Source organism: Gilliamella sp. Gris3-2 (assembly GCF_001690345.1).
GTDB lineage: Bacteria > Pseudomonadota > Gammaproteobacteria > Enterobacterales > Orbaceae > Gilliamella > Gilliamella bombi.
The window spans coordinates 1-48412 of record NZ_LZHB01000073.1 but is presented as its reverse complement, the minus strand read 5'-3'; the positions used below and the strand labels follow the sequence as shown (position 1 = coordinate 48412).

The following is a 48412-nucleotide window of genomic DNA, read 5'->3' as shown; positions in this document are numbered from 1 at the left end:
TCGTCTTATGGAATCGCTCACAAATACCGTTATTTTGTGGGCTGTAGGCTTTGGTCTTGGTGTGTTCAATATCTTCTAGATTAAGATAAAGTTCATAAGCATGGCTCTCCTTATGGCCATTATATTCCGTCCCTCGGTCGGTAAGAATGCGTAAAAGTGGCACTTGTTCGCTGTCAAAGAAAGGAAGGACTTTATCATTGAGCATATCGGCAGCAATCAGACTGTTTTTCTCTGTATAGACTTTAGCAAAAGCGAGTCTGGAATAGGTATCAATAAATGTTTGTTGGTATATTTTCCCTATGCCTTTAATGTGTCCTACATAATAGGTATCTTGTGCACATAAATAACCCGGATGATGTGTCTCAATTTCACCATGCGCTTCTCGTGATGCTTTGGCTTTTTCAAGGGTCTGTAATTGATTTTCCGTGAGCACACATCCTTCTTGTGCCACTTTGGTTTCTAGGGCTATTATGCGTTTTTTAAAACTTTCTAAATCATGACGTAGCCAAATAGAGCGTACACCACTCCCTGACACCATGATGCCTTCTTGGCGGAGTTGATTGGCAACTCGATGTTGCCCATAAGCTGGATATTCATAGGCCATATTGACAACGGCTTGCTCTATATGTGGCTCTACCCGATTTTTTTCGATAGGCTTTTTACGACTAATTTCTTGAAGCGCAAGCTCTCCCCCTTGCTCATACAGTTTTTTAAAGCGATAATAGCTATCTCGACTGTATCCCATGAGTTTGCAAGCTTGTTGAACGTTACCGAGTTGTTTAGCTAATTCTAAAAGTCCTAATTTAGGTTTAATAATTTTGGCAGTTTGATTCATTTCTGACTCTCCTTTTGTGTTATAAAATAACTCAAACGTCAGATTAAGTAAAGACTATTACAAATAATGGGTGTTCCTGCCGCCTCATTAATTCGAGGTCTTGGCTATGCGTCGGTAGGCATGATCGCAGCTCAAACAATTTCAGGTATGGCGCATAGCGGTATTGATAACATCCCTAAAGAGGGTACTTGGCTACTTGATAAAGGTGAGCGTGTAGTTGATGCACGAACAAATGCTGATTTAAAAGATTTCTTGCAAACATCAAATAAATCATACAGTAATATAACAGTAAACGTGCCTGTAAATGTTGGTAACGGTGGTTTATCTGAGGATGACGGAAAAGCAGTCGGTAATATGATAAAACAATCAGTACTAACAATTATTAATGAGGAAATGAGACCAGGAGGACTACTAAATCGACGTTGATTTAATGTCTAAAATTTCATACCATTAATTCAAATTTTAAAAGGGTTGATGGTATGAAAAAAATTGTATTTTTGGGGGTAATTGGTTTTACGTTGACAGGGTGCTCATCGTCACCAGTGTCAAATGATGCGGCAGTAAACGTTCCTGAGCAGCGGATATATAACCAAGATATTTTTGTAAAAAAAGAAAATTCAGAAATGGTTATTATAAAAAAAGAGATAAAGGATTTGTAAGTAGCGCTTGCTCTGATTCTCTTTTTGTTGACGGAGTTAAAATTGCTGATTTAAACCCTGTGGAAAAAGTTGTTATTTATCCGCTCTTAGGGAAAAGAATTTTTAGCATGATGGCAAATGGGGTTTGTGGCGGAGGGATAGTTGAAGTTGAAGGGGATGTTGAGAAAAGTCAAGTTTTAACATATAGGATTGCTCATTCCTTAAATGGCGGATATGGTATTTATAGAACGGCGTTCTAAATAGACTAATCATTTATAGGAGAATGATGTGAAAAAATCATTAATTTTAGTAGTTATTGTTTCTTTTCTTTCTGGTTGCTCAACAACTCCTCTTTCATTAAATGAAATAAAGGATGTACCGAGGGAGAGAATATTTGGCTATCAAAATAAAGTTGATAATTATGCTAATTTAGTATTAATAAGAGACAAAGGTCTAGTTGGAAGCGGTTGTTATATAAATGTATTTATTAATGGTCAAGAAGTCGCTGAATTAGAAACAAAAGAGCGTGTTTCACTGTATGCGCCAAGTGGCAACATAATAATAGGCTCATCTCTTCAGGGAAGTGGATTATGTAGCTTTAATCCTCCACGCCGTGAACGTGAATTTTCTTTTAAAGATGGTGAAAGAAAAGTGTTCAGATTATCTATAGATCAAAATGGAAATACAGATATAACACCAACAACTTTATATTAAAGCCATTTATAAGGAAACAGTATGAAAAAATTATTATTATTAACGTGTTTAGGTTTTATTTTCTCTGGTTGCAGTGTTCATCACCAATTTAGTGATAGGCTGTCTTATCAATCATTAAAGCAAATAAAATCAGAGATACATATAACTCAAAAAGAAAGCTTAGATATTACATGGGTTCCTAGTGATTTTACGTCACGAATTGATATACAAGGGGCATCAGGGTTTCTTGGTAGTGGGACTCGTACTAGAATCCCGATCGGCATTGGTCTTTCATCAAGAATTGAAGAAGCAATTAGCACGTACGCAGATTTAAATTCTGACGGTAGAAAGTTAACATTAATAGTTAATAATGCTAAAACAAAATTCACTTATGGAGCAACGAATATTGATAGTGCGAGTGTATATTTAAATGTAACATTTGAATTGTCAGGCAATAGGTGGACTAAAGAATTTTCTACTAAGCAGAATGATAGCGGTGTAAAAGATGCAAAAGTTACTTCGGTTATTGAGTATGCGTGGGATCAGATAGCTTTAGATGTAGCTAGAGAAATAGCTACACACTTATAATCAAATCAAACCCTCGCAAGAGGATTTGATTTAACGAGCTTTAATTTGTAATAGTCTTTACTTAATCTGACGTTTGAGTTATTTTATAACACAAAAGGAGAGTCAGAAATGAATCAAACTGCCAAAATTATTAAACCTAAATTAGGACTTTTAGAATTAGCTAAACAACTCGGTAACGTTCAACAAGCTTGCAAACTCATGGGATACAGTCGAGATAGCTATTATCGCTTTAAAAAACTGTATGAGCAAGGGGGAGAGCTTGCGCTTCAAGAAATTAGTCGTAAAAAGCCTATCGAAAAAAATCGGGTAGAGCCACATATAGAGCAAGCCGTTGTCAATATGGCCTATGAATATCCAGCTTATGGGCAACATCGAGTTGCCAATCAACTCCGCCAAGAAGGCATCATGGTGTCAGGGAGTGGTGTACGCTCTATTTGGCTACGTCATGATTTAGAAAGTTTTAAAAAACGCATAATAGCCCTAGAAACCAAAGTGGCACAAGAAGGATGTGTGCTCACGGAAAATCAATTACAGACCCTTGAAAAAGCCAAAGCATCACGAGAAGCGCATGGTGAAATTGAGACACATCATCCGGGTTATTTATGTGCACAAGATACCTATTATGTAGGACACATTAAAGGCATAGGGAAAATATACCAACAAACATTTATTGATACCTATTCCAGACTCGCTTTTGCTAAAGTCTATACAGAGAAAAACAGTCTGATTGCTGCCGATATGCTCAATGATAAAGTCCTTCCTTTCTTTGACAGCGAACAAGTGCCACTTTTACGCATTCTTACCGACCGAGGGACGGAATATAATGGCCATAAGGAGAGCCATGCTTATGAACTTTATCTTAATCTAGAAGATATTGAACACACCAAGACCAAAGCCTACAGCCCACAAAATAACGGTATTTGTGAGCGATTCCATAAGACGATGAAAACAGAATGTTATGATATTTTATTTCGACGTAAGATTTACACGCAATTGAGTGAAATACAAAACGATATTGAGCAATGGCTTGAGTTTTACAATCGAGAAAGAGCACACTCTGGAAAATATTGTTATGGGAAGACACCATGGCAAACATGGAATGATGCAAGAGGGTTGGTTAAGGAAAAGCAATTGGAGAATTTATTTTGCTCATCGGACACGCATTTTGTTAAAATGAAGACCGATGAGTAATATGTGTCTGTCAGATTAAGTTTGAGCTACTACAAATTACCTGATCATTTAATACCTATTGTTCTTTTTGCACTAGCAACAGGTTTAAGAATGAGTAATATCACAGGCCTTTTGTGGGAAAATGTTGATATTAAAAATCGTCATGCATGGGTTAACATCGGTAGTGGGAAAGTAAAGACCAAAGGTATTGGTATTCCATTAAACAGTGTTGCATTGTATGTTTTAGAAAATTTGCAAGGCAAACACCCAACCAATGTTTTTACTTACAAAGGTAATCCAATAAAGCGTGCTAATTCAAAAGCATGGAGAAACGCTCGTAAAAGAGCTGGTCTATCCCATCTTAGATTTCACGATTTAAGGCATGTTTGGGCAAGCAGACACTCCATGAATGGCACTCATCCACACGCGCTGCAGGATTTAGGAGCGTGGAGTAAAGCTGATACAGTTAGAAGATATGCCCACTTATCTTCTAGGCATTTACTATTAGCTTCGGAAAATGCGCTATCAGAAAGTGTCACAAATTTGACACAAAGAGTATTGCAATAGAAAAGCACTTTCGTAGAGTGCTTTAATTGATTGATATTCTTAATGAATTGGCGGAACGGACGGGGCTCGAACCCGCGACCCCCTGCGTGACAGGCAGGTATTCTAACCAACTGAACTACCGCTCCGCTTTATTTGATAGTTTTAACGTTGTAACGTTAAAGTAGGCGTGATATTAAAGATTATTTTTATTCTCGTCAATTAAATTTTTAAAATATGTGATCAATTGAATACAAAACAATCATTAATTTATATTCCACAATGCTCCTCCACTTTTTTTGTCAATTTTTTTTAAAATAATCTCATGTTCAGAAAGTTCATGTCTTGTGGCTCTGATTACTTTCAAAGGCACACCATTACGTTCTACTCTTTTAATTGAATTAGATTCTGATAAAGATGAGTTATTATCTTCAGAACTAAAAGACAATGTCGTTTGCCCACCTGTCATAGCTAAATAAACTTCAGCTAAAATCTCAGCATCTAATAATGCCCCATGCAATGTTCGGTGGGAATTATCTATCTGATAACGTTCACATAACACATCTAAATTATTACGTTTACCTGGAAACAAACGCCTTGCCATAGCCAAGGTATCAGTAATAATACAATGATCAGCTGTTTTAAAATCCAGACCACAAAGACGAAATTCATAATCCATAAAACCTACGTCAAATGATGCATTATGGATAATTAACTCGGCACCATCTATAAATTTAATAAAATCGTGAGCAACATTTTTAAATATAGGTTTATCTTTAACAAAATCATCACTGATTCCATGCACTTTAAATGCATCTTCATCAATTAAGCGTTCGGGGTTTATGTAAACATGAAAATGGTTACCAGTTAAACGTCGATTAATAATTTCAACAGCGCCAATTTCAATAATCTTATGTCCTTCATAATGATTATTACCTTCTTGGTTCATACCTGTCGTTTCAGTATCTAATACAATTTGTCGTGTAGAATTATGGATCACTTTCTTCTCTTTTATATCAATCGTTGGGAAAAACTTTTATTTAGTGGTATAGTCTAGCACCAAAATCCCTTAAAGTTGATACATTCAAAAATTAATATAGTCCTTAATTTATTTAAGTCACAGAATTACAGTAAATGAATTAATAAAAAATTTAAATAGTCATAAATGAAATTAAAAAGATGTTAAAAAAAATTGAAATATATACTGATGGCTCTTGCCTAGGTAACCCCGGTCCTGGTGGTTATGCTGCAATTTTAAAATATAAAACAAACGAAAAAATATTATCAGAAGGTTTTTTTAAAACTACGAATAATCGTATGGAATTATTAGCTGCAATTGTTGCTTTAGAGCAATTAAAGCAGCCTTGTCAAATTGAATTATATTCTGATAGTCAATATTTGCGAAATGGAATTATTAATTGGATACATGGTTGGAAAAAAAATGGTTGGAAGACCGCCAACAAAAAACCAGTAAAAAATGTTGATTTATGGAAAAGACTTGATCAAGTAGTACAAACTCACAAAATTGAATGGATTTGGGTAAAAGGTCATGCTGGGCATATTGAAAACGAGCGTTGTGACATTATAGCTAAAACACAAGCTCAATCCCCTACACTACAAGATACTATATTTGAACAATGCATAAATGGTTAATGTATTAATTAAATATTTTTATTCAATTTTAAAAAGTTTATTTGCTTTTAACGACATAATTTATAATTAATGGTAAAAAATTAAAATGTATAAACTACATAGCATTGCATCCTTAAAGGATAATTATATTTGGATTCTAACCAATGCCAGTAACCAAGCCATAATTATCGATCCTGGGGAAGCCGAACCTGTTATTAATTATATTAATAAGCATAAATTAATACCCCTTGGAATTTTACTTACTCATCACCATATTGATCACACTGGAGGAGTAAACGAATTAAAAGCTCAATATCAAGATATTGAAGTTTACGGTCCAAGTGAAATCAATTTACCAATTAATTATCTTATCAAACAAGATAAAGTATGTATTGGTGATTTTAGTTTTGAAGTTATAGAAGTACCAGGGCACACTCTTGGTCATTTGGCATATTTTTGCAGGCCCTATTTATTTTCCGGAGATACTTTATTTTCAGCCGGTTGTGGAAGGATTTTTAAAGGTACTCATGAACAAATGTTAAATTCTTTAAAACAATTAAAACAACTGCCTAATGATACTTTAATCTGTGCAGGTCATGAATATACTTTATCAAATTTAGCATTTGCGTCCCAAATGCTGCCCGATGACAAAAATATCGAAAGCTATTTAGATTCGATTTCTAATAAATTAATAACATTACCGTCTAATTTATCTGACGAAAAAAAATTAATTTATTTTACGATGTCATGAAACTAAATTACAAAATAAGTTCAAAATTAATAATGAATTAGAATTGTTTGTTTTTTTAGAAGCCAAAAAGATATTTTTTAGGTATAATGCCAATCTTAATTTAGGTAAAATTTACGGACTAATGAAAAAGTTATTAATATTTACAGCGTTATGTTTGTTTTTAATCGCATGTCAGCATCATGGACCACGATATAATCCTGTTGTTAGAATAAAGTATTCAAAAAACACAGCTAATAATACAAATAGTTCCAGTAATTATGTATCTATCACTCAAAATCCATGGCAATATATGCTGAATCAGATTGAGGCTAATGTTCCAGAAAATAGTCGCGTTAGCGCGGAAAGAGAACGATTATTACGTAATCCTAAAGGTTTTGAAGCCGTTGCGTTACGTTCAGAGCCTTATGTTTATTACATTATTAATCAGCTTCATAAAAATAACTTACCTGCTGAGCTAGCTTTAATTCCTCTTATTGAAAGCGCTTATGACCCACTTGCTACATCCTCTGCTCAAGCTGCAGGATTATGGCAATTTGTTCCTATTACAGCTAAGGAGTATGGACTACAGCGAAGTAGTTCGTTTGATGCTCGTCGAGATCTAATTGCATCGACTAATTCAGCTATTTCACTTTTACAAAATTTAAATAAGCGTTTTGATGGTGATTGGCTATTGACCTTGGCTGCTTATAATGCAGGTGAAGGTCGAGTAAGAAAAGCCATTGAGAGAAATCAGGCTAAAGGTTTACCAATTAATTATTGGTCGCTAGACTTACCAACAGAAACTATGCACTATGTGCCTAAAATTTTAGCAATTATTGATATTGTTAAGAATAATAAACGATATGGAATTAAATTACCTGATTGTAATTATGAAAATTCACTCGTTAGAATTGATATATCAAAAAATATTTCTCTTGCTAAAATTGCTAAATACTCAGAACTATCACTTGATGAGTTAGCTACTTATAATGCTGGATATGTGCAACAAACAGTAAATGGCCCTTTCCATTTGCTTGTTCCTTATGCTCATGCTAAAAGTTTATTCAAAAAGCTACAAGCAGAAAACCTTGTTGTGAATGAAATTACAGAGCTTTTACAAGATACTCCTCGTTCTAATATGGCGTTTGAATTTAGAACAAGTTTTATTCAAAGTAACAGTATAGTAAGTAAGGATAGTTTTTCCAAAAATGTAAAAAAGATTGTTTATCTTGTTAAAGCAGGAGATAGCCTCTACTCTATAGCTCAAAATTATCGTGTGAAAATTACCGATATCTTGCAATGGAATAATCTAAAGAATTCTAGAGTTCAAGAAGGTGATATGTTGACAATTAATCTTGTCAACGCAAATCCAATCTAAAATTTACTAATAAAGGATTATGATCTGATGCGGTTGTGCTAATAATTTCAGCCGCATTAAGTTGTAATCCTCGATAAAAAACAAAATCAAGTGGTCTGCCCATAAATCTCTTTCGAACATCTACTGAAAAATTAACCGGCTTAAGTTCAATTGAACGGACAAAATGATACAACAAATTTAATCGTTGCCGACTCCATGCATTAAAATCACCGGCCAAAATCACTGGACCAGTATGCTCTTTTATATGATTTAATAGCATGTGTATTTGCTGGCGATAAACTTTTACGCCAATACTAAAATTTACGGCATGAATATTAGCAACTAATAACTGTTGTTTGGAATTGCTAATAGGATAAATAGTAATTAAAGCAGATTTAGGGACACGGATTAATGGTTCTTTTTCTCTAAAAGAAAAAAGTGAGGTTGGCAAAGTGTCTGAAATTGTCATGACTCCAGCATAAATATCGTTAAAACAATATGCTGGAACATGATCCGCAATTTTATTGTGTTGTGAAATAAAATTTAGTAACGGCGATGTTGTTTGAGCTTCTTGTAACAAAATAAGTTTAGTCTTATCAACATAGTTTTTGAGTATATCAATGCAATCAGCCCTTTTTAGTTTAAAAATATTCCAAACTAAAATAGAAAACGATGTTTGATCAATTAATGGCGTATTAACTACTATTGATTGATTAGGTAAAACCAACTCAACTTTGTTATCTGCCTGATAACGTAAAGTATAACAGCGCTTTTTAAACATTTTTGGCGTTCAATTTTTCCAAATATTCATCAAAAGATAAAGTATCTCCTTGCTCTTTCTTTATCTGTTTCTCAATAGATAAATGGCGTTGTTGTACAAAATCGCCTTCAGTTAATAATGCTAAAGGTTCTACCATAAGTTGTTTTTTATATTGATTTGCTAAAGCTAAACCAAATTCAGCTGTACCTAAATCACTTATCGCTTGCAATGTTCTTGCTGATAAAGTTAATTCTGGTTGATCAAACATTAAATCTAGACGTTCACAAACATTACGATAACGCTGCATATCATCTTGATGATCTAAAACATCAGCAACACGTAACAAATCTTTAAATAATTCGTGACCAACTTTAGATAATGGCTCTCGATTACTTTCACAACCAATACCAATCTCAAGTCCTGGTTTTCGCCCTTCTATTATGACTTTATTCCAATTCAATTTAGCACATTCAAGTTCTTTACTACTCATCTCTGGTGCTGGTGCTAGTGCACACCAAATTAAAAATAGATCTATAAAACGTATTTGATCTTCAGTAATTCCTATTGGCGAAAATGGGTTAACATCTAATGCTCTTACTTCAATATACTCAATACCACCACGCAAAAGTGCATCCGATGGAGATTCCCCTGCCATTGGCACTCGTTTAGGTCGAATAGGTGCGTAAAACTCATTTTCAATCTGTAATACATTATCATTTAATTGGCGATAATGCCCATCTGCTTTAATTCCCAACTTAGCAAAATCTACAGACTTTGTGCGCGTTGCACGTTTTAGTCCCTCAACATATGTATTTAAATGGTTAAAAGTAATACCAAGCTGTTTTTGAGCATTATTGGTGTATCCAATATCACTTAATCTTAAAGAAGTTGCATAAGGCAAATAGCAATTGCCATTTGTTTGTTCAATAAAGGCTTGTGCTTTAACTGGATCTTGAATAAATGAAGAACACATTGATGGCGATGCACCAAATAAATAAGGAATAACCCAACCAAAACGATAATAATTTCGTATTAAGGTAAAATAACCTTCAGAAATTACAGCTTTGCCTTCTTCAGTATTTTTAACCCCTTCTCTTGCTTGCCAAAATGCAGTTGGTAGTGAAAAATTATAGTGAACACCTGAAATGGTCTGCATCATTGCACCATAGCGGTTTTTCAATCCTTCACGATAAATCGTTTTAAAGCGACCTTCATTAGAAGTACCATATTGAGCAAGAATAATATCTTTTTCGTTTGCAACAAAACAAGGCATACTTAAAGGCCACATCATTTCATCACCAATATTTACGCTAGCATAACGATGCAAATCGCGCAAAAACGTCAACATATAATCAATATTAGTATTAACTGGCGTGATAAATTCTAACATTGATTCGGCAAAATCAGTTGTTATCCAAGGGTGGGTTAACGCAGCACCAATTTTTGAAGGAAATGGCGTTTTTGACAATGATCCATCAGGCAAAATACGTAAAGTTTCTCGTTCAATACCACGTTGAATACCTTGTAAAATGGTGTAGTGTTTTTCTAACCAACTAAGTGCTTTTGAGACATCAGGAATCATATTTTGCGCTTCCTTAAAATGTAGTTATTTAATATTTATATTAACATAATTTAAAATTATGCGATGGGCTAATTTATGACAACACTTGGAATAAATTAGTATTATACGCCGTAACATAGCAATCCTAAAAACTATAATTTACTATTTTTATTACAAAAAATTCGATCTTAAATACATGGCAACTTAAAAAAATAACAGCTATTTCATGGATAGGAAATAGCACATATAATATTTATCATAAATCTATTTTATTTATAATCGTTGCAATAAAACTAATACTTCCATATGTGAAGTATGCGAAAACATGTCAAATAATTTTACTTTTTGGATTTGATAATTTGGCAGTAACATTAAATCATCAACTAATGAAAATAAGTTACAACTTGAATACATAATATAATTAGGTGCCATTTGTTTCAAATACTGCATAAGTACTTTACCTGCCCCTCGTCTTGGGGGATTTAGTAAAACTAAATCCGGTACATTTTTTTGAGCTGTAGCGTATTGTGTTGCGTCAAATGCTTTGAAGTTTAATTGTTTAAAACCTAATTTTTTTGCTGATTTAGTTGCACACTCAATTGCGTCTGAATTAATTTCAATACCTGTAAGGCTAATATTTTTCTCAGCAACAAGGTTAGCACAACTTAACCCAAAACCACCTACCCCACAAAACATATCCCAAATAGAATGAATAGGTAAATCTGTGACCCAGTCACTTGCTGTTTTATAAAGGCTGCTGGCAACATATGGATTTGTTTGAAAAAAGCTTTTAGGTTTAATAAAAAGAGGAGTGTTATTTAAAGTTATCGGAAGAAATGAATTATCAGTTAAGACTATTTCTTCTTCACCTTCTAAAATAGCCGCATGATTTGGTTGAATATTTATCGAGATTACGTCTAAGTTTTGAATTTTGTCTTGTAATTGTTTAATAGAATCATTTATTTTAGCAACAAACTTGTGTGATTTTAAAACAAATCGCAACATAAAGTTGCTCGTACTCTCAATTTTACTTTCAGTAATTATAACAAATTTCAACTCCCCTTTACGCTTATTGATATTATAAGGAATAAGCCCTTGTTTACGAATGAAAGTTCGAACAAGTTTTAAGATATTTTGCATACTGTTTGAGTAAAGAGGACAATCGCATAAATCGACGGCCTCATTCCCCGTTTGTATACCTAAAACGGGCTTTTCAACACTACCTAACACTGCCATCTTTGCTTTATTACGAAAAGCGGTTTCATGACTAGCAAAAGGTTCTTCAACCTTGTTTGGTTTAAATTGGATTAATTGTTGTAATAACTTATTTTGTTTTTCTGCCAGTTGTACATGATAAGGATGTTCAATCCATTGACAAGATAAACACTTTTTTTGTTGGTAAAAGCGACATTGCATTGCGATTAAAGCCTTTTTATAATGGGTATAATTATATACAGAATATCGAACGAATATAACAATAGTTTTGAATTTTATACTAAAACACATATTTTCCTGAAACTTTTTTACAAAAAAATTATAGGAATATAAGAAAAAGATATAATTAATTCTCTGGTATAATTTGACGAAATAGCGCTGTATGATAGGATATTGTCATTAATATTAAAGGAAAAAATTAATGTCTATAAAGTTAAAAACCCCTGCTGAAATTGAAAAAATGCGTATAGCAGGCAAACTCGCTGCTGAAGTTTTAGAAATGATAGAGCCTTATGTTAAACCTGGTATTACTACAGGTGAACTAGACAAGATCTGTTATGAACATATCGTCAATGTCCAAAAAGCTATTCCGGCTAATATTGGTTATCATGGTTATCAACATACTAGTTGTATTTCAATTAATGATGTGGTTTGTCATGGTATTCCAAGTTTTGACAAAAAGTTAAAAGATGGCGATATTCTAAATATTGATGTGACAGTTATTAAAGATGGTTTTCATGGCGATACCTCTAGAATGTACATTGCTGGTAAGCCAACTATCACAGGTGAAAAATTATGCCAAGTTACACAAGAGAGCCTTTACGAGGCGATTAAAATTATCAAACCTGGCATTCGTTTAAAGGAAATTGGTAAAACGATACAAAAATATGTCGATAAGTTTGGTTTTTCTTCAGTTCGGGAATATTGTGGTCATGGTATTGGTGAAGTCTATCATGACGAACCTCAAGTTTTACATTATGACGCTGATGACGGCGGTGTAATTTTAAAACCAGGAATGACCTTTACCATTGAACCAATGATAAATACGGGTGATTGGCGTACTCGTACCATGAAAGATGGCTGGACAGTTAAAACCAAAGATCATGGACTTTCGGCTCAGTATGAACACACAATCTTGGTTACTGAAAATGGAGTTGAAGTCTTAACATTACGCAGTAACGAAGATTTTCCTCGCATTATTGAACACTAAATAAAGTGGATTCAACAATAGTTTATTGTTGAATCCACTTTATTAAATTTCATAAATCTTAATATAATAAAGTATACAATTTACGTCGATAACTACTAGCTAACGGATTACTTGTTCCTAATGCCGCCAATAAATCGAGTAATGTTTTCTTCACTTGCCCGTCACCAGCATTAAGATCTTTTGTCAATGGTTTGAATAACAACTCTAATGCTTCCTCATGACGTCCTACATGCATTAATTGGGAAGACAATTGAATCATTAGTTCAACGTTATCAGGATGTTGAGCAAATTCTGCCTGTAATTGTTGTAGTTCTGGTGAATTAGCCGCTTGTTCAAGTAATTCAATTTCGGCTTGTAATCCATGATAGCTTGAATCTTGATCTTGTAGCGGAATAGTTGCCAGCACTTCTTTTGCTTCACTTAGCTGTTTAAGTTCAATTTGTGATTTTATTAGCATTAATGCAATATCGGTTCTTGGTTTACCCAAATGATCGGTTAGTGATTTCCAGGTTTGCCGTAACAGTGGTAATGCTTCTTCATATTTAGCCTCATGAAATAAATTTTGAGCTTCAATTAATTTAAGCTCATCTTCATTTGGTAGCACTTTTTCTAAAAAAGTTTTAATGGTTTCTTCGGATTGAGGACCTTGAAAGCCATCAACAGGTTGACCATTTTGAAATAAATAAACAGTTGGAATGGCCCGCAAACCAAATTGAGCAGCCAGCATTTGCTCTTCATCGCAATTAACACTTGCCAAAATAAATTGACCATGATGTTCATTAGCTAATTTAGTTAAAGTTTGAGTCATTGCTTCATAATTGGGACTTCTTGATGACCAAAAATAAAACAACACAGGGGATTGAGAAGATCTTTTTATAATCTCTTGAATATTTTGTTCATTAACATCAAAAATAAATTGATTTTGCATATTATGTCCTAAGAATACTTTGATTCATTATTTATTTTTTAAAATTCTATCCATTAATCTATCAGGAAGCAAACGTTTAGCAATAGCCGCTATTTTTGTTACTTTTGTTACCCTGTAACGTATTTTGGGAGTTCTATGCTCAAGCGCATGAAATAAGTAAGGTAACAAAGCTTCTGGCGGTAACGTAAATCGTTTGGCAATAGGTGGATTTTTTACAATATTTTCTTTTTCTATTTGATTAACATTATTTGAAAAATACGTTTTTAATGGCCCAGGTTCAATTAAACTAACTTTGATATTGGTATTAGCTAATTCTAATCTTAGTACATCAGACCATGCTTCTAAAGCATATTTACTTGCTGAATAAGCTCCTCTACCAGGAGTGGCAACAATGCCAACAATTGAGCTGGTTTGAATAATACGTCCTTCATTTTCTGCAAGCATTGCAGGAAGTAGTAACTGAGTTAACTGATGTACACCAAAGAAATTGGTTGAGAATTGAGACTCTAACTGCTCTCGGCTAATTGTTGCTAATCGCCCATATACTCCAAAGCCGGCATTATTAAATAATGCATATAATTGTCCGCCTGTCATAGTTAACACTTCTTTAGCGGCTAAATGAACAGAATCAGGATTATCTAAATCAAGTAATACAGTTTCAAATCCTTGTTCAATTAATTTTTGCTGGTCAGACTTTTTGCGACAAGACGCAATAACGCGATAACCACGTTTTTTTAATGCAATGGCTGAAATAAGTCCTATTCCACTTGAACAGCCTGTAATAAAAATTGTTTTCAATTTTTATCTCCGTTTTATTCATATATTGTCAAGCTAATCTTCTGCAATTATGATATCACACTTAAATAGAAGTTACCCAAACTAAGCCAGAGGATCGTATGAAAATCGCTATTATTGCCGCAATGGAAGAAGAAGTTGCCATATTAAAAAGTAAAATTACCCATTATCAAGTTGAACGCCATTTAGGTTGTGATTTTCACCTTGGTCAAATTGCCGGTTGTGAAATAGTTCTACTTCAATCAGGCATTGGTAAAGTAGCCGCAGCTTCAGGCACAACATTATTATTAAATAATTACAAGGTTGATGCCGTTATTAATACGGGTTCAGCTGGAGGACTTTCAACTGAACTCAATATTGGTGACATTATCGTATCAAAAGACGTATTTTATCATGATGCCGATTTAACCGCTTTTGGTTATAAACCAGGGCAAATGTCCGGTTGCCCAGTTGTATTTGAAGCAAGCCAACAATATCAATCATTAGCCAAATCATGTATAAAAAAACAAGGTGTTAATGCAGTTGAAGGCTCAATTGGTAGTGGTGATGCATTTATTAATGGTAAAGATACATTAGAACGAATCAAACAAACCTTTCCAAATGCCATAGCGGTAGAAATGGAAGCCGCAGCAATTGGGCATGTCTGCTGGCTATTTAAGGTACCGTTTGTAGTGGTAAGAGCAATCTCAGATAATGGTGATAATGAATCTGCAATGGATTTTCAGTCATTTTTAAAACTTGCAGCCACACAATCGTCCTTAATTGTTGAATCAATGTTAAGCGAGCTAGCCTAAACTCTTTTCAAAAATAGCATACTGATGTCACAAACAATATTCACTAAACAAGGGTTGACGCCAACCAGTTAATATTTCTGGTACGTCACCTTTTTTATCAATTTTCCATTTAATATATTGATTGATTAATCGCCGTGAAAGTAACAAATCTTGATTAAGCCCTGTTTTTGATGAAATGATTTGAGCCGCTTTTTTTAATTCATCCGAGATCTTCTTGAAATCGGGATAAGTATTAATTCTACGAATAAGTGGTACCTCGGGTATCGGTTCAGATAAAATATCGAGAATTTTTTGCCCATATAAACGAATTTCTTTACCTTTCATCCCTAATTTATCAAGTTCAGCTAATGAAGAGGGTAAATAACGTGCTATTTTCCACAAAACTTCTTCACGTATAACAAAATTTAAAGCGATATCTTGCTCTTTGGACAATTTATATCGCCAACTTGCTAATTTATACAATTGACCTAGACTTTTCCCTTTCAATTGCCAACTATTTTTAATATTTAGATAAGCATTGTTTGGATCTATCACTGTACATTTACGAGCCACCGCCATTTGGCACTCTTGATAAGCGGCTTGCAAATAATCATTTTCGGTTAATTGTGATTTTAGAATGTTTACCAATGGAAAAAGATATAACACATCATTAATAGCGTACTCACACTGTTTTTCGGTTAATGGTCGTTTTAACCAGTCTGTTCGAGTTTCACTTTTATCTAGCTCTACTTCTAAATATTTTTTTACTAAACTGGCATAACCAGAACTTAACGGATTATCTAAAAAAGAAGCCAATATTTGGCTATCAATAATAGGAGTCGGCACCATTCCAAAGTAATAAAGGAAAACCTCGATATCTTCATTGCACGAGTGGAAATACTTTTCAATTTTAGGATTTTTTAAGATCGTTAAAAAATCTTGCCAATCACTAATAGTGATTGGATCAATTAATGCAGCATGTTTTCCATCAAAGACCTGCAATAGCCCTAAATGTGGATAAAATGTACACGTACGTACAAATTCTGTATCTAATGCAATCGCTGAGCTTTTTTCGATTTTTGAACAAAACTCAGCTAGCTGATCATTATTAACAATAAGTTGATAAGACAAAGTAAAATTCCTATTTAAATAAATCTATTTATTGTGTACTTTTTTTAAATACAACATCAATCACCACAATTTCAGAGCGAGTCATTAAGCGTATAGGCGGTCCCCAAAAACCATATCCACTACTTACTATGCTAGTAAAATTATTATCTTCATTTTGATACAAACCATAAGCGTTTTTATACATTAGTTTTTCAATAAGGTTGATTGGAAATATTTGCCCAGCATGAGTATGCCCAGAAATCATTAAATCAACACCTAACTTTGCTGGTTCAGTAAGATCTTTGGGTTGGTGATCTAATAAAATAACGGGTGTATTTGTATCTGCAAACATCATCAACTCAGTTAATGTTGATCTTTTCACATCATAAAGTACAGAAGAAAAATCATCTCGCCCAATTAATGTAATTCCTATATCATCAAGGTATACAATATCATCTTTTAAAACATTCATTTTTGCTTGCTTAAAAGCATTAATAATATTCTCTTCACTATTATTTTGATTTCTAGTATTTAAATATTCGTGGTTTCCAAAAATAACGTAGGTACCATGTTTCGATTTTAACTGCTGAAATTGCTTATCAAAACCTAGTTCTGTAAAGGGCGCCAAACGTTTATCTAATGTATCACCTGTAATTACAATAAAATCTGCATTTAATTGATTTACTTTATCTATCATTTGCTGAATAAATCCACTCGAAGTTAATTCATTAATATGAATATCACTAAGCTGCACAATACGCAGATTTTCAACATGAGCAGGTTTATCTATTTTTACTTGATAATAAACGGTTTTCGGACTAATTGCCATTTCATGGCTGTAATAAAATAGTGAAAAAACTAAGCTCACATAAACAATTCTAAGCAGTAAGTTAGGCTTTAATTTTTTTTTGCAGAGCAAATAGATCGCATCAAAAATCAATAAAATAAAAATACTACACAAAAATCCAGCAAAAATAATATTAAAAATCAGAGATAGCTTATTAAAAATACCATCTAATGCCCTAGAAAGCACCAGTGATAATCCAGCAATTGCAACAATTAACCAATAGATGATTTTAGAATAACCAGTAAAATGAAAATTGAACCAAAATGCCCATCGTTTACCTAAATAAGCAATCATTAAAATACTGATCACTATCATCATAAATAAAATAGAAAAATAAATAAAACTCATAATTATCTGAACAATTGAAGACGAATAATGATATGATAACAAAATTATTTTTTTTCGTACCAATAACTTTTTATGGATATTAAAAAAGACCAATTATTCATCACACCTATTGAAAAATTGGGGGATTGGACTTTTGATGAGAAAGTTGCCGAAGTTTTTCCTGATATGGTGCAGCGATCTGTTCCTGGTTATTCTAATATTATCTCGATGATCGGCATGCTAGCTGGAAGATTTGTACAACCTAATTCAATGATTTATGATTTAGGTTGTTCATTAGGCGCTGCTACATTATCTATTCGACGCAATGTCAATCAAGAAAATTGCCATATTATTGCGGTTGATAATTCTCAGCCAATGGTTGAACGTTGTAAGCGGCATATTGAATCCTACAAATCAAGCACACCTGTAGACGTAATTTGTGATGATATTTGCCATATTAACATGCAAAACGCATCAATGGTTGTACTCAACTTCACCTTACAATTTTTAACTCCTGAAAATCGTCAACGTGTTTTAAATAATATCTATAATGCGTTAAAACCAAATGGCATTTTAGTCCTATCTGAAAAATTTAGTTTTAGTGATACCTGCATTGATGAATTACTATTTAATATGCATCATGATTTTAAACGTGCTAACGGCTATAGTGAGCTTGAAATCAGTCAAAAACGTAACATGCTAGAAAACGTCATGCTAACAGATACTATCGAAACACATAAACAGCGACTATTTAAAGCTGGTTTTAAACACATTGACACTTGGTTCCAATGTTTTAATTTTGGATCTATTATTGCCATAAAATAACAGATTAATTTAAGCGTAATTGATAAAGGATAACAGAATGATTGATTTTGGTGATTTTTACCAGATTATCGCAAAAAATAGACTTAGTAGTTGGCTTGAAGTATTACCTGCACAACTCGCAAATTGGCAAAAACAAAACATAGATAGTCGCTTTAATCAATGGCTAAACAGTATTAAACATTTACCATCCATCTCACCTTATCAAATTGATTTATTACATAGTGTCACAGCGAAATCAAAAGAGCCTCTTTCTACAGGTGAACAGCAAAGGATAACACAATTATTAAAAAATATGATGCCATGGCGCAAAGGTCCTTTTCACTTGTATGGAATTGATATTGATACAGAATGGCGTTCAGATTGGAAATGGGAACGCTTAATTAATCATATTGATTGTTTAGAAGATAAAATTGTTTTAGATGTGGGTTGTAACAGTGGTTATCATTTATGGCGAATGATTGGCGCTGGAGCAAAACTTGCTGTCGGAATTGATCCTATGGCGCTTTATCTATGCCAATTTGAGGCTATTCGTAAACTACTAGGTAACGATCAGCGAGCACATTTATTACCACTTGGAATTGAACATCTCCCTAAACTTAATGCTTTTGATACCGTATTTTCAATGGGGGTTTTATATCATCGTCGCTCGCCTCTTGATCATTTGTTCCAATTGAAGGAGCAATTGGTTGAAGGTGGACAACTAGTACTTGAAACTTTGGTTATTGATGGAGAATTACATCAAGCGTTAATGCCAGGTGATCGTTATGCACAAATGCGTAATGTCTATTTTATACCTTCTACTCCTACAATGATTAATTGGCTGGAAAAATGTGGGTATTCAGATGTAAGAATGGTTGATATATCATTAACTAATTTTGATGAACAACGCAAAACTGAATGGATGACATCAGATTCTCTGGCCAACTTTTTAGATCCAGATGATTCAACCAAAACAATTGAAGGCTACCCTGCCCCAATGCGAGCTGTTTTTATCGCAAAAAAATAATAATATAATAAAAAAAAGCGTTATTAGCTTTATGAATTAAGGTTCCGCTACAGGTTGCCTTGAAATGTAAAAAATCATAGTATCTTAAGTTATATTTGGTTTATTTTTTAATTGACTAACATCTATCACTAAAAGACAAAAAAAGTGTTGTCAAAAACTTTCAGGTAACTATGTGTTTAAATATAATTATTTTATATAAATCATTAATTTTTTTTAGAAATAGGAAATAAACAATGGAGTTGTTCAAATTTATTTTGCTGTTACCTTTTAATATACTGCAAAAGGCTTGGGAAATAATTAGTACCTTTCTTATTTTTTTATTTATTTTAATAAAAGGAATTTTTTGGCTATTTAGCCCAATTATTGGCGATATTAAATGGTCAACACCAAGTTGGTTACCTGATGCAAAAAGATTTTACTATGCGACAGGTTCTGTATTAAAAAAAATAAAAACTATAATTAGCGCAAGTATTATTTTAGGATTTATTGCTTATTTTTCAGGAAATTATGCCTATCATTGGTATTTAAACCGCCCAAAACCGATTGAACCAGCACCTATAGTAATAAATACCTATTCAGCTAAATTAGTCCCACCAAGTACAAGTAACGATATAATATATATCCAATTCACCGGTGCTAAACGCCCACCAATTCCCCTAGAATCAATCAATAAAGATGAAATAACAGAAGGTATTAGTATTTCACCAAACATTGAGGGAAAATGGATATGGTCAAATGATTCAACAATAAAATTCACACCAAAAGAGAGAAAGTGGCCACTTGGTATTGAATATACAGTCATATTGGATAAGTCAAAATTATTGGCTGAAAATAGCGAACTAGAAAAAAATAGTGCAACTTTTTCCTTTATTTCTCCTAATTTTGAATATAATTTCAAAAATCGAGGTGAGCTTTATTCCAACCCTACAGAAACAAATATTAGGAACGTCATAAATACAATCAGATTTAGTCATCCTGTTGATAGGCAAAGCTTTGAAAAAAATATTATTTTATCGCTTTATGAAAAAGAGAAGAAATCTGACAATTCATACGAAAAAAACGATGATGAATTCTTAAACCATGTCGATTTTACTATAACCTATGGTGATAATGACAAAATCGCATATATAAAGAGCGCACCTATTCCCTTACTTGATAAAGAAGGTTATTTAAAAATAACAATTAACAAAGGGGTTAGATCAACTTTAGGTGGTAACTCAATGAATTATGATATAACTAATAGTGTAACTGTACCAGATAAATATCATTTAAGTGTTACAAGAACAGAGCTTACATTGGTTGAAAAAAGCAATGAAAAAATACAGCAGGTATTAGTTTTATCATTAAGTCATGCCGTAAGATCTGAAGATATATCGAAAGCAATCAAAGTTTGGCAATTACCTGAAAATAACAATGGTTCTTATAGTGAAAGCTATTACAATAGATCTTCTGGTAGATACGAAACAAAATACAATGTAACACCAGAAATACTCGAAAGAGCAACTCCAATATCAATAAAACCAATTGATACTGAACTTGCTTATCAGAATCAAATTAGCTTTGAATTTAAAACTGAACAAAACTCAAAGGTATATATTGAAGTTAATCAACCTTTATCTTCTCAAGAGGGGTATTTTTTAAAACAAGATTATCAGACAATATTAACAGTTCCTAGTTACCCAACTTATCTTGATTTTGCCGCATCAGGTTCTTTATTATCTTTATCTGGCGAGAAAAAACTACCTATAGTATCGCGCAATATAGAGCAGATGAAGTTAGAAATAGATCGCGTTATCCCTTCACAGCTTCAACATTTAGTAGCTTTTAATCAAAGTTACGAATTTAGCGATATGAATTTTGGCGAATTGGATAATGATCATTTTATTGAAAAATACAGCATAACTAAAGACGTTACAGGTGCTCCTGAAGAAGTTAAATACACAAATGTCGATTTAACTCGTTACTTAACTGCTAACACAAATGGGAATAAGAATCGTGGTGTCTTTTTGTTAAGACTTTATGGAAAAGATAAAAAAGATACTAAATATGAGTTCATGGCTTCGCGCTTTATTGTCGTTACTGATTTAGGAATTATCGCCAAAAAGTCACTTGATCAATCCAATGATCTCTTTATTCAATCAATAAGTTCAGGCGAACCCGTTAGCGGTGCTAAAGTTTCAGTTCTAGGCATGAATGGGATTGCTATTACGTCTAAAACTACAGATGATAATGGTCATGTTCGTTTTGCACCATTGTCTGAATATTATCAAGGCATCAAGCCTCTTTTATATGTTGTTGAAAAAGACCGTGACCTATCATTTTTACCAATCAAAAGTTATGAAAGAAATTTAAATCTATCTCGTTTTGATATCGGCGGCATTCGTGAAACCCTTGAAGGTGGGGAGTTACGATCTCACATCTTTTCAGATCGAGGTGTTTATCGCCCTGGCGACACATTCCATATAGGTACCATAGTTAGAGCTCAAAAATGGACTAATTCCTTAGAGGGTATCACCGTAGAAGCAGAAATTTACGATCCAAAATCCAATCTAGCACTCAAAAAATCGATTGTACTAAATAAATCAGGTTTTAATGAACTTAGCTATAAAACTAACTATGAATCCCCTACTGGTGATTGGTATATTAATTTATATTTGAAAAATGATGATGAAGAATCGCGAATCCTATTAGGCTCAAGTTCGGTTGTAGTTCGTGAATTTGAACCAGATAAAACTGCTGTTTCTCTTAAGTTGTTGCCAGAAATAAAAGATGGTTGGTTAAAACCTGAAAATATCCAAGCTGAGATTAAAGCCAAAAACCTAATCGGTACTGATGCAACTAATCGTCGAGTCACAAATACATTAATTCTTGAACCATCAACACCTTATTTCAAAAAATATGAAGATTACTATTTCTACCAAAATATTTCTGGTGAAAGAAATAGTTTTAAAGTTGAATTAGATGAAAAAACAACAGATGAAAACGGTATAGTAAAACTCAATCTCAATGACAATATACAAAGCTTTGAAGGAAACTACACGCTAAGAATGTTAACCGATGTTTTTGAGCCTGATAGTGGACGAAGCGTTGCGACAACTGCAAGCACCTTTATTTCACCAAATGATTATTTAGTCGGAGCTAAAGCGGATGGCAATTTAAGATATATTAACAGGGATTCAGTTCGTCATATTGATTTTATAGCGATAAATCCGACTTTAGAAAAAATAGAGTTATCTGATCTAAAACTTGTTTTAATTGAAGAAAAATATCTATCGGTATTAGTTAGACAATCTTCAGGAGTTTATAAATATGAATCACGCCGTAAAGAATCGGTTCTATCTGAACAACCATTTAAGATTAATCAAGATAAAACTAGGTATCAATTAGATAGTAAAAATCCTGGTAATTATATTATTCAAATCAAAAATAATGATGACAAATTACTTTACCAAGGTAAATACTCTATTGTAGGTAAAGCGAATGTTACTCGTAATTTAGACCGTAATGCGGAGCTTTCATTAAAAATTAAAGACGCACAATATAACCCAGGTGATGAAATAGAAGTCTCAATAACAGCTCCTTATGTAGGTAGTGGTATTATTACTATTGAGCGCGACAAAGTGTATGCTTGGAAGTGGTTCCACACAGATACAACAAGCTCAATACAAAAAATAACCCTACCAAAAGACATTGGTGGTAATGGTTATATTAATGTCCAATTTATTCGTGATCCAAATTCAGATGAAATTTTTATGAGTCCACTTAGTTACGGTGTTATACCTTTCAAAATTTCAAATGATCAATTTAACGATAAAATCGTATTACAAGCACCATCACTGATAAAACCAGGAGATACGCTACCAATTACAATACACACAAATACGCCACAAAAAGCAGTTGTATTTGCCGTAGACGAAGGAATTTTGCAAGTCTCAAATTATAAACTGAAAGATCCATTAAATAGCTTCTTACGCAAAAAAGCACTATCTGTAAGAACGTCGCAAATTTTAGATCTTATATTGCCAGAATTTCGACATTTAATAACAGCTTCAGCACCTGGTGGTGATGGTGATAATGATGATGTCTTATCAAATCATTTAAATCCATTTAAACGGAAAATAGATGAACCAGTAGCTTATTGGTCAGGTATTATCGATGTCGATGGCGATAAAACCATTGAATATAAAGTGCCTGATTATTTTAATGGCAAAATTCGTATCATGGCAGTATCAGTTGGTGACAAAACAATGGGACATACTCAAATGTCAACAACAGTACATAATGATATTGTTTTACAACCTAATGTCCCATATTTTGCTGCACCAAATGATGAGTTTGAAGTTTCACTAAACGTAACTAATCTTATTGAAAATATTGGTGATAAAGTAATTCCTATTAATGTTAAAGTTTCAACCACTCCTAATCTATCAATCACGAGTGATAATAAAAAAACCATCGAATTGGCTAATGGCAAAGATGGGGTTTTAAAATTTAACTTTAAAGCAACAGATCAGCTTGGTAATGGCGATCTTCACTTTTCCGCCAACTATAATGATATAACAATTACTCGTGATATTAGCCTTTCAATACGGCCATTAACTGAATACAGATTAATCACAAGAATGGGAAGAATGGCAGATCATAAACAAACGTTTACTGATTTTAGAGACATGTATAATAATTTAAGTAAACGTGAAGCTGCTGCAGCTTATTCACCATTCATACTAAGTAAAGGCCTAAGTACCTATTTGCAGGATTATCCTCATTATTGCTCTGAACAGATTGTTAGTCGCGCGATTCCTATTTTGATCGCTAGTAAATATAAGGAATTTGATCTGGCCTCAAAAGAAGGAATAGCTCCATTATCAGAATTATTCCAAGTGCTGCAATCTCGCCAAAATAGTGAAGGTGCAATTGGTTTATGGTACTCAACTTATAATGTTGATCCATTTATTACATTATATGCAGTAAACTTTATGCTTGAAGCAAAAGAAATGGGTTATCAAGTTCCCCAAAAAATGCTTGATAATGCTAATAAATATTTGCAAACAATTGCTGAATCTAGTGATACTAGTACTTATGGTTTAAGAGTACGTGCTTATGCTATCTATTTATTAACAAGGCAAAATCAAGTTACAACAAGCTATTTAGCCTCTACCATTAGCAATCTTAATCGAAAAGATGATTCATGGAAAAAAGATATAACAGCAATGTATTTAGCTTCATCATATAAAATGTTAAAGATGGATAAAGAAGCAAATAAATTAATCAAACCTGTTTGGCAACAATTAGAAGCTGCATATGATCGTGCTTGGTGGCTAAACAACTATTATGATCCACTGGTCGTTAATGCAGGAAAAATCTATTTAATTAGCAAACATTTTCCTGAAAAAGCAAAAGATATTCCTGCACAAGCATTAGAAAATATGGTTATCATGCTAAATAAACAAAAATATACTACTCAATCGGCAGCAATGACAATATTGGCTTTAAGTAGTTATTCGCAGAGCATTGAACAATCAAATTTATCTAAAGATACTCTTGAAATTAATGCAATATCAAAGGATGCAGAAAAACAAAGAATTATTGCAAATTTAAGTGGAATTTTAGCTAAAGGCAAGTTTAATGATCAAGATGCACAATTAAGCATAACTAATAAATCAAGCTTACCTGTTTGGTATATGCTGTCTGAACAAGGTTATGACAAAGATATCCCTAAAGAGCCAATTAAAAGGGGGCTTGAAGTATATCGTGAATTTACTGATCTTGATGGCAAACCTGTTGAACAAGTCAAACTTGGCGATAAAATTAACGTAACAGTTAGAATCCGAGCACTAGCAGATGAAGGTGCAACTAATATTGCCATTGTTGATTTACTACCAGGTGGTTTTGAAGTAGTACAACAACCAATAAATTCTCAGGAAAAAGATTATGACGAATATATTCAAGATAATGAAGAATATGATGACTATGAAGAAGATGATTATGATGAAAATTATGGCTGGATTTCACCAATTAGTATAAAAACAGGAAAATACACTTGGTATCCTGAATATACAGATGTACGTGAAGATCGTGTTATTATTTATGGTTCAACTTATAATAATAAAATACAAGAATTCACCTATCAAATAAAAGCAACTAATGTAGGAATCTATAGCATTCCACCTGCATTTGGTGAAGCAATGTATGATCGTGATATTCAAGCCGTATCAAAAGGTGGGCAAAAGATAAGAATCATCCCACAACAATAGTTGTTTTTACAGTTAATCAATCACTGAAACGGGCTTATAGCCCGTTTTTATCAAAGATAACGATAATAATAAAAAACGTATTCTAAACCTTGCTTTTAATATTCAAACGATTAAATTAATTTTATGCTTAATATAAAACAGAAAATGAAACAATAAGGTTATTGATAGGCAAATGAAAAGGTAAATGCTATGCTTATAGCATTATAAAATAATATATTTTCGTTTAACATTTAAAGGTAATTTTTATGGCCCTACCGTCTTTTTTAACAATATATAACGAACTAATTTCAATACCAACAATTAGTAACGTTACTAACAAGAAATTAGATTATTCTAACAAACCACTCATCGACAAGTTAGCCTGTTGGTTTGAAGATTTAGGTTTTGCTATTGATATCCAACCTGTTCCTAATACTCGTCATAAATATAATATGTTAGCTACTTATTCAAATAGCGAAAATAAAACCCAAGGTGGTTTATTGCTAAGTGGACACAGTGACACTGTTCCGTTTGATGATGGGCAATGGAGTAAAGATCCCTTTAAATTAACGGAAGAAAATAATAAGTTATATGGACTTGGCACCGCTGATATGAAAGGCTTTTTTGCCTTTATTTTAGATGCGCTGCGTGATATTGATCTTAAAAAGTTAACTAAACCCATTTATATCCTTGCCACCGCCGATGAAGAAACTTCAATGGCTGGTGCCGCATTTTTTGCGAAGAATACTAAATTACAACCTGACTGTACTATTATTGGCGAACCAACATCGTTAATCCCCATCAGAGCACATAAAGGATTTATCTCTAATTCCATTAAAGTCATTGGTAAATCAGGGCATTCTAGCGATCCCGATAAAGGTATTAACGCTATCGAAGTGATGAATTTAGTCATTGAACGCTTGTTAGTACTAAAACAAAAATTTAAAGAACAATATCATAATGACGGGTTTAGCGTTCCTTACCCTACTCTAAATTTAGGTGTTATTCACGGGGGGGATGCGGCCAACCGTATTTGCGGTTGTTGTGAGCTAGTGATTGATATTCGTGTATTGCCCGATAACGATGTTGATTCACTTTATCATGCGCTTTGTGAAGCACTGCAACCCGTTATGGATAAATATCCAAATCGAATTGCTATAGAATACGAAGTTGCCCCAATTCCGGGCTATGAGTGTAAAAAAGATCATCCAGCATTACAACACATTGAAAAATTAGTCGGTCATAGTGCGCAGACAGTCAACTACAGCACAGAAGCCCCCTACCTAAACCAAATTTCACCAACGATTGTATTAGGACCTGGTTCAATTGAACAAGCACACCAGCCCGATGAGTTTATTTCAATGGACTTTTTAAAACCAACTAAAATAGCAATAGAACAACTAATTAAGGATTTTTGTCTTTAATCTGTTTTTTATTCGCCGATAAAATAACATCGGCGAAATTTTATAAAATAAATCTAACTAAATGGAAAAAGTTGCAAAATCGGTAGCGATTTCAGTATTTGCAAAAACACTTTTTGCTTCATTAACTAACTTTTTATTGTTATTCAAATTATATCTTGGGCTTATATGAGTCATTATAAGTCTTTTGGCATTAGCTTGTTTGGCAATCGTTGCCGCATGTACAGTGGTGGAATGACCACGTTCAATAGCCTTATCAACTAAAGCATGTTCTTGGGTTGCTTCATGAACAAGCAAATCAACATCATTAGCAAGATCAATTGAGGTTTGGCAAGGAATAGTATCACCTAAAATTGCTAACTTTCGGCCTTTTTTAATTTGACCTAAGTAATCTGTGCCATTAATTATTCGCCCATCATCAAGTGTAATTGTTTTACCATTTTTAAGATCGTTATAAAAAGGACCAGCCTGAATATTATCTTGCTTTAATTTATCGATATTAAGCTGAGCAGGTAGATCTTTTTCGATAATACGATAACCAAAACACGGTACACGATGTTGTAATAATTTTGCTTCTACTTGAAACTGATTATCTTCAAAAACGATACAATTTTCTTCAAGCTCAATGATGTTAAGAGGATAGGTTAACCAAGAATAACTAATTTCAATAACAGTTTCGATAAGGATTTTAATTCCTTTCGGAGCGATCAATGTTAAAGGAGATTGATTCTGCATCAAGGAACGGGAAGTTAAAACACCTGGTAGTCCAAACAGATGATCGCCATGTAGATGTGTTAAAAAAATGATCTCAAGTTTAGCAAGACTAAACTTGGCTTTTTGCATTTGCATCTGAGTTGCCTCACCACAATCAAAAAGCCAGAACTTACCCCGCTCTTGCCTAAGATCCAATAAAATACTGCTCACATTACGTTGTAATGTTGGGGAACCAGCACTTGTCCCTAAAAAAGTCAAATTCATAAAGATTTAAACATTTTTACGTTCAATAGTCTGCTCACCCCAGAACAACTTATCCGCTTTGGTTTTAGAAAACGCAATTTTCAACACTTCATCACTACCTTCTGACCAAATTTGTTCGGCAAGTTTTTCATCATGGTTAGCTAGCTCAAAAATAGCCTCAGCAATTTCAATCGAGGTTTCACGAACAGAAGCCCAAGATTTAATATCATGTATTTCTTTTTTATCGATGTTCATTTTGCTACTCCTTTGAGTTGAATTAGAGGTAAAATAAACCTATTTACTGCAAAACACAATAGGCTAAATACGTATGATAACAATTATTTCTCCGGCGAAAACTTTGGATTACCAATCTCCATTATTAACCCCAAATTACACACTTCCTCAATTTATTGACTTAACTAAAAAACTTATTCAAGATTGCAAAAAACTAAGTGTTGAGAATTTAGCTAACTTAATGTCTATTAGCAAAAAATTAGCCGAACTTAATTATGAGCGATTTAAAGATTGGCATAGTGATTTTAATCTTGAAAATGCAAGACAAGCTATACTTGCTTTTAAAGGTGATGTTTATGAAGGATTACATGTTGAAGATTTTACTGATAAAAATCTACAGTTTGCACAATCCCATTTAAGAATATTATCAGGTCTTTACGGTATTTTAAGACCACTTGACCTAATTCAACCTTACCGGTTAGAAATGGGTATCCGCTTAAAAAATGGCGATAACACTAATCTTTATCAATTTTGGGGCGATAAATTAACTCAACACCTTAATAGCGAACTAGCCAAATCATCACATCGCACATTAATCAATTTAGCCTCAAACGAATATTTCAAAGCGATCAAACCAAAAAAATTAAACGCAACTATTATTCAGCCCATCTTTTTAGATCAAAACAAAGATACCTATAAAGTTATCAGTTTTTATGCTAAAAAAGCACGTGGATTGATGAGCCGATATATTATAAAAAATTGCATTGAAAAAAGTGAAGATATTAAAAGTTTTAATCTAGAAGGCTATCAATTTGATTCGAAACGATCAACTGACTTAGAATGGTACTTTATACGCAATCATCAATAAAATAATAATAATGGAATTTCTTACTACATTATGGGCACAGTTTTTATCTACTTTGCCTTTATTTATCTTAATTTTATTAGGATATTTAGCTGTTAAAATTGGTCGTTGGCAAAAAACAGTAACCGACAGCTTAACTAAATTTACTTTTTATATTGCATTCCCCATAATGCTGTTTCAGATTATGAGTCATTTTTCTGAACAGTCGCAAATCGATATAAAAGTGTTATTTGTCTTTTTTGGTGGATCATTTATCGTCTTTGCGTTTGGTTGTTTGGTTGCATCAAAATTATTTAAATTAACAGGTTCAGAAAGTACACTTTTTGCTATGGGTGGTATCTATACTAATACCGTCTTTGTTGGCATTCCCATCATCAAAATGCTACTTGGCGAGAAAGCAATCCCCATTGTAGCCATTATTGTTATATTTAACGCTCTGATTTTATGGACACTTGCTACCGTATCAATTGAATTTGTGCAAATGAGAAAATTTTCAACTAAAGGGATTGTTAAAGCCTTTAAAAATGTATCAAAAAATCCCATTATTATTGGAATTTTTACAGGCATTTTAGTAAATTTTATTGGTTTACCGTTACCTAACTTTATCGATAAATCAACAAAAATGGTGAGTGAGATGACAGCACCTCTTTCATTAATTGTTTTAGGAATGGGGCTGGCTGAATATAAAATTCGAGATAAACTTTTAATTACAACAGCTATCTGCACATTAAAATTGACTGTGTTACCTATTGTTACTTATATTGTAGGTAAGCTCATCGGACTACCAGCTTTAGAATTGCAAGTGGTGGTATTACTCAGTTCGGTTTCAATCGCGATAAATTGTTATATGATGGCAAGGCAGTTTGAAGTGTTGCAAGGCCCTATTGCTTCTAGTTTGCTAATATCAACGACGCTGTCTTCTATCACAACGCCATTGATTTTATCTATTATGTTGCAGTTACCTTTTGCTTAATCTTGATTGAGTATCATTTAATACGTTTAAATTTATTATGTAAAATTAAGGCAAAAATAATAACAGTACTACCAATTAAAAATCGCCCCCAATCAATGGATTGATGCCAAATCACTACATTCACTAAAATTCCTGTTGGGATAACTACATTATTCATAATAGCCAAAGTGCCCGAATCCACTTTGGTTGCACCATAATTCCATAAAAAGTAACACACACCAGAAGCAACTATTCCAAGCCAAATAATAATTCCCCATTGCAAATTAGTTGTTGGTAATTTTGATGCATCACCAAACAGCAGCCAGCCAAAGCTGGCAACAATCACTGCTCCAAAATAAACCCAAGCAAAAGCTTGATGTTGGGGCATTGGATAAACCTCCATAATCCTTTTATACCCTACTTGACCTAATGCAAAAACAATATTGGCGCCCTGAATTAATAAAAAACCGATAATAAAATTGGCACTAATATGATCATAACGAATAATGGCTGCACCAACTACTGCAATAATTGCCATTAAAAGATAGCTAAGCCTTAAAGGATGTTGTTGCAATAGATCATAAATAACCGTGACATAGATTGGTGTAAAAATAGTGAATAATAAAACTTCAGGCACCAAAATATATTGAAAAGAATTATAATAAAAAAAGTACATAATCCCTAATTGACATGCCCCTACTCCCATTAAAAGCAACATCTGCTTAAAACGAATATTTTTAAAACGTAAAAATGGAATAAAAGTTATAAAGGCAAATAGCACTCGCATTACAACAGCAAACCAAGAATCGACTTGTCCACTTAAATAAACCGCAATAAAACTAAATGAGAATGACCAAATAATTGTCACAAAAATAAGATAAAGCATAATTGATGAATATAAAAAATAACTAGATACAGATCGTATCAATTGGCTTAACACTTGTAAACTTTATATCATAAAAATTGATTACTATGAGAAAATAATTGACAACCTGTAAGAACAATTGTCGCTATATACAGTAATTTGAGAAACCACGGTAATGAACACGCATAAAAAAATTTAATAAATAAAATTAAATGTTAGTGATAAAAAATTGACTAACGTAGCCTCTTTGGTGAAAAACCAAAACGTTGTTTAAAGTAAAAAGCAAAACGAGAGCCTGATTCATATCCCACTTCTTGGGCAATTTGTAGGATCGTTTTTTGGGTAGTTTGTAACAGCATTAAACCAAAATTCATTCTTATATCTAAGATAATTTTGGATAAATTATATCCTTCTAAAGCAAGATGTCGTCGTAAAGTTGATTCGCTCATAGCAAATTGTTTAGCAATTTCTGCTGCCTGCCACTTTTTGTCTGGCTGCTGGTTAATAATTTCGCGAATTTTTTGGCTAATTTTTGGGTTATTATTCAGGGGAAAATACACACCAAATGCAGATAATCTAATTAATAATTCAATAAATAAATGTTTAACAAGATTAGAATTGCATTGGTTATGGGTCAATAATTCTGTTTTAATCTGTATTAGTCGAGTAATAAAAGTTTCAGGTAATATTGTTTCAACTTTAATTTTTTTAAGAATTTGACTATTCTGATAAAGATGAGATAAAGCAAATTGGTCTATTAACTGTGCATGCCAAGAATAACAGATGGCTTGATAATCCTTATCATCAATATAAAAATTATTTATATTCATTAAATTACCTGCTGGAATCAGGACTAATTGACCTGTTTTTACCTTAAAATATTCGCCCTCACATTCAATCTGTTTTTCGCCATTTATGACATAGACAATCATTGGATCATTGCTTTGAATCTGCTTTAGGGTTTGATTACAACGTTGTGTTATATAAGTCACTCGACCAATTGAAGCAAAATCCATAATCCTAATAGCCTATTAACCAATATCAACGTGAGTAGGAGTAAATCATATCTGCCTTCGCTATTTGATGCGAATTAGCAATAAAACCAATTAGAGCTGGTGTGGTTTGTTCATCAACCTCAATGTGATCAATGTCTAGTGCATAAAGTGTAAATTGATATCGATGAGTCGAATTTAGCGGAGGACATGGACCACCGTAATTTATCACGCCAAAATCATTACGTACTAACCTACTTCCTTTAGGTAATAAATTGGGATTATTTCCTGCTGATTGTTTAATAAACGGCGTTTGTACAGGAATATTAACAATCACCCAATGCCACCAACCAGAACCCGTTGGTGCATCAGGATCATACATAGTTAATACTAAACTTTTTGTCGCTTTGGGTAGATTTTGCCATGAAATTTGCGGAGATATATTTTCGCCTTGACAACCAAATTGATTGGATATAAACCGAGCAGTAAACCCGCTATCGACAAGATCAGTGCTAGTTAATTGTAATTGTGCCGCATTACTGCAACTTGTACTCAATAATAATGTACTATAAATAATGGCTTTCGCTTTGTACAAAATACGCATGTTGGCTTCTTTTAACGATTAAATAAAAGACATCATAAGGAATTTTCAAGCTATAATCGGCACAAATTAGCTTAAATCTGACACAAATTCGATTAATATTATCATTCTCTTGCGACTAATACTCGTTCAACCGTATCAACAATGGCTTGAGTTTGTGAGTCAATTTCAATTTTGACTTTGTCTCCTACTTACTTGTCAAAAAGGCAAAAGCTTCAATCGGGCTTTCTTTAATACGTTAAATGGTTGGGCGAATGACCATAAAGCTTTTAGCCAAATCAGTGACCGTTTATGATATAAGCGCCATATCTCTTGTCTGTAATAAGGCGTTAGTTTTGTTTTTTATGTATATCCATTACAGCAATTTTTCAAATTACTGTAAACAATGCTAGTAAATCCTAGAGATAAACAGATTTCACCAGCAACTATCCTGTGCAAAGGATTTGCCATTAATGTCTTTTTATGGTGTAACACAGACAGCGCGATAAGTTGAATAGGAAAAATCCCCGAAAACACGAGGTGCACCAACATTCGATATTACCCACATTCCTTTACCTTTATAATCACCACTTAATGACACATCTGCACTCCAATACATATAGCTATCCCAATCGGTTCCAGTATAACCATTGCATTTGGATGCACCACCAGAGCCTGCAGCATTCCAGTCATTGACTATACATCCCCATTCATTCAATATTCCCCCTATCCATCTTCCTCCAGTTTGGTAACTCAATTGACGAAGAGCAGCCCATTTATTCCGTCCAGGTATCCCACCTGACCAACCTCTCCTATTAGTGTTCGTATAATCATTCATATCAGGTATTCGATAACCGCTTCCTAAACTGTGACAATAATTCCTTACAGCTGTTTGAGCATCTGTGCCATTTCCTGTTCCATTATACACAACATTAGGCTGTGCTATATACCAACGCATTAGCCTGAATTCATATAATAATTTGTTCTTACTGCTATCAGCATACAGTTTAAAAGTTACAGGGTTAAAACTTTTATCATTTGAGTTATAACGCGGCCCTTTTAACGTTATCTTCAAACCTGGCTCGCTATACCCATATGGTTTAGGTCCATAATACTCATGCCTCCATCTTGGCGTATTTTCGGTGCTTAATATTAAACTGACATTTCCCCCCTCTTCTGCACTAACTAGATTACCATTGGCTGCTAATACTTCGGCTGGCGTTATACCTTCAAATAACAAATAAAAATACAATCCATGCGATCCTGTACTTGGAAAGTTATTTTCTTTTATGCTTGAGTCATTTTCGTAATTTCCACTATTTGATGCACTCGATACTTTGTACCCCTTCCAAGCAACCCATGTCTCACCATTTGAATTTTCATTATAATAGTCGCCATAAGCAGTGTCATCATGGGCCAAATTGGGTTGTGCATATAATACAGAACAAGGGGTTATATTATTTTTATGTGGTTTAATATAATAAGTGTGCTCTATTGCATTAAAAGTACTTTTTTCAGGTGAACCATACCGTGTTGATAATTCGCCTGAGGTTGCTTTTATCGTTAATTGATAATTTGCAGCACATGAAGTACTTAATAATTCGGTTGGGTTTGCTTTTACGTTTGCTGTTATATCGTTACCCATATTATCTTGCCACTTTACAGTTATACTTCCAGTGGCACTTATATCACCATCGCCATCATCATCGCCCCAATAATTGTATGGAGTACCAATTAAATTATTTAAATCAAAACTTGGATAATAGCTATTCCCTGATGTTGGGAGTGGCACCACTGTTTTTATATCACTAAACTTTTTTATACTTTGTGGTAGCTCTATCGGCTTTATGAAGCTTGATACATCTTCATTTGCTTTTATCTCCATTTCATCTGCTAAAGTTATTGCAAGTAATGCTTCGGTATTTTCTGCCTTAGTTAATCCACCATCAAAGGTTAGATATGGTGCACTACCATTGATTACATTACTGGTTGTCGCACTTAACGCATTTGCTATATTGATATTGGCAGTTAATAATAGACTTATAACAATAAATAATAGTGTGATGGAAAAATGAGATAATAAAAACCTTGAAGATTTTATAAGTAAATTAAAATTCGAATTTAATCCTAAATGAAAAGGCATTAGCGAATTGGTAATGCTTACCATCAATAAATTACGTCTTGTTTTCAATCCAAAAAATAAACTCAAGTGATAGCTAGCTATTAAACAACATGTTAACATGCTTCTAATTCCTTTGTTTCAATATATATTTATTTTAATTTTATATACTCAATATAAAGTATAAATAGGTTAAACGGTTTTTTCAAATTTGAAATTAGGGTATTTGTTAAGGAGTGTAAAAAGATAATTATTGATTCATTAGGGCGCTTTTGTCTGCGATGAAAACCCTGAGAATGTTGTCAAAAAGTTTCAGGTAACTATGTGTTTCAGTATAAAAAGTAATTAAGTATAAAATTTAAATTTTGTTGGGATTGATTTGTCGATAGTTTTCAACGACAAATCAATCACTTCAGATGTTTAAAAGATTAGTGCATGTTACAATAAAAATCTCTCAGATAGAATGTTGATTTAAATGAATTTTTCACTCAAAAGGTTTTAAGGGAAATCAATGAGTTATTATGGTAATATCAAGTGATGATATTTTTCCGCTATTAACCTGGAAACAAAAATAAAAATAAATTTTAGAAATGATTCACGTTGTTTAAAGCAATTTGATAAACGGTTAACATCTTGTAGAATTTAGGGAATTATTTTAATCATAAAGAGTAAATATCACTGATTTTCCATATGCCTTACAATATATTAAATATATCCTCCTTAAATGCCGTTATCTAAAACAAAGATCCTCAAAAATGATTAATTATGGCATAATATGCGCCAATTCATATTTCCGCGACTTCACTCAAAGGCTAATTATTACTTATATGAGTGAAACGCATGTTAAAGAGAGTAAATTCTAGTGTTAAGTACAAATAACATCACAATGCAATTTGGCAGTAAGCCATTATTTGAAAATATCTCAGTTAAATTTGGTAATGGCAATCGTTATGGTTTAATTGGCGCCAATGGCAGTGGTAAATCAACTTTTATGAAAATTATTGGTGGTGATTTAGTGCCAACCTCTGGCAATGTTGCTTTAGATCCTCATGAACGATTAGGTAAGTTACGCCAAGACCAATTTGCTTTTGAAGAGTTTACCGTGCTTGATACCGTAATTATGGGGCATACCGAATTATGGCAGATTAAGCAAGAACGTGATCGCATTTATTCACTTCCCGAAATGAGCGAAGAAGACGGCTTTAAAGTTGCTGATTTAGAAACCCAATACGCCGAAATGGATGGTTATAGCGCTGAAGCTCGTGCGGGTGAATTATTATTAGGTGTTGGTATTCCAATTGAGCAACATTATGGATTAATGAGCGAAATCGCACCAGGCTGGAAATTACGAGTATTATTAGCCCAAGCCTTATTCTCAAATCCCGATATTTTATTGCTTGACGAACCGACCAATAACTTGGATATCGATACTATCCGTTGGCTTGAAGACACCTTAAATCAACGCGAAAGCACCATGATTATTATTTCGCATGACCGCCATTTTTTAAATATGGTCTGTACCCATATGGCAGACATGGATTATGGTGAGCTTCGCATCTACCCTGGTAACTATGATGATTATATGACAGCATCAACGCAAGCGAGAGAGCGTTTATTAGCTGACAATGCCAAAAAGAAAGCACAAATCAGTGAGCTACAATCTTTTGTTAGTCGATTTAGTGCCAATGCGTCTAAATCAAAACAAGCAACTTCGCGCGCAAAACAAATTGAAAAAATTAAACTTGAAGAAGTCAAGGCCTCTAGTCGTCAAAATCCATTTATTCGTTTTGAACAAGATAAAAAACTATTCCGTAATGCGCTTGTTGTTGAAAACCTGACCAAAGGTTTTGATAATGGTCCACTATTTAAAAACTTAAACCTAATGGTCGAAGTGGGCGAAAAAGTCGCTATTTTAGGGACTAACGGTATTGGTAAAACTACATTAATAAAAACACTAATGGGCGAGCTTACTCCCGAACAAGGCGATATAAAATGGTCTGAAAATGCCAATATTGGTTATTATGCACAAGATCACGAATACGAATTTGAAGGCGACTTAACTGTATTTGACTGGATGAGCCAATGGAAGCAGCCAACCGATGACGAGCAAGCCGTACGTAGTATTTTAGGCCGATTGTTATTTTCACAAGATGATATTAAAAAGCAAGTCAAAGTACTATCAGGTGGTGAAAAAGGACGTATGTTATTTGGTAAATTGATGATGCAACGCCCAAATATTATTGTTATGGACGAGCCAACCAACCATTTAGATATGGAATCTATCGAATCACTCAATATGGCATTAGAGCTTTATCAAGGCACGCTATTTTTTGTTTCACACGATCGCGAATTTGTTAGTTCATTGGCAACACGCATTGTTGAAATTACACCTGAAAAAGTCATTGATTACACAGGTAATTATGAAGATTACTTGCGTAGCCAATGGATTGAATAATTAGCCATTACTAAAAATAGCCACAAATACGAATGTGGCTATTATTTTCTTACATTGCGTTAAGATGAGTTTCCCCCATTTTTATAAAATGAATCCCCCCCCTCAATTGACATTGTACAACTTAATTGTACAATAACTCTCAGTAATTACATTTCAATGGGGAATATTATGAGACACGTTAGCTATTCAGCCGCAAGGGCAAATCTAGCAGCAACAATGGATGAAGTTGTTAACGACCGAATGCCAACAATCATTACACGCCAAAATGGCAATAACTGCATTTTAATGTCATATGATGAATTTACATCTTTAGAAGAAACCGCCCGCTTGTACCGTTCACCAGCCAATGCAAAACATTTATTACGTTCATTAGAGCAAATTAACAACGGCCAACTACAGGAACATGATCTACAAGATGAATAAGTTATTTTCAGATGAATCGTGGAATGACTACCTTTATTGGCAAAAAACAGATAAAAAAGTGATTAAACGCATCAATGAACTTATTAAAGATATCAGCAGGACGCCATTTTTAGGTCTAGGCAAGCCTGAGGCGCTAAAATTTAACTTATCAGGTTATTGGTCGCGAAGAATTGATGGAGAACACAGGTTAATTTATAAAATTGAAAATAACTGTATTATTATACTCTCTTGCCGTTATCATTATGAATAATGATAATTCTCACCTTATCAATCTAATCAGACCCAAAAATAGCCACATCAGTGGCTAACTTATTTCAATTAATTACTTAACAAATTAAAACTCTAACTCATCCCACCAAATATCGATAAGTGGACTGGTTTTGACATTTTTTAAGCCGTGACTTTCAAGCCATTTTATGACAACGTCACGATGCTCATCAGTACAGTTGCCGAGTTTTTGAGTACAAATAATCCCTTTCCAATTTAAATAACCACTCCCCTCATAAGCTAAACCATTGGGTTGAATAGCCTCAAGAATAAACTGATCGACAATATTATCTAAAGTTTCTTCAGTTGTACCTTCTTCAAACGACCAACTAATGGTAAAACCTAATTCTTTAAACTCTTCAATGTGTAATTTTTTTCGTAAACGTCTGCTGCGATTTACCATAATAATTTCCTTCTTATTAAATATAAGTTTGCTTATTTTTAGTGTGATTATGTTTATTGGAGGTTTTCACACCATTTTGATTGGATTGCGACGATCGATTTGAAGATGAACTTCTTTTTTTTGCTGGCGCACGCCTTGGTGGCGATTTTTTTACAGGTTCAGCTTTAATTTTTGGATCAACTTCAAACCCTTTGGTTGTTAATTCTGGAATCTTTTTTTTAATTAATTTTTCAATTGCTTTTAATTGTGGCAATTCATCAATGCACACAAGCGAGAGAGCTTGCCCTTGATTCTGCGCTCGACCTGTTCGACCAATACGATGAACATAATCCTCAGCAACTTGAGGGAGCTCATAATTAACAACGTAAGGTAATAACTCTATATCAAGACCTCGAGCGGCAATATCTGTGGCAACCAATGCCCTAATTTGTCCGCTTTTAAAATCAGCTAATGCTTTTGTACGAGCTCCTTGGCTTTTATTCCCATGAATAGCTGCTGATTTAATGCCATCTTTCGTTAATTGTTCCGCTAAATGATTTGCACCATATTTGGTTCGTGTAAAAATTAACACTTGTTGCCACTGATTTTTACCGATTAAATAAGACAGTAGCTCACGCTTACGACGTTTATCAACTCGATGAACATATTGAGTAATTTGATCTGAAGCACTATTGGTTTTTGCTACAGCAACAGATTCAGGTGACTGCAAAATAGATTGAGCCAAAACTTTTATTTCATCCGAAAAAGTTGCCGAAAACATTAAATTTTGCCGTTTTTTAGGTAGCTTGGCAATCACACGACGAATATCATGTATAAATCCCATATCTAACATGCGATCAGCTTCGTCCAACACCAGTATTTTAATCGTTGACAGATCCACCGCATTTTTTTGCTGTAAATCAAGCAATCGCCCTGGTGTTGCAATTAAAATATCCACACCACTGCGCAATTTCATCATTTGCGGATTAATACTCACCCCACCAAAAACTACTAATGAACGAATGGACAAATAACGACTATAATCACGAATATTTTCACCTATTTGCGCAGCCAGTTCGCGCGTTGGGGCTAAAATCAAGGCATATAAAGGACGTTTGCCTTTTTTAGGTTTTGGATTATTAGCTTCTTTTGCTTGCTGTTCAATAAGCTTTTGTAATATTGGTAAACCAAACCCTGCCGTTTTACCTGTTCCTGTTTGTGCACTCGCCATAAGGTCTTTACCAGATAAGATTACAGGTATAGCTTGTTGTTGAATGGGAGTTGGATCGGTATAGTTTTGTTCTTGAATTGCTTTTAAAATCTCAGTATCTAAACCAAGAGAGCCAAATGACATGAAATGTATCCTAAATAAATAAAAAATAAATTATTCATATGTATTATAAAGCAATTCAATAATATTTGTTTGATTATTTTGTAAATTTACTTATCGACTATTATGTATACTAATCCAAATTTTAAAATATTACACAAATCTTTACTTAAAATTATTGGAGCACCTTTAATATATAAATATGTTATAAAAAAGAGTATTGATTTGAATTGTGTTTACCTATTAAGATAGATAAATGATATTTATTATCATTTGCAATTATGTTAATATTTGACTCTTTAATAATAATTTACTGTATTAAACATGCTTTTAAACTTTAGCCACATTAAAAAGTTATTAATTGTCTCAATTTTATCGCTTTTTAGCTTTAATTGTTTTGCAAAAGATGATATCACTTTTGCAAACTTCCGAGATATACGCGATTTGAATCCACACCTTTATGGAGGTGAAATGTGGGCTCAAAATATGCTCTATGAGTCGCTTGTTCATTATAATCAAGATGGCACATTTTCTCCTTGGCTTGCCGAAAGCTGGACTATTACAAACCAAGGAAAAACCTATACGTTTAAACTGAGAAAAGATGTTACCTTTAGTGATGGTGTTAAATTCGATGCTCACAGTGCAAAATTAAACTGGGATGCTGTCCTGTCAAATAAAGTGCGCCATACATGGCTTGAAATGGTACGTTTAATTACTGAAGTCAAAGCGGTAGATGATTATACTCTTCAAGTTAATCTGTCAGAGCCTTACTACCCGTTTTTGATTGAAATTGCAGTAACCAGACCCATGCGCTTTATTTCACCGAATTCAATGATCGATGGTGAAACAAAAAATGGCGTTAAATCTTATATTGGTACAGGCCCTTATATTTTAGGTGATCATAAAAAAGATCAGTATGCTGTTTTTAACGCAAATCCTAACTATTGGGGTGAGCAACCAAAACTGAAAACTGTTACCATGAAAGTTATAGCAGACAACCAAAGCCGTTTAATGGCACTTGAAAAAGGTGAAATTGATTTAATTTATGGTAAAAATATGGTGGATGCCGATTCATTTGAACGTTTTTCAGAAATTGATAAATTTCAAACATTAATGTCAAAACCTGTATCAAGCCGTATCGTATTGATGAATACCACTCGACCCGCTTTAAGCGATGCTAATGTGCGCCGAGCAATCGAACATATCATAAATAAAAAAGATATTTCGGAAGGTATCTTCAATGGTAGCGAAGCGCCAGCTGATACATTAATGGCTACTAATATTCCTTATGCAAATATTGGGTTAAAACCTTACGAATATAATATTAAATTAGCCGAAGAACTACTTGATAAAGCAGGTTGGCTAAAACAAAAAGGTCAGAATTACCGTCAAAAAGATGGCAAATCATTTGAAATAACTCTTTATTATGATAGCAATACTGCATCTCAAAAAACCATCGCACAATATATGCAAGATGAGTTTGAACAGGTTGGTTTAAAACTTAACATTCATGGAGAAGAAGAACAAGGTTATCGTGATCGCCAAAAAGCTGGTGATTTTGATATGGTATTTGATATTTCTTGGGGAATGCCTTATGACCCACAATCTTTTATGTCTGGCATGAAATTACCAGTATATGGTGATTATATGGCACAACAAGGATTGAAAGAGAAAGCTCAAATTGATGCAAGCATTAGTAAAGCATTAATTTCAACTGATGAAAAAGAACGTCAAGATCTTTACCGTTATGTGCTTGAAACATTGCATAACCAAGCGGTCTATATTCCGTTAACTTATGAACGCAACCGAGCTATCGCCATAAAATCACTAAAAGGTATTGAATTTGCTCCTTCGCAGTTTGACATTCCCTTTGAGAAAATGCATTTTTAATTTATTTTGTTAGTTAGTAATAATGTTAAATTACTTTTTTAAACGTTTAATTATGATGATACCGATTATTATCGGTATCTCGTTTATCGCTTTTCTACTTATTAATTTAGCCCCTTCTGATCCTGCTGAAGTAGCATTACGTTTAAATGAAATTATGCCCACGCCTGATGCTATTGAAAGTATGCGCCTAGAGTTAGGTTTAAATGAACCATTTTGGAACCGTTACATCAGTTGGTTATATAACGTTTTTCAACTTGATTTTGGTCGTTCTTTTGTACATCGAGATAGGCTAGTATTAGATGAGATCATTCGAAGCTTACAACCAACACTGCTTTTAGCATTATCTTCATTTATTTTTACGTTGATTATTAGTCTGATCTTAGGCATTTTATGTGCCATTTTTGTTAATTCAGTTTTTGATCATATTTTACGTATTATAATTTTTTTAGGCACGGCTATGCCGAGCTACTGGCTTGGGCTTTTATTTATCTGGTTTTTTGCTAATTATTTAGATTTACTTCCAACTAATGGATATGGCACATGGCAAAATCTAATCCTACCAACTTTAACGCTATCATTCGTTTATATTTCAACCTATATTCGTTTTATTCGTAATAACATGCTAGAAAACATGCGTAACTACTCCGTTTTTTATGCACGTAGCCGAGGACTAAAAGAACGAACAATTATTCTTAAGCATGTATTAATCAATTCGTTACATACCACTATTACCGCATTAGGGATGACAATTCCGCAATTAATTGCTGGCTCATTTGTGGTTGAATATATATTTTCCTGGCCAGGACTTGGACGGTTATGTATTGCAGCTATTATGAATCGAGACTACCCCGTTATCCAAGCTTATATTTTAATTATGGCAATATTATTTGTGGTATGTAATTTTATTGTCGATGTTATTCATCATTTACTAGATCCTCGTTTACGTGATAATGGTGGTTTGTCATGAATGTACTTAAGCAGGTTTGTAAAAATAAAACTGCATTATGTTGTTTAATTATCATTGCAACTATCATTATATTAGGTATTTTAGCCCCTTATATTACACCATTTGATCCCAATAAAGTACGTATTATTCGTAAATACGCCCCAATGTCTGCTCAGCATTGGTTAGGTTGTGATCATCTTGGACGTGATATTTTTTCAAGACTACTTTATGGCATTCGCTCCACGTTATTTTTGTCATTATTAACCATGATTATTACCATTGTTATTGGTGCAATAATTGGCCTAATTTCAGGTTATAAACGAGGTAAACTTGACGAGTGTATTATGCGTTTATGCGATATTATGCTCTCTTTTCCTAGCCAAGTAATGATTCTTGCTATTGTAGGCGTACTTGGTGTGGGTATTGAGAACGTTATTATTGCCAATATTATGGTCAAATGGGCTTGGTATAGTCGTATGATTCGCAGCTCGGTTATCAAATATAGCCGTAAAAACTATATTTTATTTTCCCGCGCAATTGGCGCACCACATTTATTTATTATTCGCCGTCACTTATTACCAAATGTAATGTCAGAGTTAGTTGTGTTAGCCACACTAGATACTGGTTGGGTAATTTTAAATATTTCAGCTTTATCTTTCATAGGGCTTGGCATACAAGCACCAACTCCAGAATGGGGACTAATGCTAAGTGAAGCAAAAAACGTTATGATGCAGCATCCTATGCAAATGCTCTACCCCGGAATTGCAATATTAATTGTGGTTGCTGCATTTAATATGCTTGGCGATTGTTTACGTGACATTCTTGATCCTAAGGAAAAAACAGCATGAATAATAAATTACTTGAGGTTAAGAATCTTACTGTAACACTGGATAATGGCAAAACAGTGCTTAATGATATCTCCTTTTGCCTTGAGCATCATCAATGTTTAGGTATTGTGGGCGAAAGTGGCTGCGGTAAAAGTTTAACTAGCAAAGCTATTATCGGTTTATTAGAGCCCTACTTTTCGGTTCAAGGCAAAGTTTTATTTAACCCTAAACAGTCTAAAATAGCATTACAATCAAATGGTGATTTATTAAAACAAAACCATGAAACATTACGCCATATTCGTGGCAATGCTATTTCGGCTATACTACAGCATCCAATGAATGCTTTTGATCCGCTTTATTGTATTGGCAATCAAGTGGTTGAAACGTTATTGGCACATCTGACAATTAGTAAAAAACAAGCTATTGAAAAAACATTAACTATGATTGCTGACATTGGTCTTAATGATCCAAAACAAATCTTTAAGAAATACCCGCATCAGTTAAGTGGTGGCATGTTACAACGAATCATGATCGGAATAGCATTAATGCTTGAACCTGAATTAATTATTGCCGATGAACCAACCACAGCGTTGGATTCTATTAGTCAACTTCATATTCTGCAATTATTAAAAAATATCAAACAAAAATCGAAAACAGCAATGATATTTATCTCGCATGATTTAAGTGTTATTCACCATATCGCTGATCATATTATTGTAATGAATCAAGGCCAGATTATAGAACAAGGTAGTTGCGATCATATTTTTTATCATTCTAAAAATGATTATACACGTTACTTAATTGATACTCGTAAACAGTTATTAGCCAAATTTAACGCCGTTATCCACCCAAATAGATTGGAGACTATCTAAATGACGCCGTTATTACAAATTAATAATCTCAAAAAATCTTTCTTACAACCTAATCAAGGTTTATTTAATCGCAAAAAAACGCCAATTATTAAAGATGTTTCTTTGTCTTTATACCAAGGCGAATGTTTAGGTATTGTAGGAGAAAGCGGAAGCGGTAAAAGTACACTTGGAAAACTAATTTTGGGGCTTGAAAAACCTGATAGTGGCAAAATTTATTTTAATGGGCAAGATATAGGACAACGTGCATGGCGAAAGTCTCCAATGCGACGAGAAATAAGCGCTGTGTTTCAAGACTACAACACTTCAGTTAACCCTTATTTTACCGCTGCTGAAATTATTGCCGAACCCATTTATATTTATGACAAACTTACTGCAAGCCTACTTAAAAAGCGAGTAATTGAACTATTAGAACAAGTAGGATTAAATGAATCATTTTATCATCGATTTCCCCACGAAATGAGTGGTGGACAATTACAACGTATCTGTATTGCACGAGCAATTGCCTGTTCACCTAAATTTGTTTTATTTGACGAGGCAGTAAGTTCACTTGATATTACTGTTCAAACTCAAGTTTTATCGTTATTAGTTGATCTGCAAAAACAGTTAAATTTAACAACCATTTTTATTACACATGATTTAGCGACTATCACTTATCTTTGCGATCGGGTGATCTTCTTTTATCAAGGACAGATTGTCGAACAAGTTGATAAAATAGCCAATTTAAATCAGGTTAATAATATTTATTCTAAACAACTTCTTAAATCTATTTTAGGTTTTTAAATTATGGCAACTCAATCTATCGTTAATAAACAATATCGTTTTAAAGATTACTTAGCGCTAGTTATTCCGTTTATTATTTCAACTATTACAACTCCATTACTGGGCGTGGTCGATACCGCATTGGTTGGACATTTACCCAATCCAGCCTTTATTGCAGGCATTGCTGTTGGCGCTGTTATTTTTAATACTATTTATTGGCTTTTTGGCTTTTTACGAGTTAGTACCACTGGTTTTGCAGCACAAGCATTAGATGACCCGTTACTGTTGCGAGCATCTTTAATTCGCCCTTTATTTATAGCTATATTTTTAGGAATTATTTTTATCATTTTTCAACAGATGATATTTTCTTCCTCAATGCACATTATCAAACCTAATGAAGAAGTAAAGCATTACGCGGATATTTATTTCTCTGTCTTAATTTGGGGAGCACCGTTTGTCCTTATCAACTACGTTTTAGTTGGTTGGTTAATGGGAATGTCTAAAGTAAAGGCTGTGCTATTTCTACAAGTATTAATTAATCTGCTTAATATTATTATGGCAGTAATTTTTGTTTGGGGCTTTCATTGGGATGTGCAGGGAGTTGCCTTTGCAACACTAATTGCCCAAATAATTTGTACTTTGTTAGGCATTTGGTTTATTTATCGTAATTTACCGAAATCCAATCAACAAACTGATTTAAAATCGATACTATCTTGGCAATCATTAAAAGGAGTGATTTTAGTTAATACCAATTTGATGATTCGTACCATTTGTTTATTAATCGTTACCAACCATTTTATCTCGATTGGTTCGAGTTTTAGCACCGAAGTGTTAGCTGCTAATGCCGTTTTGTTTCAAATTCACTATTTAATGGCTTATTTGTTTGACGGGTTTGCCAATGCCTCAAGCGTTTTTAGCGGTAAGGCGAAAGGTACTAAAGATATTAAGTTATATAATCAAACCTTACATTGGTCACTGCAAGCTTGTATTATTTGTCCTCTAATATTAATTGCTTTATGGTTTGGATTTAATACAACAATTATTAAATTATTAACCAATCAAACCGAAATCATCACAATCTGTTTGCAATATCAATATTGGCTTACTATCTTTCCTATTGTGGTTGCAGGTGGTCTTATCTATTATGGCGTTTTTTCTGGGATCAGTTACACTTCTTCTATTCGTGATTCTATGATTCTTGCCTTAATTTTATGGCTGATATCACAATATATCTGTGTACCAATATGGGGAAATAATGGATTATGGCTTTCTTATATTTTATTTAGCTTAGGTAGAACTTTATTTTTAGTAATGTGGGTAAAAAAATCTAAAAGATATATTCTAAACTAAATAACCAATTATCTTTTGAAAGTCTAGAGTATTTATACCGTTCAAAGCATTAATTAGATAGTTTATATAAAAGATAATACAAAGCTTTTGTTTCTGAATTAACCTGTTGTGTAAGCAACTATACCATTTTGTATTTTTAAAATATATCGTATATTTTAAATAGTTAAATCATAGCTATGGTTTAATAAACTTACGATTTGTTCAAACGGCACAGAACCGTCGAGCATTATTGTGATCCAGTGATTTTTATTCATATGATATGCGGGTAATATATCTGAATTAATTTTTATTATAGAAATTAATTCAGGATCAGATTTAACATTAATTATTTCCACCATATCTTTTGAATTTAGACCTAACTTATTCTTTCCCACTGACATAATTAACCCCAACCATTTAGCATTAGTTTTATGTCTAATAACCTGATAGTTAGTATAATTTTCAAAAGGGTGGTCAATTTGAATATTGTTCAAAGTATGAGCATATTCAATTAATTTATTCTTAAGGCTTATTGTTATTTTTCTTTTTCAATTCACCAAATCTAACACAATAATATAAACAGCTTATTTAATATATAACATGCTAATTAAGCCTTATAAAATCATTGTTATACATGATAATATCAAAATAAAGTGTCAACAATAGCTATAAATTTAACCTATTTATTTTTGTTCTTTACAAATTTCATCTATTGATAACGTTGCTGGCACATTACGATCATCATTGAATTGAAAACGAAATAAAAACCGAATATCATAAGCACGTAATACTTCAATCACGTCTTGCTTATTACAAAATTGAGCATTAAGCCCAAGCCTGATATTTTCTGTAATGTCTACTATTGATACACTTTGGCTATCGGTCGGCATATTATATTCAAAAACAATATTATTAAGGTTACCAAAAATGTTAGTTATTTCATAACCCGCATCCACTTTAACCGGAAATTCGCCACCTTCACCTAATATCGACCTTTTTGCACTATCAGCAAAAGCTTTAGTTATGTTTGCTGACGGTGGTAATTCAGCACTATACGCATTCGAAATTGTAAAAAGAGCAGAAAGTAACACTACCAATTTCATTAGCTTTTTCACTTCAATATTCCTTACTTTTAGATTTAACAGTCATATTGATTTTATTATAAAAAACATCTAAATGAAAAACAAATCAAATAAATTCACAACAAAATAAGCGGTTTATAAAATAACTATATGAAAGAATTGATATTTATACTTAATAGTCATATCGTTATACATACGTCACAATTAATTGCTGACAACTAAAAAATATCATTTTAAATCGATACAATCAAAAAAGGTAACCATATTGGCTACCTTTTAATAGCATTAACTGAATAAAATTACTTTTTATGTGGATGAGGATCTTTAACTGAATCACCCTGTCCAGACATAATATACCAACCATTTTTGCTGTGCGGTTTTTTATTATAATCAGGGCAAGGAGGTAACGATTTCTTACTTTGGTTAGAATAAATATAGCCACAGTCAGCGCACTTATAAGTGCCAGACGAAACATCACTACCGTATGGAGCAAATTTTTGTACCATTATAAGTCCTCCTAATAAATTAGTGATAAACCCAATGCTTATCACTGTTATATCTAACCGCTGATTTAAGAAAAAAGCAAGTGTAGTTTTTTAAAAATTGCTCAATAAACAAGTCTTTTTAGGTGATATAAAAACCATCAGGTAGAGTATTGATTTTATTAAATTTTTATTTATCAGTTGCCAAGCTGTTTGTTAATATTTCTAATTCTACAGATATATCTGAAATAGAAATCAAACAAGTTGTGTAACTATCCCCTAAAATAGTACAGCAAAAAAGTAGAAAATTCTCTATGATAAAATAAAAGGGGGATTTAATTATGAAAAAAATGACTGAACATCAAATTGTCGCTATTTTAAAAGAAGCTGAAGCGGGTATTCCAGTTAAAGAGCTGTGCCGTAAATATGGCATGGGTAATTCAACTTTCTATAAATGGCGAGAAAAATACGGCGGAATGGAAACTTCGGATATCAAACGCTTAAAGGAGCTGGAGGCTGACTAACAAAGCACTATTTGAATATATTGAAATCTATTATAATTATATACATCATCAAGGTGGGCTCTGTCTAATATTTTGGTGAGAAT

Annotated in this window: 45 protein-coding genes, 1 tRNA gene and 3 pseudogenes; 27 read left to right on the top strand and 22 right to left on the bottom strand. The window is 33.3% G+C overall.

What is annotated here, in order from left to right:
* Positions 1-835: IS481 family transposase (locus A9G32_RS11145; RefSeq protein WP_065640677.1), on the bottom strand; the 835-nt coding region annotated here is incomplete at its 3' end.
* Between the two features lie 66 nt (positions 836-901).
* On the opposite strand from A9G32_RS11145, the gene A9G32_RS11140 reads away from it, so the two are divergent.
* From A9G32_RS11140 to A9G32_RS11115, 6 genes are all read left to right on the top strand, one after another.
* On the top strand, positions 902-1261 hold the full coding sequence (locus A9G32_RS11140) for a hypothetical protein (RefSeq protein ID WP_065589827.1): 360 nt from the start codon (positions 902-904) through the stop codon (positions 1259-1261).
* Between the two features lie 53 nt (positions 1262-1314).
* A complete protein-coding gene (locus A9G32_RS12675) occupies positions 1315-1494 on the top strand; it encodes a hypothetical protein (RefSeq protein WP_081296835.1) in 180 nt (59 codons plus the stop codon).
* Between the two features lie 267 nt (positions 1495-1761).
* Entirely contained in the window at positions 1762-2187 is a 426-nt protein-coding gene (locus A9G32_RS11130) for a hypothetical protein (RefSeq protein WP_065589826.1), read from the top strand.
* Between the two features lie 21 nt (positions 2188-2208).
* A complete protein-coding gene (locus A9G32_RS11125; protein WP_065589825.1) occupies positions 2209-2754 on the top strand; it encodes a hypothetical protein in 546 nt (181 codons plus the stop codon).
* Between the two features lie 108 nt (positions 2755-2862).
* A complete protein-coding gene (locus tag A9G32_RS11120; RefSeq protein WP_065589147.1) occupies positions 2863-3945 on the top strand; it encodes an IS481 family transposase in 1083 nt (360 codons plus the stop codon).
* A 3-nt stretch (positions 3946-3948) separates the two neighbouring features.
* Positions 3949-4491 (top strand): site-specific integrase, encoded by a 543-nt coding sequence (locus tag A9G32_RS11115; protein ID WP_065589824.1) that lies wholly within the window; start codon positions 3949-3951, stop codon positions 4489-4491.
* Positions 4492-4539: 48 nt separating this feature from the next.
* Here A9G32_RS11115 and A9G32_RS11110 read toward each other — a convergent pair.
* Positions 4540-4616: transfer RNA gene (locus tag A9G32_RS11110), tRNA-Asp, on the bottom strand.
* Between the two features lie 116 nt (positions 4617-4732).
* Positions 4733-5467, bottom strand: coding sequence for a DNA polymerase III subunit epsilon (dnaQ, locus tag A9G32_RS11105; RefSeq protein WP_255306799.1), 735 nt, complete (start codon positions 5465-5467; stop codon positions 4733-4735).
* Between the two features lie 179 nt (positions 5468-5646).
* Here dnaQ and rnhA point away from each other — a divergent pair, with 179 nt between their 5' ends.
* From rnhA to A9G32_RS13300, 3 genes are all read left to right on the top strand, one after another.
* A complete protein-coding gene (gene rnhA / locus A9G32_RS11100; RefSeq protein WP_065589823.1) occupies positions 5647-6120 on the top strand; it encodes a ribonuclease HI in 474 nt (157 codons plus the stop codon).
* Between the two features lie 85 nt (positions 6121-6205).
* A complete protein-coding gene (gene gloB, locus A9G32_RS11095) occupies positions 6206-6850 on the top strand; it encodes a hydroxyacylglutathione hydrolase (RefSeq protein WP_065589822.1) in 645 nt (214 codons plus the stop codon).
* 121 nt (positions 6851-6971) lie between these two features.
* A complete protein-coding gene (locus A9G32_RS13300; RefSeq protein ID WP_065639678.1) occupies positions 6972-8207 on the top strand; it encodes a transglycosylase SLT domain-containing protein in 1236 nt (411 codons plus the stop codon).
* On the opposite strand, the gene A9G32_RS11085 is transcribed toward A9G32_RS13300, so the two are convergent.
* From A9G32_RS11085 to rlmC, 3 genes are all read right to left on the bottom strand, one after another.
* Entirely contained in the window at positions 8188-8967 is a 780-nt protein-coding gene (locus A9G32_RS11085) for an endonuclease/exonuclease/phosphatase family protein (RefSeq protein ID WP_065589820.1), read from the bottom strand. The genes A9G32_RS13300 and A9G32_RS11085 overlap by 20 nt on opposite strands.
* Positions 8960-10528, bottom strand: a complete 1569-nt coding sequence (gene gshA, locus A9G32_RS11080; RefSeq protein WP_065589819.1) for a glutamate--cysteine ligase — start codon at positions 10526-10528, stop codon at positions 8960-8962. The genes A9G32_RS11085 and gshA overlap by 8 nt, the downstream gene beginning before the upstream one ends.
* A gap of 252 nt (positions 10529-10780) precedes the next feature.
* Positions 10781-11923, bottom strand: coding sequence for a 23S rRNA (uracil(747)-C(5))-methyltransferase RlmC (rlmC, locus tag A9G32_RS11075; RefSeq protein WP_065589818.1), 1143 nt, complete (start codon positions 11921-11923; stop codon positions 10781-10783).
* A gap of 220 nt (positions 11924-12143) precedes the next feature.
* Between rlmC and map the strand changes: the two genes are divergently transcribed.
* The gene (gene map / locus A9G32_RS11070; protein ID WP_065589817.1) at positions 12144-12932 is read left to right on the top strand and encodes a type I methionyl aminopeptidase; all 789 of its coding nucleotides are present in this window, start codon (positions 12144-12146) and stop codon (positions 12930-12932) included.
* A gap of 58 nt (positions 12933-12990) precedes the next feature.
* Here the strand turns inward: map and A9G32_RS11065 are convergent, their stop codons facing one another.
* Both A9G32_RS11065 and A9G32_RS11060 read right to left on the bottom strand, forming a co-directional pair.
* Positions 12991-13860: a co-chaperone YbbN gene (locus tag A9G32_RS11065; protein ID WP_065589816.1), complete on the bottom strand. Its 870-nt coding sequence runs from the start codon at positions 13858-13860 to the stop codon at positions 12991-12993.
* 27 nt (positions 13861-13887) lie between these two features.
* Positions 13888-14658 (bottom strand): SDR family oxidoreductase, encoded by a 771-nt coding sequence (locus A9G32_RS11060; protein ID WP_065589815.1) that lies wholly within the window; start codon positions 14656-14658, stop codon positions 13888-13890.
* A 98-nt stretch (positions 14659-14756) separates the two neighbouring features.
* Here A9G32_RS11060 and A9G32_RS11055 point away from each other — a divergent pair, with 98 nt between their 5' ends.
* Positions 14757-15449 carry a 5'-methylthioadenosine/adenosylhomocysteine nucleosidase gene (locus A9G32_RS11055; protein WP_065589814.1) on the top strand — a complete coding sequence of 231 codons (693 nt, stop codon included), beginning with the start codon at positions 14757-14759 and terminating at the stop codon, positions 15447-15449.
* 27 nt (positions 15450-15476) lie between these two features.
* Here A9G32_RS11055 and rnd read toward each other — a convergent pair whose 3' ends face one another.
* Together rnd and A9G32_RS11045 are read right to left on the bottom strand one after the other, a co-directional pair.
* A complete protein-coding gene (rnd, locus tag A9G32_RS11050; RefSeq protein WP_065589813.1) occupies positions 15477-16559 on the bottom strand; it encodes a ribonuclease D in 1083 nt (360 codons plus the stop codon).
* Positions 16560-16587: 28 nt separating this feature from the next.
* Complete coding sequence (locus A9G32_RS11045) at positions 16588-17733, bottom strand: metallophosphoesterase (RefSeq protein WP_141672700.1); 1146 nt, start codon at positions 17731-17733, stop codon at positions 16588-16590.
* 72 nt (positions 17734-17805) lie between these two features.
* Here A9G32_RS11045 and cmoA point away from each other — a divergent pair, with 72 nt between their 5' ends.
* The 4 genes from cmoA to argE all read left to right on the top strand — a co-directional run bounded on the left by cmoA (position 17806) and on the right by argE (position 27200).
* A complete protein-coding gene (gene cmoA / locus A9G32_RS11040; protein ID WP_065589811.1) occupies positions 17806-18537 on the top strand; it encodes a carboxy-S-adenosyl-L-methionine synthase CmoA in 732 nt (243 codons plus the stop codon).
* Positions 18538-18574: 37 nt separating this feature from the next.
* Entirely contained in the window at positions 18575-19543 is a 969-nt protein-coding gene (gene cmoB / locus A9G32_RS11035) for a tRNA 5-methoxyuridine(34)/uridine 5-oxyacetic acid(34) synthase CmoB (protein ID WP_065589810.1), read from the top strand.
* Between the two features lie 233 nt (positions 19544-19776).
* A complete protein-coding gene (locus A9G32_RS11030; RefSeq protein WP_065589809.1) occupies positions 19777-25797 on the top strand; it encodes an alpha-2-macroglobulin family protein in 6021 nt (2006 codons plus the stop codon).
* A 239-nt stretch (positions 25798-26036) separates the two neighbouring features.
* Complete coding sequence (argE, locus tag A9G32_RS11025) at positions 26037-27200, top strand: acetylornithine deacetylase (RefSeq protein WP_141672699.1); 1164 nt, start codon at positions 26037-26039, stop codon at positions 27198-27200.
* Between the two features lie 57 nt (positions 27201-27257).
* On the opposite strand, the gene rnz is transcribed toward argE, so the two are convergent.
* Together rnz and A9G32_RS11015 are read right to left on the bottom strand one after the other, a co-directional pair.
* Positions 27258-28175 (bottom strand): ribonuclease Z, encoded by a 918-nt coding sequence (rnz, locus tag A9G32_RS11020; protein WP_065589807.1) that lies wholly within the window; start codon positions 28173-28175, stop codon positions 27258-27260.
* Positions 28176-28181: 6 nt separating this feature from the next.
* Positions 28182-28409 (bottom strand): YccJ family protein, encoded by a 228-nt coding sequence (locus A9G32_RS11015; RefSeq protein WP_034910542.1) that lies wholly within the window; start codon positions 28407-28409, stop codon positions 28182-28184.
* A gap of 73 nt (positions 28410-28482) precedes the next feature.
* Between A9G32_RS11015 and yaaA the strand changes: the two genes are divergently transcribed.
* Together yaaA and A9G32_RS11005 are read left to right on the top strand one after the other, a co-directional pair.
* Positions 28483-29256 (top strand): peroxide stress protein YaaA, encoded by a 774-nt coding sequence (gene yaaA / locus A9G32_RS11010; protein ID WP_065589806.1) that lies wholly within the window; start codon positions 28483-28485, stop codon positions 29254-29256.
* 10 nt (positions 29257-29266) lie between these two features.
* Positions 29267-30226 (top strand): AEC family transporter, encoded by a 960-nt coding sequence (locus A9G32_RS11005; RefSeq protein ID WP_065589805.1) that lies wholly within the window; start codon positions 29267-29269, stop codon positions 30224-30226.
* Between the two features lie 13 nt (positions 30227-30239).
* Here A9G32_RS11005 and A9G32_RS11000 read toward each other — a convergent pair whose 3' ends face one another.
* From A9G32_RS11000 to A9G32_RS10985, 5 genes and pseudogenes are all read right to left on the bottom strand, one after another.
* Complete coding sequence (locus A9G32_RS11000; RefSeq protein ID WP_218055899.1) at positions 30240-31133, bottom strand: carboxylate/amino acid/amine transporter; 894 nt, start codon at positions 31131-31133, stop codon at positions 30240-30242.
* A 170-nt stretch (positions 31134-31303) separates the two neighbouring features.
* Positions 31304-32086, bottom strand: coding sequence for an AraC family transcriptional regulator (locus A9G32_RS10995; protein WP_065589803.1), 783 nt, complete (start codon positions 32084-32086; stop codon positions 31304-31306).
* A gap of 25 nt (positions 32087-32111) precedes the next feature.
* Positions 32112-32666 (bottom strand): YbhB/YbcL family Raf kinase inhibitor-like protein, encoded by a 555-nt coding sequence (locus tag A9G32_RS10990; RefSeq protein ID WP_065589802.1) that lies wholly within the window; start codon positions 32664-32666, stop codon positions 32112-32114.
* Between the two features lie 101 nt (positions 32667-32767).
* A pseudogene (locus A9G32_RS13725) lies at positions 32768-32854 on the bottom strand (riboflavin synthase); the annotation flags it as partial.
* Positions 32855-33123: 269 nt separating this feature from the next.
* Positions 33124-34884 carry a hypothetical protein gene (locus A9G32_RS10985; protein WP_065589801.1) on the bottom strand — a complete coding sequence of 587 codons (1761 nt, stop codon included), beginning with the start codon at positions 34882-34884 and terminating at the stop codon, positions 33124-33126.
* A 739-nt stretch (positions 34885-35623) separates the two neighbouring features.
* On the opposite strand from A9G32_RS10985, the gene A9G32_RS10980 reads away from it, so the two are divergent.
* From A9G32_RS10980 to A9G32_RS10970, 3 genes are all read left to right on the top strand, one after another.
* Positions 35624-37216 (top strand): ABC-F family ATPase, encoded by a 1593-nt coding sequence (locus A9G32_RS10980; RefSeq protein WP_065639642.1) that lies wholly within the window; start codon positions 35624-35626, stop codon positions 37214-37216.
* A gap of 168 nt (positions 37217-37384) precedes the next feature.
* Positions 37385-37639: a type II toxin-antitoxin system prevent-host-death family antitoxin gene (locus A9G32_RS10975; protein WP_065561203.1), complete on the top strand. Its 255-nt coding sequence runs from the start codon at positions 37385-37387 to the stop codon at positions 37637-37639.
* Positions 37632-37889, top strand: a complete 258-nt coding sequence (locus tag A9G32_RS10970) for a Txe/YoeB family addiction module toxin (protein ID WP_065561202.1) — start codon at positions 37632-37634, stop codon at positions 37887-37889. The genes A9G32_RS10975 and A9G32_RS10970 overlap by 8 nt, the downstream gene beginning before the upstream one ends.
* A gap of 84 nt (positions 37890-37973) precedes the next feature.
* Here the strand turns inward: A9G32_RS10970 and A9G32_RS10965 are convergent, their stop codons facing one another.
* Both A9G32_RS10965 and rhlE read right to left on the bottom strand, forming a co-directional pair.
* Positions 37974-38309, bottom strand: coding sequence for a YggL family protein (locus A9G32_RS10965; protein WP_065589799.1), 336 nt, complete (start codon positions 38307-38309; stop codon positions 37974-37976).
* 55 nt (positions 38310-38364) lie between these two features.
* Positions 38365-39642 (bottom strand): annotated as a pseudogene (gene rhlE, locus A9G32_RS10960) (ATP-dependent RNA helicase RhlE); the annotation flags it as partial.
* A 300-nt stretch (positions 39643-39942) separates the two neighbouring features.
* Between rhlE and nikA the strand changes: the two are divergent.
* From nikA to A9G32_RS10930, 6 genes are read left to right on the top strand one after another with little or no spacing between them, the layout of a single operon-like run.
* On the top strand, positions 39943-41508 hold the full coding sequence (nikA, locus tag A9G32_RS10955) for a nickel ABC transporter substrate-binding protein (RefSeq protein WP_065589798.1): 1566 nt from the start codon (positions 39943-39945) through the stop codon (positions 41506-41508).
* Positions 41509-41530: 22 nt separating this feature from the next.
* Complete coding sequence (gene opp1B, locus A9G32_RS10950) at positions 41531-42475, top strand: nickel/cobalt ABC transporter permease (protein WP_065589797.1); 945 nt, start codon at positions 41531-41533, stop codon at positions 42473-42475.
* Positions 42472-43302 (top strand): nickel/cobalt ABC transporter permease, encoded by an 831-nt coding sequence (gene opp1C / locus A9G32_RS10945; RefSeq protein WP_065589796.1) that lies wholly within the window; start codon positions 42472-42474, stop codon positions 43300-43302. Before opp1B ends, opp1C begins: the two co-directional genes overlap by 4 nt.
* Complete coding sequence (locus A9G32_RS10940; RefSeq protein WP_065589795.1) at positions 43299-44153, top strand: ABC transporter ATP-binding protein; 855 nt, start codon at positions 43299-43301, stop codon at positions 44151-44153. Before opp1C ends, A9G32_RS10940 begins: the two co-directional genes overlap by 4 nt.
* Positions 44154-44933, top strand: coding sequence for an ABC transporter ATP-binding protein (locus tag A9G32_RS10935; RefSeq protein WP_065589794.1), 780 nt, complete (start codon positions 44154-44156; stop codon positions 44931-44933).
* A gap of 3 nt (positions 44934-44936) precedes the next feature.
* Entirely contained in the window at positions 44937-46262 is a 1326-nt protein-coding gene (locus A9G32_RS10930; protein WP_065589793.1) for an MATE family efflux transporter, read from the top strand.
* Between the two features lie 155 nt (positions 46263-46417).
* On the opposite strand, the gene A9G32_RS10925 is transcribed toward A9G32_RS10930, so the two are convergent.
* The 3 genes from A9G32_RS10925 to A9G32_RS10915 form a co-directional block, all read right to left on the bottom strand.
* Complete coding sequence (locus A9G32_RS10925) at positions 46418-46735, bottom strand: MmcQ/YjbR family DNA-binding protein (protein ID WP_218055898.1); 318 nt, start codon at positions 46733-46735, stop codon at positions 46418-46420.
* A 189-nt stretch (positions 46736-46924) separates the two neighbouring features.
* The gene (locus A9G32_RS10920; protein ID WP_065589791.1) at positions 46925-47356 is read right to left on the bottom strand and encodes a hypothetical protein; all 432 of its coding nucleotides are present in this window, start codon (positions 47354-47356) and stop codon (positions 46925-46927) included.
* Between the two features lie 266 nt (positions 47357-47622).
* Complete coding sequence (locus A9G32_RS10915) at positions 47623-47829, bottom strand: hypothetical protein (protein WP_034910630.1); 207 nt, start codon at positions 47827-47829, stop codon at positions 47623-47625.
* Between the two features lie 317 nt (positions 47830-48146).
* On the opposite strand from A9G32_RS10915, the pseudogene A9G32_RS10910 reads away from it, so the two are divergent.
* Positions 48147-48326, top strand: a pseudogene (locus tag A9G32_RS10910) (transposase); the annotation flags it as partial.
* Positions 48327-48412: the final 86 nt, after the last annotated feature.

Excerpts from the sequence above, each read along its gene's own strand:
- map (WP_065589817.1), top strand. The coding sequence starts at position 12,144 with ATGTCTATAAAGTTAAAAACCCCTGCTGAAATTGAAAAAATGCGTATA.
- gshA (WP_065589819.1), bottom strand. The coding sequence starts at position 10,528 with ATGATTCCTGATGTCTCAAAAGCACTTAGTTGGTTAGAAAAACACTAC.
- A9G32_RS11005 (WP_065589805.1), top strand. The coding sequence starts at position 29,267 with ATGGAATTTCTTACTACATTATGGGCACAGTTTTTATCTACTTTGCCT.
- A9G32_RS12675 (WP_081296835.1), top strand. The coding sequence starts at position 1,315 with ATGAAAAAAATTGTATTTTTGGGGGTAATTGGTTTTACGTTGACAGGG.
- A9G32_RS10935 (WP_065589794.1), top strand. The coding sequence starts at position 44,154 with ATGACGCCGTTATTACAAATTAATAATCTCAAAAAATCTTTCTTACAA.
- rlmC (WP_065589818.1), bottom strand. The coding sequence starts at position 11,923 with ATGCAATGTCGCTTTTACCAACAAAAAAAGTGTTTATCTTGTCAATGG.
- A9G32_RS11045 (WP_141672700.1), bottom strand. The coding sequence starts at position 17,733 with ATGAGTTTTATTTATTTTTCTATTTTATTTATGATGATAGTGATCAGT.
- A9G32_RS11055 (WP_065589814.1), top strand. The coding sequence starts at position 14,757 with ATGAAAATCGCTATTATTGCCGCAATGGAAGAAGAAGTTGCCATATTA.
- A9G32_RS10990 (WP_065589802.1), bottom strand. The coding sequence starts at position 32,666 with ATGCGTATTTTGTACAAAGCGAAAGCCATTATTTATAGTACATTATTA.
- A9G32_RS10995 (WP_065589803.1), bottom strand. The coding sequence starts at position 32,086 with ATGGATTTTGCTTCAATTGGTCGAGTGACTTATATAACACAACGTTGT.
- nikA (WP_065589798.1), top strand. The coding sequence starts at position 39,943 with ATGCTTTTAAACTTTAGCCACATTAAAAAGTTATTAATTGTCTCAATT.
- yaaA (WP_065589806.1), top strand. The coding sequence starts at position 28,483 with ATGATAACAATTATTTCTCCGGCGAAAACTTTGGATTACCAATCTCCA.
- A9G32_RS11015 (WP_034910542.1), bottom strand. The coding sequence starts at position 28,409 with ATGAACATCGATAAAAAAGAAATACATGATATTAAATCTTGGGCTTCT.
- opp1C (WP_065589796.1), top strand. The coding sequence starts at position 42,472 with ATGAATGTACTTAAGCAGGTTTGTAAAAATAAAACTGCATTATGTTGT.
- opp1B (WP_065589797.1), top strand. The coding sequence starts at position 41,531 with ATGTTAAATTACTTTTTTAAACGTTTAATTATGATGATACCGATTATT.
- cmoA (WP_065589811.1), top strand. The coding sequence starts at position 17,806 with ATGGATATTAAAAAAGACCAATTATTCATCACACCTATTGAAAAATTG.
- A9G32_RS10915 (WP_034910630.1), bottom strand. The coding sequence starts at position 47,829 with ATGGTACAAAAATTTGCTCCATACGGTAGTGATGTTTCGTCTGGCACT.
- A9G32_RS10930 (WP_065589793.1), top strand. The coding sequence starts at position 44,937 with ATGGCAACTCAATCTATCGTTAATAAACAATATCGTTTTAAAGATTAC.
- A9G32_RS11085 (WP_065589820.1), bottom strand. The coding sequence starts at position 8,967 with ATGTTTAAAAAGCGCTGTTATACTTTACGTTATCAGGCAGATAACAAA.
- A9G32_RS10985 (WP_065589801.1), bottom strand. The coding sequence starts at position 34,884 with ATGTTAACATGTTGTTTAATAGCTAGCTATCACTTGAGTTTATTTTTT.
- cmoB (WP_065589810.1), top strand. The coding sequence starts at position 18,575 with ATGATTGATTTTGGTGATTTTTACCAGATTATCGCAAAAAATAGACTT.
- A9G32_RS10970 (WP_065561202.1), top strand. The coding sequence starts at position 37,632 with ATGAATAAGTTATTTTCAGATGAATCGTGGAATGACTACCTTTATTGG.
- A9G32_RS10975 (WP_065561203.1), top strand. The coding sequence starts at position 37,385 with ATGAGACACGTTAGCTATTCAGCCGCAAGGGCAAATCTAGCAGCAACA.
- A9G32_RS11120 (WP_065589147.1), top strand. The coding sequence starts at position 2,863 with ATGAATCAAACTGCCAAAATTATTAAACCTAAATTAGGACTTTTAGAA.
- A9G32_RS11065 (WP_065589816.1), bottom strand. The coding sequence starts at position 13,860 with ATGCAAAATCAATTTATTTTTGATGTTAATGAACAAAATATTCAAGAG.
- A9G32_RS11125 (WP_065589825.1), top strand. The coding sequence starts at position 2,209 with ATGAAAAAATTATTATTATTAACGTGTTTAGGTTTTATTTTCTCTGGT.
- A9G32_RS11140 (WP_065589827.1), top strand. The coding sequence starts at position 902 with ATGGGTGTTCCTGCCGCCTCATTAATTCGAGGTCTTGGCTATGCGTCG.
- rnhA (WP_065589823.1), top strand. The coding sequence starts at position 5,647 with ATGTTAAAAAAAATTGAAATATATACTGATGGCTCTTGCCTAGGTAAC.
- A9G32_RS11030 (WP_065589809.1), top strand. The coding sequence starts at position 19,777 with ATGGAGTTGTTCAAATTTATTTTGCTGTTACCTTTTAATATACTGCAA.
- rnz (WP_065589807.1), bottom strand. The coding sequence starts at position 28,175 with ATGAATTTGACTTTTTTAGGGACAAGTGCTGGTTCCCCAACATTACAA.
- A9G32_RS10965 (WP_065589799.1), bottom strand. The coding sequence starts at position 38,309 with ATGGTAAATCGCAGCAGACGTTTACGAAAAAAATTACACATTGAAGAG.
- gloB (WP_065589822.1), top strand. The coding sequence starts at position 6,206 with ATGTATAAACTACATAGCATTGCATCCTTAAAGGATAATTATATTTGG.
- A9G32_RS13300 (WP_065639678.1), top strand. The coding sequence starts at position 6,972 with ATGAAAAAGTTATTAATATTTACAGCGTTATGTTTGTTTTTAATCGCA.
- A9G32_RS10940 (WP_065589795.1), top strand. The coding sequence starts at position 43,299 with ATGAATAATAAATTACTTGAGGTTAAGAATCTTACTGTAACACTGGAT.